This is a genomic window from Pseudomonas sp. 22082 (genome assembly GCF_052046055.1).
Classification (GTDB): Bacteria; Pseudomonadota; Gammaproteobacteria; order Pseudomonadales; family Pseudomonadaceae; genus Aquipseudomonas; species Aquipseudomonas pharyngis.
The window spans coordinates 202,318-259,988 of record NZ_JBQEQB010000003.1 but is presented as its reverse complement, the minus strand read 5'-3'; the positions used below and the strand labels follow the sequence as shown (position 1 = coordinate 259,988).

The 57,671-nt window shown below is 59.3% G+C and carries 47 protein-coding genes and 1 tRNA gene (2 of these 48 only partly in view); 24 read left to right on the top strand and 24 right to left on the bottom strand.

Annotated features, from left to right (window positions below; genetic code table 11):
* The 8 genes from fdnG to ACTJK9_RS05430 all read left to right on the top strand — a co-directional run.
* Positions 1–2,986: the 3' portion of a formate dehydrogenase-N subunit alpha gene (gene fdnG / locus ACTJK9_RS05465; protein ID WP_440812711.1), read on the top strand. It extends 80 nt beyond the left edge of the window; only the last 2,986 of its 3,066 coding nucleotides appear in the window; its start codon lies beyond the left edge, outside the window; its stop codon occupies positions 2,984–2,986.
* A 14-nt stretch (positions 2,987–3,000) separates the two neighbouring features.
* Positions 3,001–3,936, top strand: coding sequence for a formate dehydrogenase subunit beta (fdxH, locus tag ACTJK9_RS05460; protein ID WP_221397335.1), 936 nt, complete (start codon positions 3,001–3,003; stop codon positions 3,934–3,936).
* Entirely contained in the window at positions 3,933–4,586 is a 654-nt protein-coding gene (locus ACTJK9_RS05455; protein ID WP_039768364.1) for a formate dehydrogenase subunit gamma, read from the top strand. The genes fdxH and ACTJK9_RS05455 overlap by 4 nt, the downstream gene beginning before the upstream one ends.
* Positions 4,587–4,589: 3 nt before the next feature.
* A complete protein-coding gene (fdhE, locus tag ACTJK9_RS05450) occupies positions 4,590–5,516 on the top strand; it encodes a formate dehydrogenase accessory protein FdhE (RefSeq protein WP_440812706.1) in 927 nt (308 codons plus the stop codon).
* 47 nt (positions 5,517–5,563) lie between these two features.
* Positions 5,564–6,973: an L-seryl-tRNA(Sec) selenium transferase gene (selA, locus tag ACTJK9_RS05445; protein WP_440812704.1), complete on the top strand. Its 1,410-nt coding sequence runs from the start codon at positions 5,564–5,566 to the stop codon at positions 6,971–6,973.
* Positions 6,970–8,880: a selenocysteine-specific translation elongation factor gene (gene selB / locus ACTJK9_RS05440; protein ID WP_440812836.1), complete on the top strand. Its 1,911-nt coding sequence runs from the start codon at positions 6,970–6,972 to the stop codon at positions 8,878–8,880. The genes selA and selB overlap by 4 nt, the downstream gene beginning before the upstream one ends.
* A gap of 6 nt (positions 8,881–8,886) precedes the next feature.
* Positions 8,887–8,982 (top strand) — tRNA-Sec (locus tag ACTJK9_RS05435).
* Between the two features lie 169 nt (positions 8,983–9,151).
* Positions 9,152–11,527, top strand: coding sequence for a type I restriction enzyme HsdR N-terminal domain-containing protein (locus ACTJK9_RS05430; RefSeq protein WP_440812701.1), 2,376 nt, complete (start codon positions 9,152–9,154; stop codon positions 11,525–11,527).
* Between the two features lie 44 nt (positions 11,528–11,571).
* Here ACTJK9_RS05430 and ACTJK9_RS05425 read toward each other — a convergent pair whose 3' ends face one another.
* On the bottom strand, positions 11,572–12,867 hold the full coding sequence (locus ACTJK9_RS05425; RefSeq protein WP_440812698.1) for an OprD family porin: 1,296 nt from the start codon (positions 12,865–12,867) through the stop codon (positions 11,572–11,574).
* Positions 12,868–13,074: 207 nt separating this feature from the next.
* Here ACTJK9_RS05425 and ACTJK9_RS05420 point away from each other — a divergent pair, with 207 nt between their 5' ends.
* On the top strand, positions 13,075–15,270 hold the full coding sequence (locus ACTJK9_RS05420) for an OsmC domain/YcaO domain-containing protein (protein WP_440812696.1): 2,196 nt from the start codon (positions 13,075–13,077) through the stop codon (positions 15,268–15,270).
* Positions 15,271–15,337: 67 nt separating this feature from the next.
* On the opposite strand, the gene ACTJK9_RS05415 is transcribed toward ACTJK9_RS05420, so the two are convergent.
* On the bottom strand, positions 15,338–16,636 hold the full coding sequence (locus tag ACTJK9_RS05415; protein ID WP_440812694.1) for a carbohydrate porin: 1,299 nt from the start codon (positions 16,634–16,636) through the stop codon (positions 15,338–15,340).
* An 84-nt stretch (positions 16,637–16,720) separates the two neighbouring features.
* Complete coding sequence (locus ACTJK9_RS05410; RefSeq protein ID WP_440812692.1) at positions 16,721–19,126, bottom strand: glucose/quinate/shikimate family membrane-bound PQQ-dependent dehydrogenase; 2,406 nt, start codon at positions 19,124–19,126, stop codon at positions 16,721–16,723.
* A gap of 284 nt (positions 19,127–19,410) precedes the next feature.
* Between ACTJK9_RS05410 and ACTJK9_RS05405 the strand changes: the two genes are divergently transcribed.
* A complete protein-coding gene (locus ACTJK9_RS05405) occupies positions 19,411–20,382 on the top strand; it encodes a LysR substrate-binding domain-containing protein (protein ID WP_440812689.1) in 972 nt (323 codons plus the stop codon).
* A 71-nt stretch (positions 20,383–20,453) separates the two neighbouring features.
* Here ACTJK9_RS05405 and ACTJK9_RS05400 read toward each other — a convergent pair whose 3' ends face one another.
* From ACTJK9_RS05400 to ACTJK9_RS05390, 3 genes are all read right to left on the bottom strand, one after another.
* Complete coding sequence (locus tag ACTJK9_RS05400; RefSeq protein WP_440812833.1) at positions 20,454–21,605, bottom strand: L-dopachrome tautomerase-related protein; 1,152 nt, start codon at positions 21,603–21,605, stop codon at positions 20,454–20,456.
* Between the two features lie 212 nt (positions 21,606–21,817).
* Positions 21,818–22,582 (bottom strand): SDR family oxidoreductase, encoded by a 765-nt coding sequence (locus ACTJK9_RS05395; protein ID WP_440812687.1) that lies wholly within the window; start codon positions 22,580–22,582, stop codon positions 21,818–21,820.
* A 23-nt stretch (positions 22,583–22,605) separates the two neighbouring features.
* Complete coding sequence (locus tag ACTJK9_RS05390) at positions 22,606–23,403, bottom strand: SDR family NAD(P)-dependent oxidoreductase (protein WP_064381600.1); 798 nt, start codon at positions 23,401–23,403, stop codon at positions 22,606–22,608.
* A gap of 105 nt (positions 23,404–23,508) precedes the next feature.
* On the opposite strand from ACTJK9_RS05390, the gene ACTJK9_RS05385 reads away from it, so the two are divergent.
* Positions 23,509–24,480, top strand: coding sequence for a GlxA family transcriptional regulator (locus tag ACTJK9_RS05385; protein WP_440812685.1), 972 nt, complete (start codon positions 23,509–23,511; stop codon positions 24,478–24,480).
* A 27-nt stretch (positions 24,481–24,507) separates the two neighbouring features.
* On the opposite strand, the gene ACTJK9_RS05380 is transcribed toward ACTJK9_RS05385, so the two are convergent.
* The 4 genes from ACTJK9_RS05380 to ACTJK9_RS05365 form a co-directional block, all read right to left on the bottom strand.
* A complete protein-coding gene (locus ACTJK9_RS05380; protein WP_011334131.1) occupies positions 24,508–25,530 on the bottom strand; it encodes a transketolase family protein in 1,023 nt (340 codons plus the stop codon).
* On the bottom strand, positions 25,527–26,375 hold the full coding sequence (locus ACTJK9_RS05375; protein ID WP_011334132.1) for a transketolase: 849 nt from the start codon (positions 26,373–26,375) through the stop codon (positions 25,527–25,529). Before ACTJK9_RS05375 ends, ACTJK9_RS05380 begins: the two co-directional genes overlap by 4 nt.
* Positions 26,376–26,393: 18 nt before the next feature.
* Positions 26,394–27,692: an MFS transporter gene (locus tag ACTJK9_RS05370; RefSeq protein WP_064596576.1), complete on the bottom strand. Its 1,299-nt coding sequence runs from the start codon at positions 27,690–27,692 to the stop codon at positions 26,394–26,396.
* Positions 27,693–27,789: 97 nt separating this feature from the next.
* Entirely contained in the window at positions 27,790–28,539 is a 750-nt protein-coding gene (locus tag ACTJK9_RS05365) for an SDR family NAD(P)-dependent oxidoreductase (protein WP_064381592.1), read from the bottom strand.
* A gap of 197 nt (positions 28,540–28,736) precedes the next feature.
* On the opposite strand from ACTJK9_RS05365, the gene ACTJK9_RS05360 reads away from it, so the two are divergent.
* Positions 28,737–29,651 (top strand): LysR substrate-binding domain-containing protein, encoded by a 915-nt coding sequence (locus ACTJK9_RS05360; protein ID WP_011334135.1) that lies wholly within the window; start codon positions 28,737–28,739, stop codon positions 29,649–29,651.
* Here the strand turns inward: ACTJK9_RS05360 and ACTJK9_RS05355 are convergent.
* The gene (locus ACTJK9_RS05355) at positions 29,645–30,445 is read right to left on the bottom strand and encodes a DUF1206 domain-containing protein (RefSeq protein WP_440812681.1); all 801 of its coding nucleotides are present in this window, start codon (positions 30,443–30,445) and stop codon (positions 29,645–29,647) included. The genes ACTJK9_RS05360 and ACTJK9_RS05355 overlap by 7 nt on opposite strands.
* A 282-nt stretch (positions 30,446–30,727) precedes the next feature.
* On the opposite strand from ACTJK9_RS05355, the gene ACTJK9_RS05350 reads away from it, so the two are divergent.
* Together ACTJK9_RS05350 and ACTJK9_RS05345 are read left to right on the top strand one after the other, a co-directional pair.
* Positions 30,728–30,958 (top strand): hypothetical protein, encoded by a 231-nt coding sequence (locus tag ACTJK9_RS05350; RefSeq protein WP_011334137.1) that lies wholly within the window; start codon positions 30,728–30,730, stop codon positions 30,956–30,958.
* 93 nt (positions 30,959–31,051) lie between these two features.
* Positions 31,052–31,903: a LysR family transcriptional regulator gene (locus ACTJK9_RS05345; RefSeq protein ID WP_440812678.1), complete on the top strand. Its 852-nt coding sequence runs from the start codon at positions 31,052–31,054 to the stop codon at positions 31,901–31,903.
* 6 nt (positions 31,904–31,909) lie between these two features.
* Here the strand turns inward: ACTJK9_RS05345 and ACTJK9_RS05340 are convergent, their stop codons facing one another.
* A complete protein-coding gene (locus ACTJK9_RS05340; protein ID WP_440812675.1) occupies positions 31,910–33,364 on the bottom strand; it encodes an MFS transporter in 1,455 nt (484 codons plus the stop codon).
* A gap of 230 nt (positions 33,365–33,594) precedes the next feature.
* Between ACTJK9_RS05340 and ACTJK9_RS05335 the strand changes: the two genes are divergently transcribed.
* On the top strand, positions 33,595–34,353 hold the full coding sequence (locus ACTJK9_RS05335) for an SDR family NAD(P)-dependent oxidoreductase (protein WP_064596584.1): 759 nt from the start codon (positions 33,595–33,597) through the stop codon (positions 34,351–34,353).
* A 60-nt stretch (positions 34,354–34,413) separates the two neighbouring features.
* Here ACTJK9_RS05335 and ACTJK9_RS05330 read toward each other — a convergent pair whose 3' ends face one another.
* Positions 34,414–35,328 carry a LysR family transcriptional regulator gene (locus ACTJK9_RS05330; protein WP_085646569.1) on the bottom strand — a complete coding sequence of 305 codons (915 nt, stop codon included), beginning with the start codon at positions 35,326–35,328 and terminating at the stop codon, positions 34,414–34,416.
* A 213-nt stretch (positions 35,329–35,541) separates the two neighbouring features.
* Here ACTJK9_RS05330 and ACTJK9_RS05325 point away from each other — a divergent pair, with 213 nt between their 5' ends.
* The 3 genes from ACTJK9_RS05325 (at position 35,542) to ACTJK9_RS05315 (ending at position 38,216) form a co-directional block, all read left to right on the top strand.
* A complete protein-coding gene (locus ACTJK9_RS05325; RefSeq protein WP_440812671.1) occupies positions 35,542–36,882 on the top strand; it encodes a nucleobase:cation symporter-2 family protein in 1,341 nt (446 codons plus the stop codon).
* Between the two features lie 30 nt (positions 36,883–36,912).
* Positions 36,913–37,422, top strand: a complete 510-nt coding sequence (locus ACTJK9_RS05320; RefSeq protein WP_011334143.1) for a nucleoside deaminase — start codon at positions 36,913–36,915, stop codon at positions 37,420–37,422.
* 134 nt (positions 37,423–37,556) lie between these two features.
* A complete protein-coding gene (locus ACTJK9_RS05315; protein ID WP_011334144.1) occupies positions 37,557–38,216 on the top strand; it encodes a carbonic anhydrase in 660 nt (219 codons plus the stop codon).
* 125 nt (positions 38,217–38,341) lie between these two features.
* Here the strand turns inward: ACTJK9_RS05315 and ACTJK9_RS05310 are convergent, their stop codons facing one another.
* Positions 38,342–39,565, bottom strand: coding sequence for a zinc-dependent alcohol dehydrogenase (locus ACTJK9_RS05310; protein WP_440812668.1), 1,224 nt, complete (start codon positions 39,563–39,565; stop codon positions 38,342–38,344).
* A gap of 264 nt (positions 39,566–39,829) precedes the next feature.
* On the opposite strand from ACTJK9_RS05310, the gene ACTJK9_RS05305 reads away from it, so the two are divergent.
* Entirely contained in the window at positions 39,830–41,620 is a 1,791-nt protein-coding gene (locus ACTJK9_RS05305; protein ID WP_221397352.1) for a thiamine pyrophosphate-requiring protein, read from the top strand.
* A 267-nt stretch (positions 41,621–41,887) separates the two neighbouring features.
* Here the strand turns inward: ACTJK9_RS05305 and ACTJK9_RS05300 are convergent, their stop codons facing one another.
* A complete protein-coding gene (locus tag ACTJK9_RS05300; RefSeq protein WP_440812665.1) occupies positions 41,888–42,403 on the bottom strand; it encodes a cupin domain-containing protein in 516 nt (171 codons plus the stop codon).
* 594 nt (positions 42,404–42,997) lie between these two features.
* Entirely contained in the window at positions 42,998–43,711 is a 714-nt protein-coding gene (locus ACTJK9_RS05295; RefSeq protein WP_011334147.1) for a winged helix-turn-helix domain-containing protein, read from the bottom strand.
* A gap of 220 nt (positions 43,712–43,931) precedes the next feature.
* Here ACTJK9_RS05295 and ACTJK9_RS05290 point away from each other — a divergent pair, with 220 nt between their 5' ends.
* The 5 genes from ACTJK9_RS05290 to ACTJK9_RS05270 all read left to right on the top strand — a co-directional run bounded on the left by ACTJK9_RS05290 (position 43,932) and on the right by ACTJK9_RS05270 (position 48,270).
* A complete protein-coding gene (locus ACTJK9_RS05290; RefSeq protein WP_440812662.1) occupies positions 43,932–44,765 on the top strand; it encodes a phytanoyl-CoA dioxygenase family protein in 834 nt (277 codons plus the stop codon).
* Positions 44,766–44,778: 13 nt separating this feature from the next.
* Complete coding sequence (locus ACTJK9_RS05285) at positions 44,779–45,195, top strand: RidA family protein (protein ID WP_011334149.1); 417 nt, start codon at positions 44,779–44,781, stop codon at positions 45,193–45,195.
* A 90-nt stretch (positions 45,196–45,285) separates the two neighbouring features.
* On the top strand, positions 45,286–45,948 hold the full coding sequence (locus tag ACTJK9_RS05280; RefSeq protein WP_011334150.1) for a TetR/AcrR family transcriptional regulator: 663 nt from the start codon (positions 45,286–45,288) through the stop codon (positions 45,946–45,948).
* A gap of 181 nt (positions 45,949–46,129) precedes the next feature.
* Positions 46,130–47,614, top strand: coding sequence for a flavin monoamine oxidase family protein (locus ACTJK9_RS05275; protein ID WP_440812658.1), 1,485 nt, complete (start codon positions 46,130–46,132; stop codon positions 47,612–47,614).
* The gene (locus ACTJK9_RS05270) at positions 47,614–48,270 is read left to right on the top strand and encodes a c-type cytochrome (RefSeq protein WP_440812656.1); all 657 of its coding nucleotides are present in this window, start codon (positions 47,614–47,616) and stop codon (positions 48,268–48,270) included. The genes ACTJK9_RS05275 and ACTJK9_RS05270 overlap by 1 nt, the downstream gene beginning before the upstream one ends.
* Before the next feature lie 90 nt (positions 48,271–48,360).
* Here ACTJK9_RS05270 and ACTJK9_RS05265 read toward each other — a convergent pair whose 3' ends face one another.
* The 8 genes from ACTJK9_RS05265 to ACTJK9_RS05230 form a co-directional block, all read right to left on the bottom strand.
* On the bottom strand, positions 48,361–49,023 hold the full coding sequence (locus ACTJK9_RS05265) for a hypothetical protein (protein ID WP_011334153.1): 663 nt from the start codon (positions 49,021–49,023) through the stop codon (positions 48,361–48,363).
* A 39-nt stretch (positions 49,024–49,062) separates the two neighbouring features.
* Positions 49,063–49,719, bottom strand: coding sequence for a c-type cytochrome (locus ACTJK9_RS05260; protein ID WP_440812653.1), 657 nt, complete (start codon positions 49,717–49,719; stop codon positions 49,063–49,065).
* Positions 49,720–49,728: 9 nt separating this feature from the next.
* A complete protein-coding gene (locus tag ACTJK9_RS05255; protein ID WP_210710687.1) occupies positions 49,729–51,201 on the bottom strand; it encodes a flavin monoamine oxidase family protein in 1,473 nt (490 codons plus the stop codon).
* Positions 51,202–51,392: 191 nt separating this feature from the next.
* Entirely contained in the window at positions 51,393–52,760 is a 1,368-nt protein-coding gene (locus ACTJK9_RS05250; RefSeq protein ID WP_440812650.1) for an NAD(P)/FAD-dependent oxidoreductase, read from the bottom strand.
* An 11-nt stretch (positions 52,761–52,771) separates the two neighbouring features.
* Positions 52,772–54,010: a thiolase family protein gene (locus ACTJK9_RS05245; RefSeq protein ID WP_011334157.1), complete on the bottom strand. Its 1,239-nt coding sequence runs from the start codon at positions 54,008–54,010 to the stop codon at positions 52,772–52,774.
* Between the two features lie 13 nt (positions 54,011–54,023).
* Positions 54,024–55,583, bottom strand: a complete 1,560-nt coding sequence (locus ACTJK9_RS05240; RefSeq protein ID WP_440812647.1) for an AMP-binding protein — start codon at positions 55,581–55,583, stop codon at positions 54,024–54,026.
* Between the two features lie 10 nt (positions 55,584–55,593).
* Entirely contained in the window at positions 55,594–56,727 is a 1,134-nt protein-coding gene (locus tag ACTJK9_RS05235) for a saccharopine dehydrogenase family protein (protein WP_011334159.1), read from the bottom strand.
* Between the two features lie 56 nt (positions 56,728–56,783).
* Positions 56,784–57,671, bottom strand: the 3' portion of a protein-coding gene (locus ACTJK9_RS05230) for an acyl-CoA dehydrogenase family protein (RefSeq protein ID WP_011334160.1). 396 nt of this gene lie beyond the right edge of the window; 888 of the gene's 1,284 nt are visible here — the last part of the coding sequence; the start codon falls outside the window, past its right edge — the gene reads right to left on this strand; it ends in the stop codon at positions 56,784–56,786.

Sequence of the window (57,671 nt, the reverse complement as noted above, 5' to 3'; positions counted from 1 at the left end):
CCCGACGCAGGCCTTCGCCGAGCAGGTGCGCCACTTCAAGCTTGCCCACACCCATGAAACCCGCAACACCTGCCCGTATTGCTCGGTCGGTTGCGGCTTGATCATGTACAGCCAGGGCGATGCCGCGAAGAACGTTGCGCAAAACATCATCCATATCGAGGGCGACGCCGACCACCCGGTCAACCGCGGCACTTTGTGCCCGAAAGGCGCGGGCCTTTTGGACTTCATTCACAGCCCCGGCCGCTTGCAGTACCCGCAGGTGCGCAAGCCCGGCAGCAGCGAATGGACCCGGATCACCTGGGACGAAGCCCTCGACCGCGTTGCCGACCTGATGAAGGCCGACCGCGATGCCAATTTCGTCGAGCAGAACGCCCAGGGCCAAACGGTCAATCGCTGGCTGACCACCGGATTCCTCGCGGCGTCGGCGGCGTCCAACGAAGCGGGTTACATCACCCACAAGGTGGTTCGCAGTCTCGGCATGCTGGGGTTCGATAACCAGGCGCGTGTCTGACACGGCCCGACGGTGGCAAGTCTTGCCCCGACGTACGGCCGTGGAGCCATGACCAACACCTGGACCGATATCGCCAATGCGAATCTGATCCTGGTGATGGGCGGCAACGCAGCAGAAGCCCATCCTTGCGGCTTCAAATGGGTGACCGAAGCCAAGGCGCACAACGCCGCGCGGCTGATCGTGGTTGATCCGAGGTTTACCCGGACCGCATCCGTGGCCGATTACTACGCGCCGATTCGCACCGGCAGCGACATCGCGTTCATGGGCGGGCTGATCAATTACCTGCTGACCGAGGACAAGATCCAGCACGAATACGTGCGCAACTACACCGACGTGTCGTTTATCGTCAGAGCCGGATTCGGCTTCGAGGACGGGCTGTTCACCGGTTACGACGCGGCCAAGCGCAGCTACACCGACAAATCCACCTGGGGTTACGAGCTGGGTGACGACGGCTTCGTCAGAGTCGATCCGACCCTGCAGGACCCGCGCTGCGTCTACCAATTGATGAAGCAGCATTACAGCCGCTACAACATCGACCTGGCGAGCCAGATCTGCGGCATGCCGGTCGATGCGATGAAAAAGATCTGGGAGGAAATCGCCACTTGCTCGGCGCCGGGCAAGACCATGACGATTCTTTATGCACTGGGCTGGACCCAGCACTCGATCGGCTCGCAGATCATCCGCAGCGCGGCGATGGTGCAACTGTTGCTGGGCAACGTCGGCATGCCCGGCGGCGGGGTCAATGCTTTGCGCGGGCACTCGAACATTCAGGGCCTGACCGACCTTGGTCTGCTGTCCAACGCGCTGCCGGGTTACCTGACCTTGCCGACCGACGCCGAGCAGGATTACGCGGCCTTCATCCATAAACGCACGCAAGTCCCGCTGCGGCCGGGGCAATTGTCCTACTGGCAGAACTACAGCAAATTCCACGTCAGCCTGATGAAAGCCTGGTACGGCGCCAATGCCACCGCCGAGAATCAGTGGGCCTACCACTACCTGCCGAAACTCGACATCCCCAACTACGACATCCTCAAGGTGTTCGATCTGATGGGGCAGGGCAAGGTCAACGGCTACATGTGCCAGGGCTTCAACCCGATTGCCGCGTTGCCGGACAAGAACCGGGTGATGGCGGCACTGGCCAAACTGAAATGGCTGGTGGTGATGGACCCGCTGGCCACCGAGACCTCGCAGTTCTGGGAACACGTCGGGCCGTTCAACGATGTGAAGAGCGCCGACATCCAGACCGAAGTCATCCGCCTGCCAACGACGTGCTTTGCCGAAGAGGACGGCTCGCTGGTCAACAGCAGCCGCTGGCTGCAATGGCACTGGAAAGGTGCCGACGGCCCCGGCGAGGCGCGTACCGATGTGCAAATCATGAGTGCGCTGTTCCTGCGTCTGCGTGAGCGATATCAGGCGGAGGGCGGCAAATTCGCCGACCCGCTGTTGAAACTGTCGTGGCCGTACAAGATCGCCGAAGAACCCTCGCCGGAAGAGATCGCCAAAGAGGTCAACGGTTACGCCACCACTGATTTCACCGACGCCACGGGTGCGGCGATCAAGGGCAATTCGCAACTGGCCGGGTTCGCCCAGCTCAAAGATGACGGCAGCACTGCGTCCGGCTGCTGGATTTTCTGCGGCAGCTGGACCGAAGCCGGCAACCAGATGGCCCGCCGCGACAACAACGACCCTTACGGCATGCATCAGCATCAGGGCTGGGCGTGGGCCTGGCCGGCCAACCGACGGATTCTGTACAACCGCGCTTCTGCGGATGTCGCCGGCAAACCGTGGGATGCAAAAAAATGCCTGGTCTGGTGGAACGGCAAGGCCTGGGGCGGCACCGACGTGCCGGACTACAAGGCCGACGTGCCGCCGGAAGCCGGGATGAACCCGTTCATCATGAACCCCGAAGGCGTGGCGCGGTTCTTCGCCGTCGACAAGATGAACGAAGGGCCATTCCCCGAGCACTACGAGCCGTTCGAAACGCCGATCGGTATCAACCCGCTGCACCCGGAAAACAAGAAAGCCACCAGCAACCCGGCGGCGCGGATCTTCGATTCGGTGTGGGACAGCCTCGGCGTGGCCAAGGATTATCCGTATGCAGCGACCAGCTACCGGCTGACCGAGCATTTCCACTTCTGGAGCAAGCACTGCAAGTTGAACGCGATTGCTCAACCGGAGCAGTTCGTGGAAATCGGCGAGGTGTTGGCCAAAGAGAAAGGCATCGTCGCCGGGGATCGGGTTCGCGTGAGCAGCAAGCGCGGGTTCATTGAAGCGGTGGCGGTGGTGACCAAAAGGATCCGGCCGTTGCAGGTCAACAACCAGGTGGTGCACCAGATCGGCATTCCGCTGCACTGGGGCTTCACCGGCCTGACACGCCACGGTTACCTGACCAACACCCTGGTGCCGTTTCTCGGCGATGGCAATACACAGACCCCGGAATCCAAGTCATTCCTGGTCAACGTGGAGAAGCTCTGATGGAGAATCTTTAGATGGCCAGCCAAGACATCATTGCCCGCTCGGCCACCACCACGCCGGCGCCTTCAATACGCGGCCAGGAACAGGTGGCCAAGCTGATCGACACCACCAAATGCATCGGCTGCAAGGCCTGCCAGGTCGCGTGCTCGGAATGGAACGAGCTGCGCGACGAGGTCGGCCACAACCACGGCACCTACGACAACCCGCAGGACCTGAGCGCCGATTCATGGACGCTGATGCGCTTCACCGAGCACGAAACCGACGCCGGCAACCTCGAATGGCTGATCCGCAAGGACGGCTGCATGCACTGCGCCGAGCCCGGTTGCCTGGCGGCGTGCCCCAGCCCCGGCGCGATCATCAAGCACGCCAACGGCATCGTCGATTTCGATCAGGATCACTGCATCGGCTGCGGTTATTGCATCACCGGCTGCCCGTTCAACATCCCGCGCATTTCGCAGAAGGATCACAAGGCCTACAAATGCACGCTGTGTTCGGACCGGGTGGCGGTGGGGCTGGAGCCGGCCTGCGTGAAAACCTGCCCGACCGGGGCCATCGTGTTCGGCACCAAGGACGACATGAAGACCCACGCCGCCGAGCGCATCGTCGACCTGAAAAGCCGTGGCTTCGACAACGCCGGCCTGTATGACCCGCAAGGCGTCGGCGGCACCCACGTCATGTACGTGCTGCACCACGCCGATACCCCGAAAATCTACGCCGGCCTGCCGGACAACCCCGCGATCAGTCCGCTGGTGGGTTTGTGGAAAGGCATCAGCAAGCCGTTGGGTCTGCTGGCCATGGGCGCGGCGGTGCTGGCCGGGTTCTTCCATTACGTGCGGATCGGCCCGAACCGGGTCGAGGAAGATGAACATCCCGATCCGCCCGACACCTCGGTGCACGTCGTCGATCCGGCAGTGCACACCTTCGACCCACGTGGGGAGGGCCGGCCATGAGCAACAAGACGATCCTGCGCTACACCGCCAACCAGCGCACCAATCACTGGCTGGTGGCGATTCTGTTCTTCATGGCCGGGTTGTCGGGGCTGGCTCTGTTTCATCCGTCGATGTTCTGGCTGACAAACCTGTTCGGCGGCGGGCCGTGGACGCGAATCCTGCACCCGTTCATGGGCGTGCTGATGTTCGTGTTCTTCCTCGGTCTGGTGTTTCGCTTCTGGCGCTCGAACTTCTTCATCGACAACGACTGGAAATGGCTGCGGCGCATCGACCGGGTGCTGGTCAACGACGAGGAGACCGTGCCGGCGGTGGGCAAGTACAACGCCGGGCAGAAGCTACTGTTCTGGACTTTACTGCTGTGCATGCTCGGATTGCTGTTCACCGGGCTGGTGATCTGGCGCGCGTATTTCAGTCACTACTTCGGCATCACCACGATTCGCTGGGCCATGCTGCTGCACGCTCTGGCGGGGTTTGTGCTGATCCTGAGCATCATCGTTCACATCTACGCCGGGATCTGGATCAAGGGCTCGGTGGACGCGATGATGCACGGCTGGGTCAGCCGCGCCTGGGCCAGGAAACACCATGCACTCTGGTATCGCGAGGTGGAGAGCAAAGATCCGCCAGAGCGACCGGTCACGAAAAAGGGCTGACAGTTGCCAACCATCCTCGAACCCGGAGAAATCGAAGCGGCGGCCAGTTCGCCGCCGTTTCTGCACCTGCCACCGCACAACCTGTTCACGCTGCGGGCCCAGCGTCTGGAGCGTTTGGCCGAAGGTCATCCGCTGGCCGATTACCTGCATTTGATCGCCGGTTTATGCCGTGTCCAACAGCAAATCCTCGATGATCCGCCCTCGACCGCGCCGCTTGATGAACAGCGGCTGGAAGTCTGCCGGCAACACGGCATGCCACCGTTCGCCGCCGACACCCTGATTCGCGAGGACACCTGGCAGCTGTATCTCGAGGCCTTGCTCCAGCGCTATGTCGCCCCCGAGCAATCGGCCGTGATCGAAGCCGTGACCACGCTGCGCATCGCCAGCCCCGGCCAGTGGCGCGCCTGGGCCGTGGCGCTGGTCAGCGGCCAGTATTCGCTGGTGCCGGCGGCGCTGGTGCCGTTTCTCGGGGCGGCGCTGCAAGCGGCGTGGAGTCACTGGCTGCTCAGCGCACCGAACCTGCAACTGACACCCGGCGACAGCCTCAGCCAGTGCCGGGCCTGTGGCTCGCCGGCCATGGCCGGGGTGATCCGCCATCGCGGCAAGCACAACGGCCTGCGTTATCTGGTGTGTTCGCTGTGCGCCTGCGAATGGCATGTGGTACGGGTCAAGTGCGTGTATTGCGAACAGAGCAAAGGCTTGGAATACCTGAGCCTTGAGGATGACCGCCACGCCGCCAATCAGGCGCCGCTGCGCGCCGAAGTCTGTCCGGGCTGCAACAGCTATCTGAAGTTGCTGTATCTGGAAAACGACGGCGAAGGCGAGGCACTGTCGGCGGATCTGGGCAGTCTGTTGCTCGACATGCGCCTGGCTCAGGACGGCTATCAGCGGCTGGCGCCGAATCTGCTGTTGGCGCCAGGAGACGAATGAGGCAAGGGTCTACACTCAGGCGCATCGGCTTTTTTCCGGAGTGCCTGATGTCCGTCAGTGTCTGTGCCTTGCGTTTGCCTTCCCTCGACAGCCTGTTACGCCATCCCGCGTGCCAGCCATTGGCCGAGCGTTACGGGCGCGAGGCCCTGGTGACGGGGTTTCGCCAGTTACTGGATGACTTGCGCGAAGCCGTGGTGGCGGGGCAACTGACCGCCGTAGAAATCAGCCCTGAAGCGCTGGCCGGAAGGGTTTCTGAACGCCTGGCCCTGAAGCAGCGCAGCCAGGTGCGCCGGGTGTTCAACCTGACTGGCACCGTGCTGCACACCAACCTCGGGCGCGCTTTGTTGCCCGAAGAAGCCATTGAAGCGGTGCAACTCGCGGCGCGCTATCCGTTGAATCTGGAATTCGATCTGGCCAGCGGCAAGCGCGGTGACCGCGACGACCTGATCGAAGGCCTGATCCGCGAACTGACTGGCGCCGAAGCCGTGACCGTGGTCAACAACAATGCCGCCGCCGTGCTGCTGGCCCTCAACAGCCTCGGCGCGCGCAAGGAAGGCATCATTTCCCGTGGCGAGTTGATCGAGATCGGCGGCGCGTTCCGCATCCCCGACATCATGAGCCGCGCCGGCGTGCGCCTGCACGAGGTCGGCACCACCAATCGCACCCATGCCCGCGATTACGAAGCGGCGATCGGCCCACGCAGCGGCCTGATCATGCGCGTGCACGCGAGCAATTACAGCATCGAAGGCTTCACTGCCCGGGTGCCAACCTCCGAACTGGCCGTGTTGGCCCATCGGCATGACCTGCCGCTGCTGGAAGATCTTGGCAGCGGCAGTCTGCTGGACCTGACCCGCTGGGGGTTGCCGGCGGAACCGACGGTGCGTCAAGCGTTGCTTGATGGCGCCGACATCGTCACCTTCAGCGGCGACAAACTGCTCGGCGGGCCGCAGGCGGGGGTGATCGTCGGGCGCAAGGACTTGATCGCGAAGATCAAGAAGAACCCGCTGAAACGCGCGTTGCGGGTCGACAAACTGACCCTGGCCGCACTCGAAGCAGTACTCGGGCTCTATCGCGACCCGGATCGGCTGGCCGAGCGCTTGCCGAGCCTGCGCCTGCTGACCCGCCCGCAAGCCGAGATTCTGGCCCAGGCCGCACGCTTGCAACCGGCCTTGTCCCAACTGCTGGGCGAGGGCTGGACCGTCACGGCGCAACCCGCTTTGGGCATGATCGGCAGCGGCAGCCAACCGGTGGCGCGCCTGCCAAGCGCGGCGCTGTGCCTGCGCCCGCAGGTATCGAAACGCCTGCGCGGACGTTACCTGCTGAATCTGGAAGCCGCGTTGCGCGCCTTGCCGATCCCGGTGCTCGGGCGCATCGATGACGACGCGTTGTGGCTGGATCTGCGGCAACTCGACGATGAACCGGCGTGGCAGGCACAACTCGGGCAGTTGCAAACGTGATCGTCGGCACGGCGGGGCACATCGACCACGGCAAGACGTCACTGCTCCAGGCACTGACCGGGCAATCCGGCGACCGCCGCCCGCAGGAACGCGAGCGCGGGTTGACCATCGACCTCGGTTATCTGTACGCCGAACTGGTGCCCGGCACCGGGCTCACCGGTTTCATCGACGTGCCTGGTCACGAGAAATTCACCCACAACATGCTCGCCGGCGCGCAGGGCATCGATCTGGTGTTGCTGGTGGTGGCGGCGGATGACGGCGTGATGCCGCAGACCCGCGAGCATCTGGCGATTGTCGAGCTGCTGGGCATTCCACGGGCGCTGGTGGCGATCACTAAGTGTGATCGGGTTGAGGCGGGCCGGGTGGAAGAGGTTCGCCGACAGGTTGAAAGCCTGCTGACGCCCGGGCCCTATGCCGAAGCACCGTTACTGACGGTTTCCAGCGTGACGGGCGAGGGCGTCGACGCGCTACGCGAGGCGTTGCTAGGAATAGCAGGCGAGGAGCGCAGTCATAAAGGCGGTTTTCGCCTGGCCATCGACCGGGCGTTCAGTGTCGCCGGCGCCGGTATTGTGGTGACGGGGACGGCGCTTTCGGGCTCGGTCGTCGTGGGTGACAAGCTCAGCCTCGGCCCGGCGGGCAAAACCGTGCGGGTCAGGGGCCTGCACGCGCAGAATCAGGCCGCCGAACAAGCCTTCGCCGGCCAGCGCGTGGCCCTGAATATCAGCGCGGATCGCCTGGAACTCGGGCAGATCCATCGCGGCCAATGGTTGCTCGCCGAATGGCTGCACGCACCGACCCAGCGGCTGGACATCGAATTCCGGCTGTTACCGAGCGAGCGGGTTTTCGAGCACTTCCAGCCAGTGCACCTGCATCTGGGCACGCAAGATGTGATCGCCCGAGTCGCCTTGCTGGAGGGACCGAGTCTGGCACCTGGCGAGCGCATGTTTGCGCAACTGCTGACGAACGTCCCGGTGCACGGCGTCCACGGTGATCCCTTGATCCTGCGTGACGCCAGCGCCCAGCGAACGCTCGGTGGCGGGCGCGTGCTCGATCCCTTCGCCCCGGCCCGCCAACGGCGCAGTCCGGAACGGCTGGCGCAACTGCGTGTGCTGGCGATCAGCTCCGAGCTGGAACAGGCCTTGCCGACGTTGCTGGAATACAGCGCAAGCGGCCTCGATCCGCAGCGCCTGGAGCGTCAGTTCAATCGCCCGCGTGACGGCTGGACGCTGCCGGACAACATCCGCCTGATCGAAACCCGCCAAGGCCCGGTGCTGTTCAATGCGCAGCGCTGGGGCATGCTCAAGTTCAGGCTGCTGGAGCAACTGGCGCGCTTTCATGCGCTGGAGCCCGATCAGATGGGCCCGGACCGCGACCGTCTGCGGCGTTTCAGCAATTTGAGCCTTGAGCGCGCGACCTTCATCAGCCTGCTGGAAGAGTTGCTCGGCGCCGGCTCACTGGTCGCCAGCGGCCCGTGGCTGCATTTGCCCGACCATCAGGTGCGCCTGAGCGCCGACGACGAAACCCTGTGGCAGGCGTTGCAGCCGTTGTTTGAACAGGCCGGCTTCGATCCACCGTGGGTACGCGACGTGGCGAAGGTTGTCGGTCAGGACGACGCGGCCGTCCGTTTGTTGCTGCGCAAACTGGCGCGTCTTGGCGTAATGCACCAAGTGGTGCGCGACCTGTTTGTCACCGACATCACGCTGCGGCAAATGGTGGCGGTGCTGCTGCGCCTGGCCGAAGAAAGTCCGCAGATCGAAGTCACGGCCTTCCGCGATGCGCTAGGCTTGGGACGCAAGCGCAGTATTCAGATCCTTGAATACTTCGATCGGCTGGGCCTGACCCGGCGCGTCGGCGAAGGCCGGCAAATCCGCTCCGACAGTGCGCTGGCCAACCCCGGCGCGGACTGAGTTCAAGGAAGGCAATCGCGCCCGGTGGCGCGGCCGGGCTTCAAACCCGGTTGGGGACGGCATCCGTTCCCGGGCAGGTTCGACTCCGGCTGCCTTCCGCCATTTTTATTGAATGCATCGAGCAAATGCACCTATGCCATTGAAATCGAATAACATCTTGTAGACGGCTTCAGGTGCAAAAATTAACCTGCACCTAAGCTTTTCTAAAAATCCAAATTTATTAAAATCTCGATTTAATAGATAAGATATATGACAAGGAAGCGCCGCGGCGATGGGTATCAAGACAGTGACTCGCACACCAACAGAAACGGACCTCGAAGCACAGATACACGCCGTGATCAAACGTATTTTCTTTAATCTGCCTAGTAATTCAATTCGCCACCAAGTCAGGTTTAAATTTAATTTTGGACACAGGACAATTGAAATCGATGGGGCTCAGCCTTTTTCCGCTCAAGCCATCGCCGATGTAATTATTTTTTGGAAAGATAAGCCTTTAGCGGTGCTGGAACTAAAGCGCCCTGGAGTCAAGCTTACAACTGAGGATGGTAGTCAAGGCCTATCATATGCGCGCGCACTCTTTCCGGCTGCACCTCTTGTCGTAATTACAAACGGTGAAGAGAATGTTTTTCTCGAAACGCAAACAGGAGAGTATTGGCAAACACTGGAGGTCACTGAAAAGTCATTGAAAGCACTGATGGATAGTGCATTTCGTGCCGCCCGTTCAGATATGAAATTTGCTATCGAAACACTGATGGGTACAAATCCAAACTTCTGGATGCAGGCCATCAGAAAAACCACTGAGTTTACTTTGGAAGAGTTGACTGGGGATCTGTCAGAGCTAAATCAACCGTTCGTTCGAAACTTTTTAATCAAGCGCGCAGCAACGGTACGACTGCTTGAGAAACTTAATAATGGAGAACGCCTTGTATTTTTGGAGGGGGCTTCCCTTTCTGGAAAAAGCAGTGTTTTGCGCGAGTTGTGCATATTGACTTCCAACAGCGATCAACGCTCAACACTTTATATACACAATGACGGCCACTCCAGCATTTATCAGACCATGGCTGATACGCTCGAAGACTCCCTGAACTGGACTTTGACACTTGATGAGGCACGATCGTGGCTAAAAAGGCTATCCAAAACGGACGGACCAGAGTTAGTTCTTGTCATTGACGGATTGAGTAACGAATCAAAGGGGATCCAGAAAGAAATAAAAGAGCTGTCCAGCAGTATGTTTGGCCCTCGATTGAAAATAATCATCGCGTTAGATATATCTGTTGCGACTAGGCTTTCCACAGACAAAGGACGAGGCAAAACAACTATAGGAGGCAGAGCATCCATAATAAAACTTTCAAGCCTTGATAATGAAGAGTTTGCAAGCGCTCAATGCCTGCTTGAAGAGAAAAAAATGTTTTTTATGAAAGGAGCTAAATTTAGCAGTGAGTACCGGCAGCCTTGGATTATAAGGTCCGTTTGTGCATCCGCAATGCATAATGCTAGGAAGTCCTTCACTGAGATTCATATCCCTCCGTTATCTGGCATGGGTTTAATCACGTTTGCACGAGAACGGTTTCCCGACATTCAAGTTCGTGAATACTTTAACGCATTGGCAGTTGCAATTATTGAAGAAGCAAAAGACAAGAGCCTTCATCGTACATTAGCGGACGAATTAAATCTGACACCTATCATTCGAAAGAAGACACTTCGACGAAATATAGACACCTCAGCAGAGAGCTATCTGATTGATAATGGTTATCTTACCGAAGTAATTCACCACATCACAGATGAGCATGTTTTCTACGTGCGCCAACCTGCACTGTTAGCAAGTGAAATATCAAGGGTGTTGGAACACAATATAATCCCTTTCTTTACCACTCAGACTAAGAATGCGATTAATTGGATGGTCGGCGTAGTGGAGCACCTACCCTTAGGTGGGATAACTGTTGCTCACGCACTGTGGCAGGTCGGCTGCAAAAACAAGGAACTTCTGACAGACGCGGTAGGTAAGCTTATATTAATACAACCTAAAACTTACACTCCAAGCAAAGGAAAAGAGTTCACGGTATTCAATGAAGATGGACTACCAACTACGCTGCGCATGTTAGAAAAAGACGTTTTTGAAGTATTGGCAAAGGGGCAGCCGCCAAAAATTGTAAGAGGCAAAATTGAACTCATGGGTATGACTGGTGACTTTGCACCCTGGGAAATACTTTCGCACTTGGCAGAGTTACAAATAAATACAGGCATGAATGAGTCGCTGAACAGTGCTGAAGGAATCTTGCTAAAAATTGGTACATATTCCAATCCAATTTATCCTGCAAGCAAGGAATCCAAAGCAATAAAGATTCAACAAGCCGCGCCGAATGAATCAGTTATTTGCCATGAGTCCGGCATTGTTGAACAAATAACACTGTCCATACTGACCTACCTTAAATCTGACACTGCTCGCGCGCGTGTATTCTTGGATAAAATTCTGAATATAAATTCGATCCCCTTGCTATGCCGAACACACATCGCACTGCTTGAGCTTACTAACTCACCTGACCTAACACTGTCTGAATGGTCTCAAGAGATGCTGAATAATTTACTTCTTCCAGTTTTGCAAATTAAAGCTCCCACACTTTTTTCAAGTCAACCCTCGACTCCCTAAATAGGGTCTTCATGGCCTTAACAGTACCGTAGAGAACTTTTCTGTTAAAAACCCAGTGGGTACTGGATCACCACGTAGATCCGGTCAATGTCGTCGCCCGCCTGAGCGCTGTTGGCCCGGTGCGAAACGTGGGACAGCTGCAGCGACAGATCCTTGGCTGCGCCGGACTGGACGATGTAACGCAGATCGATGTCGCGTTCCCAGTGTTTGCCGCCGTCCCCTTGCTGAGGCTGATATCCACCGGAATCCGCGTCGAACGGGTTATAGGCGCCGCCCTTGGGCGCGTGGGTGCCGTCGATGTGGCTGCCGGAAACGTAGCGGGTCATGAAATTCAGCCCCGGAATGCCGAAGGCGCCGAGATCGAGGTCGTAACGTGCTTGCCAGGAGCGTTCGTGGGCGCCGTTGAAGTCGGCGTATTTGATCGAGTTGGCCAGGTAGATCGAGTCGCCACCAACGAAATCGAAGGGTGTGTCGCCATTGATGCGTTGCCAACCGAGCATGACCGCGTGGGCGCCAACGGTGTATTTGCCCGAGAGGCTGAACGCGGTGTTGTCGATGTCGCCGGCTAATGCCTGCCCGGTGTCGCGGGTGTGGTAGACGTTGGCGTCGAGCAACAGACCGGACTGCTTGAAATGCAGGTTGGCGTAGTACTGGCGCCAGGTGTCGCTCAGATCGGACGCATACAGCGCGCCGCCCACCGGGCTGTCGCTGAACAGGTCGGTGCCGACAAAACTGATGCTTTCGCCTTGGGTGCTGGCGCCATAGCCCTGAAAGTCGCCTTTGCCGGAAGAACTGTCCTGGTTCTTGAATGCCGTGAAGCGCCCGGCGACAAGGCGCGCGTTATCGATCTCGTGGCTGTCGAGCAGCAACCCCGTGGCGTATTCCGGTTGCAGGCGTTTGTCCGAGGTGTCGAACACCGGCGTTTCCACGGTCATTTCACCGAAGGCGAGGGTGGTTTTCGAAGTCTTCAACTTCAGCGCACCACCGGCGCTGGAGTATTCGCTTTCGCTACGGCCATCACTGTCCACCGGCAAAAGTCCGGTGCCGGAATGCCCCTTGCCGCCATCGAGTTTCAGCCCATAAAAGGCGTGGGCATCGAGACCAACCCCGACGGTTCCCTCAGTGAAACCGGATGCGAAAGTGCCGATAAACCCTTGAGCCCATTCCTGTTTGTAGTTTTTTCCGGCAGGCGAGGGCGAGCGGTAATCGTTGCTCAAGTAGAAATTGCGACTGAGCACTTCGGTCTTGGCGTCGTCGAGAAATCCGCTGGCGCACGCGGTGTCGGCGAGCCCGCCAATCATTAAGGCGAGCGCGAGGCGCGGCTTGGATAAAACCATCATGTGTCAGCAACCAGGATTGGCGGAAGGTGACGCCATGGTCACGCGGATCGGCTGCCGGCGATTGAGCGCATGTGCTGAGTTGAATGTGTGAACAAGCGTCATGTTCCGCCGGCCGGCTCAGGATTGATTGCTCAAAGCACAAGACTTCACGCTCAAAAGCCGGATAATGGCGGCCAATTTGTTTAGCTCGCTATTCTGGTAACCCGCATGGAAATCAAGGTCAATTTTCTCGACAACCTCCGACTCGAAGCCAAGTTCGATGACTTCACGGTGGTGGCCGACCAACCGATCCGTTACAAGGGCGATGGCTCTGCACCGGGTCCGTTCGACTATTTCCTGGCGTCGTCGGCCTTGTGCGCGGCTTACTTCGTAAAGTTGTACTGCAGCACCCGCAACATCCCGACCGAAAACATTCGTCTGTCGCAGAACAACATCGTCGATCCGGAAAACCGCTACAACCAGATCTTCAAGATCCAGGTCGAGCTGCCGTCGGACATTTCCGAAAAGGATCGCCAGGGCATCCTGCGCTCGATCGACCGTTGCACGGTGAAGAAGGTGGTGCAGGCCGGGCCGGAGTTCGTGATCGAGGAAGTCGAGAACCTCGACGCGGATGCCCAGGCCCTGCTGATGCCGGCGTCCACCTCAGGCGCGGGCACCTGCATTGCCGGCAAGGACCTGCCGCTGGAACAGACCATCGCCAACATGTCGGGGATTCTGGCCGACCTGGGCATGAAGATCGAAATCGCTTCGTGGCGCAACATCGTGCCCAACGTCTGGTCGCTGCACATCCGCGATGCGCAGTCGCCGATGTGCTTCACCAATGGCAAGGGCGCGACCAAAGAAGGCGCGCTGGCCTCGGCGCTGGGCGAGTTCATCGAGCGGCTCAACTGCAACTTCTTCTACAACGATCAGTTCTGGGGCGAAGACATCGCCAATGCCGAGTTCGTGCATTACCCGGACGAGCGCTGGTTCAAGCCCGGCGCCAAGGATGAGTTGCCTGCGGAAATCCTCGATGAATATTGCCTGGGCATCTACAACCGCGACGGCGAACTGCGCGGCTCGCACCTGTACGACACCAACTCTGGCAACACCCAGCGCGGCATCTGCTCGTTGCCGTTCGTGCGTCAGTCGGACAACGAAGTGGTGTACTTCCCCTCCAACCTGATCGAAAACCTGTTTCTCAGCAACGGCATGAGCGCCGGCAACACCCTGGCTGAAGCGCAGGTGCAGTGCCTGTCGGAAATTTTCGAACGGGCGGTCAAGCGCGAAATCCTTGAGGGCGAAATGGCCCTGCCGGATGTACCGCAAGAGGTGCTGGCGAAATACCCGGGCATCCTCGCCGGCATCCAGGCGCTGGAAGAGCAGGGCTTCCCGGTGCTGGTCAAGGACGCGTCGCTGGGCGGTGAATTCCCGGTGATGTGCGTGACGCTGATGAACCCGCGCACCGGCGGCGTATTCGCCTCGTTCGGCGCGCACCCGAGCTTTGAAGTGGCGCTGGAGCGCAGCCTCACCGAGTTGCTGCAGGGCCGCAGCTTCGAAGGTCTCAACGATCTGCCACAGCCGACCTTCTCGGGCCAGGCCGTGACTGAGCCGAACAACTTTGTGGAGCACTTCATCGATTCCAGCGGCGTAGTGTCGTGGCGTTTCTTCAGCGCCAAGGCCGACTTCGAATTCGTCGAGTGGGACTTCTCCGGCAACGGCGAAAACTCCAACGCCGAAGAGGCCGCAACGCTGTTCGGTATCCTCGAAGACATGGGCAAGGAAGTCTACATGGCGGTCTACGAGCACATCGGCGCCAAGGCTTGCCGTATTCTGGTGCCGGATTATTCGGAGATCTATCCGGTAGAAGACCTGATCTGGGACAACACCAACAAAGCGCTGCAATTCCGGGCCGACATCCTCAACCTGCACAACCTCAGCAAAGTCGGCCTGCGCAACCTCGCCAAAGGTCTGGAACACAGCGAGCTGGACGATTACACCGACATCACCACGCTGATCGGCATTGAGTTCGACGACAACACGCCATGGGGCAAGTTGACCATTCTCGAACTGCGCCTGCTGATCTACCTCGCCTTGCAGAAGTACGAGCAGGCCAAGGATTTGGTCGAAGCCTTCCTGCAATACAACGACAACACCGTCGAGCGCGGCTTGTTCTATCAAGCGGTCAACGTCGTGCTGGAAATGGAGCTGGATGAGGATCTGCAGCTGGAAGACTACGAAGCCAACTTCCGCCGCATGTTCGGCGACGAGCGCATGGATGCGGCGATCGGCTCGGTCAACGGCACTGTGCGCTTCTACGGCCTGACGCCGACCAGCATGAAGCTGGAAGGGCTGGATCGGCATCTGCGCCTGATCGAGAGCTACAAGAAACTGCACGCAGCGCGGGCCAACTTCGCGGGTTGATTCGGTTGGCGGCACGCACAAAAAAAGCACCTTCGAGTGCTTTTTTTGTGGTCGGCAAATGATGGTGTCAGAGCGCGGCTTTCACCTGCAATCCAAACACCAACGCATTGTCGATGTCCTGGCCGGAAAACGCGCCCGGCTCAATGATGTATTGCACATTCGGGCGCAGCGTCAGCCAAGGCGTGGCCTGGTAGCCATAGCCGAGTTCGATCAATTGTTCGGCGCTGTCCAGATTGGGGAACGCGGCGCCATTGGCCATGGCGGTGTCCTGCAGCACATCGCGGCTGCGCGGGTTCGGCACTGCTCGGCCGTAACCGAGCGCCACGGTGTCACGCGGGCGGCCTTCGAAAGGCTTGTACAGAACCAGACCGGTGCCGTACCACTTGCTGAACGGCGAAGCTGCCTCGCTGGCCGCCGAGTATTGGCCGAAGGCGTGCAGGCTGCGGCCTTCGGAGGTCTCCGAGGCCCAGACGGCCTGGTCGATCAGGACGTAATGACCGCCGCGTCCGGACACTTCCTTGTCACTGCCGATGCGTTTGACGTCGGAGCTGTCGTAGTAATACCCGAGCTTGTACTCGCCGGGCAGTTTGCCGGCCTGCTTGTAGACCAGTTCGATCGGCACCACGGTGCCGGTGGTGTGTTTCGGGCCCAGGTGCCAGGCACGGCTGGAATTGCCGTTGCTTTCCGGATCGACATTGAACGCGGCTACGCGCAGTTGCCAGGCCGGGGAGAGGTCATATTTCACCCGCACACCCAGGTGGGCGTTGGGGTAGTTGGTCCAGCCACTGCCACCGGACATGTTCAGCGGATGGCCGCAGAAACCGGCGTTCATGAAGTTGCAGAGAATGCCGCTGTCCAGCCCACCGAGGTCGTTGCCCATGGCCATGTAGCCGAGTTTGACGTTCAGTGCCGGGGTAAACAGGCTGCGCTCGTAGCTCAGTTCGGTGAGGCGGGTGTAAAGACCACCGTAGTTTTCCTGGATCGGCAGACGGTTGCCGACAAGATCTTCAGAAGCACTGTTGCCGCGACGGTCGTTGATGGTCAGCTGAATCTTGCCCGCGTTGTCCACGCCGTACAGTTTGCTCAGGTCGAACTGTGCGCCGAGCTTGATGTTCTGCGAGTAACGCGCCGAGCGATGCAGGCCGCCGTCGGCGTTGTAGGCGGTTTCGCCGGTGTAATCACCGGTGAACTTGATGCCGTCTTCGTCGAGCTGGTGACGCAGGCCGCCCCAGTCGCCGGTCAGGGTGCTGCGGGTAAATACGTTCGAATCGGTATCGGCAAGGGCGGGCAGGGCAGCGCCGCAGGTGAGACCGAACAGCATGCCGGTGAAAACCCCGGCGTGAGAAAAGCGAACAGCCAATGACATTGCGCAAATCCAGAGCGAAGGACATGAAACAACGCGGCACCCGAAGGTGCCGCGCACAAGTGAAACGGAGGCGAACGCGACGGTTTACGGCAGGGCGTAAGCCATTACGTAGTCACCGCGATCAGTCGACTGGCGAGCGCCACCGGCGGTGATGACCACGTATTGCTTGCCGGTTTTCGGCGACACATAGGTCATCGGGCCACCCTGGCTGCCGACCGGCAGACGCGCTTTCCAGATTTCTTCACCATTGGCGCTGTTGAAGGCGCGCAGGTAGAAGTCCTGGGTGCCGGCGATGAAGATCAGGCCGCCCTGGGTCGACAGCGTGCCGCCGAGGGTTGGCAGACCGATCTTGATCGGCAGGTGCATGCGGATGCCCAGGGGACCGGTGTCTTCAACGGTGCCGACCGGCACTTGCCAGGCGACTTTCTGGGTTTTCATGTCGATGGCGGTCAGCGTCCCGAACGGCGGGGCCTGGCACGGAATGCCGGCAACCGACAGGAAGCGGTTTTTGTTCACGGCGTAAGGCGTGCCCTTGAGCGGCACGGCACCCATGCCGGTGTTCAGCGCTTCGCCACCGGAAGAGGCCTGAGCCTTGTTCTGCGACGGAATCATCTGAATCCACAGGCCCAGACGCATGTCGTTGACGAAGATGAAACCGTGCACCGGGTCAGTAGAAATGCTGCCCCAGTTCATGCCGCCCAGCGAACCCGGGAAACTCAGGGATTTGTCAGTGCCCGGCGCGGTGTACAAGCCGTCGTAACGCATCGACTTGAAATCGATCCGACACAGCAGTTGGTCGTACGGGGTGGCGCCCCACATGTCCGATTCAGTCAAGTGCTGGGCACCGATCTGCGGCATGCCCACCGATTTCGGCTGGGTCGGCGAGTACGGCTCGTTGGGGATGTTGGCAGCCTTGACCGGCACTTCTTTAACGTCGGTCAACGGTTTGCCAGTGGCGCGGTCGAGCACGTAAATCTGCCCGGCCTTGGTGCCGATCACCACCGCCGGTACGGTTTTACCGTCCTTGGTGAAGTCGATCAGGCTTGGCTGCATCGGCAGGTCGAAGTCCCAGAGGTCGTTGTGGACGGTCTGGAATACCCACTTTTCTTCGCCGCTGTTGGCGTCCAGCGCCAGGACGGAGGCACCGTAGGTGTGATCGAGTTTGCTGCGCTCGACCCCATAGATGTCAGTGGAAGAACTGCCCATCGGCAGGAATACGGTGTTGGTCGCCGGGTCATAGGACATCGGCGCCCAGCTGTTCGGCGTGCTGCGCACATAGGTGCTGCCGTCCGCGGGTGCCTTGCGATCGGTTGGATTGCCCGGGTCGAACGCCCAGCGCATGGCACCGGTCATGACGTCGAAACCACGGATCACGCCGCCCGGCATGTCGGTCTGCACGTTGTCAGCCACACGACCGCCAACCACCACGGTGGTGCCGGCCATCAGCGGCGCGGAGGACAGTTGATAGTAGCTGTCCGGCACATCACCCAGACCGGCCTTCAGATCCACCTGGCCGTTGTTGCCGAAGCCTCGACAGAACTCGCCGGTGTCGGCATCGACCGCGATCAGGCGGGCGTCGATGGTGTTGGTCAGCAAGCGACGTGTGCAGTTGGCGACCGGAGCGGTCGGGGTTTCAGTCACTGGCGAGCTGGCCGGTTTGGCGACGGCGGTGCTGGCGTCGAAATACGCCATGCCACGGCAACGCTGCCAGACTTTGGACTGAGCGTTGATCGCGTTTTTCCAGAGTTCTTTACCGGTGTCGGCATCCAGTGCGATCAGGTTGTTGTGCGGGGTGCAGATGAAGACTTTATTGCCGATCTGCAGCGGAGTCAGCTGGTCTTCGGCACCGTTGCCATCGCTCTCGGCGATGTCGCCGGTGTGGTAGGTCCACGCGACTTTCAGCTTGTCGACGTTGCTGCGATTGATCTGGTCAAGCGCGGCGAAGCGGCTGCCGCCTTCGGTATTACCGTAGTGCGCCCAGTCTTTCTGCGCCTTTTCCGGCTCGACCGGCGTCAGGCCCGGACCGGTGCCGGTAGGGGCGACGGTCGGGTGCGCAACGAACATGTTGCCGGCAGCCACGGCCAGTCCAACGGCCAGAACAGCCGCAACGCCGTAAGCACCGCGACCCGCAACGTCACCATTGGCGCGTTTGAGCAGCGGATAGACCAGCGCGACCACCAGACCCACCGCGCTGAACATGAACAGGCGCGAGAACACTGGCCAGAACACCAGCCCTGCGTCGATCACGGCCCAGATGGCGGTCCCAACCAGAAACGCCGCGAACAGCCAGGCCCCGGCAGGCTTGCGCCGCGCGATCAGCAGACCGGAAACGGCCATTACCAGACCACCCACCAGGAAGTACCAGGAGCCTCCCAGGCTGACCAATTTCACACCGCCAGCAGCCAGTGCCAGGCCGAGCAGGGCGATGATCACCCCGAGCCCGACCAGAATGAATGTTGATATGCCCGAGAGGCGTTGACTCTGCTTCACGTTGAATGTCCCGTTGAAATGAGGCGTGCATTATATAGTTAGGTAACTACCTAGTTAAATCACTAAATCAGCATGAAGTGTAGTTTGCTGCTCAGCGCAGCGTCGGATCGGGGGACGGTTTGCGCCTGTCAGGCTGCAAGCGATATTGAAATGCGGTTGAAAGTCGTTTTTCTGTCAGGGGAAGTGGGATTTGTGACAGATATGGCTCGCGCAGTGATTACGTCGGTGCCTGGGCTGATTAGACTAATGGCTAACAGCGCCGGCGTCTGAGCGGCGGCTGGGCAATGATCATTTTTCCCATTACGCTGAAAAACTTCGTCCGCACCCTACAGAATTTCGTGATCGTGAAGAAAATAGTCCGCGTAGATGACCTTCAGGTATTCGTCACCACGGCTGCGGCCGGCAGTTTCTCCGCCGCCGCCCGATTGCTGGACATTTCTCCAGCCTTGGCCAGCGGAGCGGTTCAGCGTCTTGAAGGCAGTCTTGGAGCACGGTTGTTCGTTCGCTCGACCCGGCGCTTGAGATTATCGGACGATGGCGAACGCTATCTTTCCCATGCCCGGCAGGCACTCGAAGCGCTCGAAAATGGCGAGATCGCACTGAGTGAAGGTCGCGATGAAATCGCTGGCACGATTCGCTTGTCCATACCATCGGATATCGGCCGAAACGTGCTGTTGCGATGGCTCGACGAGTTTCAGCAGCTGCATCCGAAGGTGCTGTTGCAGTTACGGGTCAGCGATCAGGTTGCCGACCTGGTCGGCGAACAACTGGATGCCAGTATCCGTTATGGGTTGCTGGCCGATTCCAGCCTCGTCTCTCTGGCCCTGGCGCCGTCGAACAGAAGAACGGTCTGCGCCTCGCCGGACTATCTGGCCCGCCACGGCCGGCCAGCAACACCTGAAGAATTGGGCAACCATAACTGCCTTCGATTTGTGATGGGGGAGCAGACCTACGAACGCTGGAGCTTTCATTCGGCGGACGGTGTCAGGACCGTTCAGGTGACGGGCGACCGGGTCAGTGATGATGCCGATATCGTCCGGCGCTGGGCGGTTGCCGGTTTCGGAATCGTCTACAGGTCGAAAATCGATGTGCTGGATGACTTGCGCAGCGGTCGACTGGTGGAGCTTTTCCCGGCAGACGTCGGACAGCCGGCACCGCTCCAACTCGTGTGCCCCCATCGCACCTCGCTCACACCTGCCGTACAGGCCTTGAGGGCTTTCCTGGCGCAACGATTCGAACGTTACGTAGCTCAATGAGAACCTGACGAGGCTGCAGTGCCGCGTCAGGTTCAGGCTTTTGAGCCACACCTCATTGTTCTGACGTTTCTTTAGTACGTCGCTGCAGGCCTGGCGCCGATCTTGACGCGCATCAGGCTGTACGGTTTGACACGTTTGTCCTGACCGTCATTAAAACCTGCCGAGCGATGAAGCTGGTTGGCGGTGAAATACAGATAGCCGTCCGGGCCGATCGACAACGTATCGGGCCAAAGCACTCGTGAGTCTTCGACCAGCGTTTGCCAGCGACCGTCCGGCAGGCGTTTGCGAATCGCGTTGTGCTCGTAGTCACCGGCGTACACGGCACCGTCGGCATCGGCTTCAAGACCGTCGGAAGCACCTTTTTCACCGAGGTCGACGACGGCTTTTTCCAGTTCGGCATCGCTCACCCCCGGATCACGCAGCAGGGCAGTCGGCACGGCGTACAGATGCCTGCTCGATAACGGGCAGAAGTAAAGCGTCTTGCCGTCACTGGACAGGGCAATACCGTCAGACGCCACCGTCAACAGGCCGGTTTTGCCTTGAGCGTCGCGCGTCACCAGTGCGGGCTTGCCTTCAACCTTCGGGATAAAGGACGGGTCGGCCGAGGTGGATTGGGCGCCAGTCAGTTTGCGGCTTGCCTGGCCACTCGCCAGATCGACCACGATGATGCCGCCAGGACCACTGACCGAAGAGTCGGTAATGTAGGCGGTCCCTTCCTTGCCTGTACGGAAGTCAAAGCGCACGTCATTGACATAGGTGGTCGGCAGGATGACGTCGTCAGGGAACACAATCGTTTTTGTGATCTTGTCGGAGGCCAGGTCGATCGCCACCAGCTTGGCTCCGCCCGCCTGAGGTGCGGAAAACTTCGGTGCTGCCGTGTCGAGCACCCAGACGCGGCCTTTGCCGTCGGCAACCACACTTTGCACGCTGATGAATCCCTTGGCCGGGTTCTGCGGATCCGCGACATTGGTTTTCAGATCAGGGTAGGGCACAAGCTGACCGTTGAAAATTTCCGCAACGGTGTAGGGCACGTCATCGCCCCAGCGGGGGAAGTTCACGAAGATACGGCCGGTTTCGGTCACCGTCACGCCTGTCGGCATGGCCCCGTTGAACGCGTAAACACGTTCGATGCCGGCGCCTTTGCCCGTATCACTTTGCGCTACGGCCAGGCCGCTTACGGATACCGCAAGGGCCAGGCCTGCGATTTTAAATAATCTGTTCATGTTCAAGTCCTTGAGCGCCAGTGATATGAGGAGCCTTCAAGCACGAGTCGCGATAAATCAGTGAGCGCGAGAAGGCAGTGACAGGCTATGCACGAAGACCTTCTTCAGACAGAAGCAGATCGCAGGAAGACTTTCCGCATTTTGCGGAAAATACAAAACTGCCAGCCTTCCATCAGGGAGGGCTGGCAGCGTTGACGACAGATGGCTTCAACTCAGGCGACCGGAATCGGGTTCTCCTCCAGTGCCTGATTGAACTGATTGATCAGAGCGTGCTCATTAATGCCTTGGTTGGCTCGCAACGGGACGACCCGATCCACCAACACTTCCGTGGTCGCCGTTTCGAGTTTTTCCAGGGTTTCCCGAATGAATTCGTCGAGCGGCATGGCGCGTTCATCGCCGCTTTTGTGAATCAGGTCGGTGTCGACCCATGGCGGCGCGATCTCCAGCACTTTTACGCGGGTGTCGCGCAGGGTGAAGCGTTGCGACAGCGAGTAGGAGTGAATGGCCGCCTTCGTCGCCGAGTACAACGCTGTCGCAGCCAGTGGCAGATAGGCCAGCACGGAGCTGTTGTTGATGATGAAGGCTTCGGGTTGACGCTTGAGGTGTTCGACGAATGCGGCGCTGACACGCACCGGGCCGAGCAGGTTGGTTTGCAAAAGACTCACCGCCTGTTCGTCGTCGTAATCACCCGAGGCTGGATTATCGAACGGCATGATCCCGGCGTTATTGATGATCACGTTCAGCGAGGGGTGGCGGCGTATGACTTCCTGGGCGACGTCCTTGATTTGCTGCGGGTCATTGATGTCCAGCTGGACCGTGTCGATACCGGGATTGGCCTGGGCGATCTCATCCAGCAGGGCCTGGCGACGGCCCGCGATGATGACCTGATTGCCGCGCTGGTGAAATACCTCGGCCAAAGCGCGGCCAATGCCGGAGGTGCCGCCGGTGATGAAGATCGTGTTAGCGCTGAGTTTCATGATTCATATCCTTTTGATAGCGATCAGTTGGCGTTGTAGCGCGGCGCGAGCCGGTTGCTCGAAAGCTCGGAGAACAAGGCCTGGCGGCTGGCTTCGTAACGCTCGTAACCTTGCAGGTCGTGCATCGAGGGGATGGAGATCAGTACGCCGTTGTCGAAATCCTGCAGAGCGCCGGCGACCAGGTCCTGGGCCGACATCACGATGCCCGGATCCAGATGCTCGACAGGCAATCCACCGATTTGCCAGAAGTCCGTCGCGGTTGCGCCGGGCAGGACAGCCTGGATCCGGATGCCTTTATCCGAGAGTTCCTTATGCAGGGACTGGGTGAACGCGGTGACGTAGGCCTTACTGCCGCCGTACACGCCGTTGAGCAGCTCCGGCGCCAGGCTGACGATCGAGGAAATATTGATCACGGCGCCTTGTTCACGGGCGACAAAACCTGGAATCGCGGCGTAGGTCAGGCGGGTGAGGGCGGTGACGTTCAGCGTGATCATCTCGGCCATCCGCTCGACATCACTCTCCAGCAGGCCGGTATGGGTGCCGATGCCGGCGTTGTTGACCAGCAAAGTGATGCTGGCGTCCTCACGCAACTTGCGTTCTACCTTGGCGAGGTCCTCGGGGCGGCCAAGATCGGCCTGCAACACTTCGATGTTCTGCCGGGTTTCGCTGGTCAGGCGGCTGGCCAGTGCGTTCAGACGTTCGCGGTTGCGCGCCACCAGCACCAGGTCGTAACCCCGGCGGGCAAGGTGTTCGGCGTAAATCGAGCCGATGCCGGTGGACGCGCCGGTGATGAGCGCAGTGCCTTTGTATTGTTGCGTCATGATCAAGCTCCGTGGGTTGTGTGTGGAGCCATGATGAAGGAGGGGACTGATGTCTTAAACGACGTATATGGTAGTGTTTAAGGACATTCAAAAAGGAGTTCAGTCATGCATCGCGTCGGCTATCTGATTACCGAGGGTTTTCAGGTGATGTCCCTGGCAACCCAGGCTGTATTCGAGTTCGCCAACATCGTTGCGGGGGAAGAGCTCTACAAGGTCCAGAACTTCTCGATCGGCGGTGGGACCGTGCGTTCTTCGTTGGGCATGTACATCGACACGCTCCCTCTGGGCACCCCGGGATTGGCCGACACGTGGATGATTACCGGTACGCTGACCCCGTTGAATCCACCAGATGAAGAAGTGCTGGCCAGTGTGCGCGCCTTCGTCGATGGAGCCCGACGCACAGCAGGTCTGTGCACCGGCTCGTTCGTTCTGGCGCAGGCTGGGGTTCTGGACGATCGGAGGGCGACCACCCACTGGGCCTATGCGAACAAGCTCCGTGAGCTGCATCCAAGAATCGAGGTAGAGGAAGACCGCATCTTCATCGTCGACGGTCCCGTCTGGACGTCGGCAGGCATGACAGCCGCGCTGGACATGGCGCTGGGCATGGTGGAAAAGGATCTGGGCACCGACATGGCCAGGTCGGTGGCGCACAAACTGGTCATGCATCAACGGCGTTCGGGTGGGCAATCCCAGCATTCGGAACTGCTTACGCTTGCTCCAAAGTCGGACCGTATTCAAAGCGCGCTGGAGTATGCGCGCACGCACCTGGACCGCCCGCTCAGCGTGGAGGAACTTGCCGACGTCGTGCACTTGAGTCCCAGACAATTCACCCGGGTATTTACTGCCGAGACAGGCCAGTCACCGGCCAAGGCTGTTGAAAGCCTGCGTCTGGAGGCCGCTCGCGTGATGATCGAGCAAAGTCGTCACAGCCTGGATCGCGTGGCGAAGGAAACGGGGTTTCGAGACCGTCGCCACATGCGCGAAGTGTTCATGCGAGGGTTTGGCGTTCCGCCGCAGGCGGTTCGACGAGATGCCAGGCGGATCGGCCAGGGGGAATACACCTCATCGGGGCGCTAATCCGTAAGCGCCCCGATCAGCCAGCAGTCAAAGCCAGGACTTGATTTGCGCGCAGACGGCGTCGGTGGAAATGCCATAGCGATCATGCAGTGTCGGCAATGCACCGGCGTCGAGGAAGGCGTCGGGCAATGCGATCTGCCTGAATGTCGGCGTCACTCCGTTGCGCAGCAGTACCCCGGCAACCGCTTCACCCAGCCCGCCAATAATCGAGCTGTTTTCTGCGGTAACCACCAGCCGGCCAGACTTGCGGGCCTCGGCGAGAATGGTCTGTTCATCCAGCGGTTTGATCGTCGGCACATGCAGCACGGCGACATCGACGCCATCGGTCTGCAGCGCCTTGGCAGCCTCCAATGCGCGCATGGTCATCAATCCGGTCGAGATGATCAGGACATCGTTACCGGTGCGCAGGGTCTTGGCCTTGCCGATCTCGAATTGATACCCGTATTCATCCAGCACCAGCGGCACGTTGCCGCGCAGCAGCCGCATGTAGACCGGCCCCTGATGCGCGGCAATGGCGGGCACGGCCTGTTCGATTTCCAGGGCGTCACAAGGGTCGACGATCATCAGGTTGGGCATCGCCCGGAAGATCGCCAGGTCATCGGTGGCCTGGTGGCTGGGGCCGTAGCCGGTGGTGAGGCCGGGTAATCCGCAAACGATTTTGACGTTGAGGTTTTCCTCGGCAATGGCCATGCAGATGAAGTCATAGGCGCGACGCGAGGCGAACACCGCATACGTGGTGGCGAACGGCACGAAGCCTTCGCGGGCCATGCCTGCGGCCGCACTCATGAGCAACTGTTCGGCCATGCCCATCTGATAGAAACGATCCGGGTGGGCCTTGGCGAAAATGTGCAGGTCGGTGTACTTGGACAGGTCAGCGGAGAGGCCGACGATGTCCGGACGCTGATCCGCCAGTGCAGCCAATGCATGGCCAAAAGGTGCTGAGCGGGTGGCTTGGCCTTCAGAGGCAATCGAGGCAATCATCGCCGAGGTGGTCAGGCGCTTCTTGATCGGTTCGCCAGTCGAGGTCGGTGTGTTGGCGGCGTTGCTCATTGGTTTTTTCCTTCTTCAAGCGTGGTCAGTGCCAGATCCCATTCGTGTTCGTCCACACGGATGAAATGGGTCTTTTCGCGGTTTTCGAGGAAGGGCACACCTTTGCCCATGGTGGTGTCGCAGATGATCACCCGTGGCTGAGTGCCGGGGTGGTGGCGGGCGGCATCGAAGGCTTCGACCAGTGCGTCCAGGTCGTTGCCGTCGACGCGCTGGGTGAACCAGCCAAACGCTTTCCAGCGATCCACGATGGGTTCGAACGACAGGATCTCGCTGGAATGGCCGTCTGCTTGCTGGTTGTTGACATCGACGATGGCGATCAGGTTGTCGAGCTTCCAGTGCGAGGCCGACATTACGGCTTCCCAGGTCGAGCCTTCGTTCAGCTCGCCGTCCGACAGCAGGTTGTAGACGAACGATGTCGAGCCCTTGCGCTTGAGACCCAGGCAGGCCCCGACCGCGATGCCCAGCCCCTGACCCAGCGAGCCACCGGTGATTTCCATGCCCGGCGTGTAGGCGGCCATGCCCGACATCGGCAATCGGCTGTCATCCGAGCCGTAGGTTTCAAGCTCATCGAGCGGAATGATCTCGGCTTCGATCAGCGCCGCGTACAGCGCAATCGCATAGTGACCGATCGACAGATAGAAACGATCACGCGGCTCCCACGCCGGGTCTTCGGGGCGATAGCTCAGCGCATGGAAGTAGGCGACCGCGAGCAGGTCCGCCGCACCGAGGGCCTGGCCGACGTAGCCCTGGCCTTGCACCTGCCCCATGCGCAAGGCATGGCGGCGAATGTTGTGGGCGCGCTCGGCCAGCGTCTGGGGTGTTGTGAATGAAAGGTTGGCAGTCATGGTGAATTCTCCTGTGAATCAACGATTGACCAAGGCAGCGGGAATGCGCAGGACCAGCGAGGCGCCGATCAGCAGCACGCCGGTGATCAGATACATGCCGATAGCGCTGGAGCCTGTGAGTGTGGTTATCCAGCCAATCAGGTAGGGCGAGCAGAAACCGGCAAGGTTGGCGAAGCTGTTGACGGCGGCAATGCCTGCCGCGGCGGAGACACCACCAAGCAGCGTGGTGGGGAGCATCCAGAACAGCGAGGTCGCGGACAGGATGCCGGAAGCCGCCAGGCACAGACTGAGAATGGACAGCATCACATTGCCTCCCATCAGCGCCGCGAGGGTCAGGCCGATGGCCCCGGCGATCATCGGCACGATCAGGTGCCAGCGGCGTTCGCGATGTTTGTCGCCACTGCGTCCGACCAGCAACATGGCGGCGATGGCACAGAGGTAAGGCAGGCTGGTCAGCAAGCCGATCTTCATCGGATCGGAGACCCCGGCATTACGCACAAGGGTCGGCAGCCAGAAGGTGATTGCGTACTGCCCCATCACCACACAGAAATAGATCCCCGCGAGCAGCCAGAGGCGACGGTCACGAATGAATTCGCCCACGGACGCATGCGTCACTTTCTGCTGGTCGTCCTCCGCCAGCTCACGAGCGATCAGGGCTTTTTCGTCGTCGTTGAGCCAACTGGCCTGATGCACGCCATCCTTGAGGTAGCTGAGCACCAGCAGTCCGACAACCACCGTAGGCACAGCCTCCAGCACAAACATCCATTGCCAGCCGGCCCAGCCGTGCATACCGGCGAAGTGGTTCATGATCCAGCCGGAGAGCGGACCGCCGACCATGCCCGACAACGGGATGGCGATGAACCACAACACCGTCATGCGCGCACGCCGGTAGGACGGAAACCAGTAGGTGAGGTACAGCAGCAGACCCGGCGCCAGGCCGGCTTCGGCAATGCCCAGCAGAAAGCGCAGGGCGTAGAACTGCCAGGCGGTTTCGACGAAGGCGAAGAGGGCGGAAACAATGCCCCAGGTGATCATGATGCGCGCGATCCAGACTCGCGCGCCGACCTTGTGCAGGATGATGTTGCTGGGCACTTCGCAGAGAAAGTAGCCGATGAAGAACATGCCCGCGCCCAGCCCGTAGACTGTTTCGCTGAGCGCCAGATCGTTCATCATTTGCAGTTTGGCAAAGCCAACGTTGACGCGATCGAGGTAGGCGCACAGGTAGCACAGCATCAGGAACGGCATCAGGCGCCAGGCGGTTTTACGGTAGGCGTTGGAACGCACCGCCGAAACGGCTTCGAGCGACAGGGTAGTCATGATGGTCTGATCTCTTGTTTTTATTGACCGCCGGGCAAGTCTGCCCGGCCGTATCATCGATCCAGAACCGCACGGGCCGCGAGGCCCGCCACGTGTGTCAGTGAATCAGCATGCCGCCGTTCACATCCAGGGTGATGCCGGTCAGATAGGAAGACAGGTCGCTGGCCAGGAACAGCGCCGCATTGGCCACATCCTGGGCCTCGCCCAGGCGACCCAGCGGAATGCCGTCGATGATCGCGTGGCGGCGCTCGTCCTGCATCAGGCCGCCAGTAATGTCGGTGTGAATCAGGCCGGGAGCGATGGAGTTGACGCGCACGTTGTCCGGCCCCAGTTCACGCGCCATGGCCTTGGCCAGGCCCAGCACACCGGCCTTGGCGGCGCTGTAATGAGGCCCGCCAAAAATGCCGCCGCCACGCTGTGCGGAAACCGAAGACATGCACACAATGCTGCCGCTGGCTTGCTGGCGCATGAGCGGAATCACCGCCTGGGACATCAGCAACGTACCGCGCAGGCTCACGTCCAGCACCTTGTCGTAATCACCGGGGCGGATATCGAGGGTCTTGAGGGGTTGGGTGATGCCGGCATTGTTGACCAGTATGTCGATCCGGCCAAAGTGTTCGATGACGGTGGCGACAGCCTGCTGCACCTGGGACTCGTCGGCGACGTTGGCAGCCAGGCCGAGATGACCCTCGCCCAAAGAGGCAGCGGCATCGCGGGCAGCGGATGCGTCCAGATCCAGAATCACCACCCGGGCGCCATGTTGAGCGAAGGTCGTAGCTGTCGCGCGGCCGATACCACGTGCGGAGGCAGCACCTGTGATGATCGCGACTTTGCCTTGAAGAAGCATGGGAGAAACCTCTGATTGTTGTTATTGAGTCGGTCCGTACAGAACCGATGACTCAGCTTGTCTCCCGCAACGACCCTGAGCAATAACGCAAACTTCACTGGATGCTGAAAAAAATTCAGCACTCGCCAACATGCGGTTGCGGTGTTTGAATAGCCGAACGCCCGGCCTCAGCCACTTGCAGCGGAATAACCCTCATCATGAGTTCATCCGGCGAAGCACCGCCAATCCTGCCACCCCTGAAAGCCATTCAGGCCTTTGAGCAAACTGCGCGCTTTGGCAACGTCGCGCGTGCGGCCGAAGTGTTGGACCTGACGCCCTCGGCAGTCAGCCACCAACTGGCCAAACTCGAGGCGATGATCGGGCGGCAGCTGTTCCTCAGAACGGCCAGAGGGGTGACGTTGACGCCCGTGGGCGAGCAATACCTGTCCGAGATTTCCGGCATCCTGCACAGCCTGGCGGTGGCAACAGAGCGTGCGACCAGTGATGTCAGCCTCGACTGTCTGAGATTGCATTCATCACCCAGCTTCGGCCTGTTGTGGCTGATGCCGCGCCTGGAACAGTTTCGCGAGAGCCATCCCGACATTCAGCTCAATCTCTCATGCTCTTATGAATCGCTGCACTTCAGTCGGGACAAGATCGACGTGGACATCCGCCACGGCATGCCGAACTGGCCAAGTTTCGAAGTGCGTACGCTGCGCAACGAAAAAATCGCAGTTCTCGCATCACCCAAGCTTCTGGAAAAACGCCCCATCCGCGCCGTCGCCGACTTGCTGGACTGCAACCTGATCCTGTCGGAAGCGACGCTGATCAAGTGGCCGCAATTGTTTGCTCAACACGGGCTGTCGCGCCCTGAAAGCCCCTATACCTTGAGCTTTGACCGCTCCTACATGACCCTCGAAGCCGCCAGCCACGGGCTTGGATTTGCATTGGAAAGCACGCTGCTGGCGCAGGACTACCTGGCGCGCGGCGAGTTGGTCGAAGTCATTCCCGGGTTGAGCGCCCCGATCACCGCACACCACCTGGTTTTCCCGAAGGCGCATGCGGGGTTTCCACGGGTGAGGCGTTTTCTGGAATGGATGCAGCGTGAGTTGGGGCATGACTTCAGTTACTGAAGCACATCCATATTGATCTTGCGCCAACACGCTTCCGAGAAACTGTAAACCGAGAACGCAATCAGCCCGAGGGCCATTACCATCAAAAGAAGCCATCCAGCGGGCAGATTCTGCAGCGCGTCCAGCGCTTCCTTCATGCCAGGCGGGTCCATGGCTTGATAAGCGGAACCGCTGACGGCCAGCAGCAAAGCAATTTCCATAAACACGACGCCGCGAGCGATCAGACCGAAGCGAGATACCGGACGGACATAGCGCATGACCTCTTCGTCGGCCTCAAAATACTTCTCGAACGAGGCCTTCCAGCCCTTGATGATGTGCGCAACGCCAACCCCCAGCGGAATAAGCGCAATCAGGTACAACAACAGATTCGAGTGTTCCCACGACAAAAGATGCGCCAGCCAGTCTTTGGTCTGCTCAGCGGAATGGCTCGAACGGCGGCTACCGCTCACAAGCAGGCCCAACGCAAAAAACGCCAGAGCACCGTTGACCAGACCTCCTGCAAACAGGCCTGCACGAATCACCAGACCTTTGAGCTGCGTGCCGTGATGATCGACATCGCGTATCGCTTGCAGGACACGCCAGGCGGCAAACGCAAGCAGACCCGCCACCACAAGGCCCACCAGAAAATAGCCGAACGGCTGGCTCAGCAAGGCCTCCAGGCTCTTGTGACTGTCTTTGGGTTTTGTCGAATCCTGGGCTGCCAATAGCGCGAATATGCCGATGATCAAATAAAGCACTCCGCGAGCGGCGTATCCGCCCCGAGCGAGTATGACGAGACTGCGTTGCGCGGACATTGGATAGATTTCCGAGGTGTATTAAGAGAGCAGACCCTTGTTGCTGAAAGGGGTTCTGTTACAAATCGGAGTCCGGACATTTACCCGGAGTGCAATGGATGAAGGGGACGAGCTGACGTTGCCAGCCGGACGATCCTGACCCATCATTCAGATTCATATTGATGCCGTGGTGAAAATGGACAAGCAACTGGCTGGTTACTCGATTGTATTGACCATCATCTGGGTTTCAGCGGTTATCGCGGTCATGTACTGGATGTCTAATTGAACGTATTGGGTGGCGATGTGGAAGGCGTGGTGTTGGGCGACAAGATTCAGCGAGAAGCGGATCGACTGCTGGCGCAGATTGTCCGGGCAGACTCGATGATCATTGCTGTCAAGGCAGGGGCGCGGGCGGATGGTTTCGTGCTGGGACTGGAAACCGGCGGGGCCTTGCGTGCCGGCGATGCCGAGAGGCTGTACATCATTTTCGAAGCCGCGCTGGTGGAGCGTTTGAAGTCATTGTCGCGAGGCTGATCAGATCGGCTGATTGAATCGATATTCATGAACAGCCATCTACTTGAACTATAAGCTGACCACTCAATGTTCATTTTTGTACGGGGCGAGGGCATGGACTGGAGTGACATGCGGATCTTCCTGGCGATTGCCCGCAACGGCTCGCTGGGCGGAGCCGCCAGGGAGTTGGGGGTCAGTCATCCGACGGTCGGACGGCGCTTGCAGATGCTTGAACAAACCAGTGGGCAAGCCTTTTTCCTGCGGACCGCCCAGGGGCTGGTGCTCACGGACAGTGGCGAGAGGATTCTCGGTCTGGCGCAGGACATGGAACACAGCGCCTTGGCCATCGAGCGGCGTCTGGCGGGGCATGGTGATCAGCCTGAAGGCCTGTTGCGGATATCCTCAGCCGACTGGTTCGCCTGTCATGTTTTGTCGCCGGTTCTCAGCGAACTGGTGCACCGCTACCCGTTGATCGTTCCCGAAGTCATCGCCGGGCATAGACTGTTCGATCTTGCCCGCCGGGATGCCGACATCGCTTTCCGGATCGTGCCTTTCACCGAACCCGACATAGTGCACCGCAAGCTGACAACTCTGTCGTACGGCCTATACGCGGCTTTGCATGCCCCGGCGCCGCAGCCGGACGGCGAGGGGCTTGGCCTGATCCTGATGAACATCGCCCAGGCCCATTACCCGGACGTGCAATGGCTGCAGCAACGCTATCCGCTGGCCCGCACCGTGTTCACCAGCAGCAGCCGTACGGTTCAGGCACAGATGTGCGCGAAGGGGCTGGGTGTTGCGGTGTTGCCCCGCGTCCTCGGCGACTCCGTGCCGGGACTGCGACTGCTGGATGAGCACGAGCCACCGCCAGGGCGCGATATCTGGATGGGGTATCACCAGGACATGCGCCAGATGGACCGGCTGCGCGCGCTGGCCGACCTCGCCTCCAACATGATCGGTGCGGGGTAGCGCGCCTCAGGTCGAGCGAACAGCCGAGGCTTGCGCTACCGTCGCTGGCTCGCGCGCTAACGTCAGGCTTATCGCTGCCCCTACGGCCAGGCAAACGGCGATGCACAGAACAGCGATCGTGAACGCATGAGTGATGCTGACCGCCGTCGCCGGTTCTCCGAGCAAGGTATAAAAGACACCGCCAATCAGTGCGACGCTCAGCGATGTGCTGATCTGCAGCGTGGCGCTGGTAATGCCTGCGATCATTCCGGCATACGCTGGCGCTACCCGGCCCGTGACCATGCGCATCAACGTCGGCAGGCCAAGCCCCTGTCCCAGACCGATCAGGAAAAGGATGACCGTCATGGAAGTGAAGGGCGGGGCGAGGGTAGTCGGTGTCACTGACACGAGCCAGCCCAGCCATAGTAATCCGACTACTTCCAGCCCCATGCCTACAGGATTCACGTAGCCCCCGAGGACGCGCCTGAGGAGCGGAACCGACAGGGGACCGAGCAGAAATCCCGCGCCAAACGGCAGAAAGATCAGGCCGGCATGCAGTGCGCTCATATGCAATGCGCTTTGCATGTACATCGAAAACATCAGAAAAAACACACCGATTGAATAGAAGCAAAGCGCGACCAGAAGCGCTCGCCCCAGGCCCGGTGCATTCAGTACGGCCGGGGCGAGGATGGGAGTTCCTCCGGTCCGGTGCAAACAGCTCTCGTAGCGCCAGAACACTACCGCCAGCACAGGACTGGCGGCCAGCGACAGCCAGGCCCACCACGGCCATCCCGCCTCGCGGCCTTCAATCAACGGCACGACCAGGGTGGTCAGGGTCAGCATCGACAACGCGGTGCCCACCAGATCCAGCTTGCTCGCGTGTTGCGCACGGGTTTCTTTGAGCACACGGATGCCGAACGCAATCACCAGCAACGCGATCGGCAGGTTGACCAGGAAGATCGCGCGCCATCCCATGCCCAACACGTCGACCTCAATCAAAAAGCCGCCCAGTGCCTGACCGATCACAGACGCCAGTCCAAATACGGCCCCGTAAATGCTCAATGCCAATGGTCTTTCCGACACTGGGAAAATCGCCTGCACCGATGCAAGTGCCTGAGGGGCCATTACCGCGGCGGTCACACCCTGCAAGGCGCGTCCGAGGATGAGCATCCACGGCGAAACCGCCACGCCGCACATCAGCGACGCGGCGGCGAAGCCCAGCAGGCCAAGGAAGAACATCCGCCCGCGGCCGTACAGATCGCCGAGTCGTCCGCCGGTAATCAGCGTCACGGCATAGAGCGTTGCATAGGAAGAAATCACCAGCTGCTCGGCAGAGGAGCCTGTCCCAAGATCCTCCTGTATCGAGGGCAGGGCGACGTTGACGATAAAAAAATCCAGGGGCGGCAGAAACGCACCGACGAGCAAGATGGCAAACATCAACCAGCGCCGAGGTTCGGGCACTTCGATTTCGATTCGAGACATGACAGGCATCCTGTAGGGAAACTCAGGTTTGACGACGACTGAAGGGCAAGGCTTCGCGCCTGCCCGGGTCAGGTCGCCGGGTCCCAATTTAGGGAGTCTCTCCTGCGTTTTCGCCTTACAAAACTGCACGGCCAACGTTCATTGCTGTCAGTGCCGTTCTGCGCCGTTGACGCTCACCATGGGCCAGGTCGTTTCAGACATTCCCTTCATCAACGACCGAGGAGTCAGACATGTCAGGTAAATTCAGCGATCAGGTTGCCGTCGTGACCGGCGGTTCCACAGGGATCGGGTTTTCCATCGCGCAAGCCTTGATCGCCGAGGGCGCCAAACGCGTTTACATCACTGGACGGGCAGCAGACAGGCTGGAGGCGGCAGTTGCCAGACTCGGCGACAAAGCTGTCGCGGTGGTTTCCGATGTCTCGCTTCAGGCCGATCTCGACACGCTCAAAGCGACAATCCAAACGCGCGACGACCGGCTGGACGCGGTGTTCGCAAATGCCGGGATCTGTGAGAAAAATCCGCTCGGAGAGACCAGCGAGGCGGCTTACTACGCCATGTTCGACGTGAACGTGAAAGGCGTTTTCTTCAGCGTTCAAACGCTTCTTCCGTTGATGAAAGACGCTTCGTCCATCGTCTTGACTGCCTCAATCTGCTCCAGCAACGGCATGGAAGGATTGAGTCTGTACAACGCGTCGAAGGCGGCGGTGCGATCGTTTGCACGCACGTGGGCCAATGAGCTCAAGGACCGCAAAATCCGCGCAAACGTGTTGAGCCCTGGCTTCACCCGCACACCGCTGATGGACAACGGGCTGAAAATGAGCGAGAGCGACATTGCCGCGCTGCGCCAGCACGTCGAGCAAATCACGCCATTGGGCTACATGGCGCAACCCGAAGAAATTGCCAGCGCGGCACTGTTTCTCGCCTCGGACGACGCCAGATACGTGAACGGCGTGGAGCTGATGGTCGATGGTGGTTTATCGCAAATCTGAAGCAGGGGATTGGTAAAGCATCGGGCAGGCGTAAGGCGACTTGTTCCATCTGCATTGATCTCAAAGCGTGGTGGTCTGCCCGTTGCGATCCAGTTCATACACCTTGTTGCCCTGCAACTTCTCCTTCAGCCATCGCTCTGCCTTACCTAACGGCCGCTGCCGCGCCCAGAGCAAATCCACACCAATCTGCCAGTCGGTATGCGGATACGCCGAGAGCTGCAGTTCCACCAGCTCACCCTTGGCCAGTTCACGCTGAATGAGTTGGCGGGGCAGGGTGGCCCAGCCGAGTCCGGCGCGGACCATTTCCAATAACGCCAGATAACTTTCCGCCTGCCACAGCTGGGTCGAACGCAGATATTCGCTGCTCGGCAGTTTGCTCGCGTGGGCGCTGAAGGCCAGGCGGCGATGGACGTGCAGGTCCTCGAACGTGACGTTATCGAGTTGCGCCAATGGGTGCTGGGGATGGCAGACGTGCAGCATGATCAGTTTGCCCAGTTGCTGGAACGCCAGCTCCTTGGGGTAACCAGGCTGTGAGAACGCCACACCGAGCACCGCTTCGCCGCTGCTGACCAGTTCACTGACGTCGCCATGGACCGGATGACGAATGATCAGGTCGACAAAGGGGAAGGCTGCTTCGAAGGCTTTGAGCACCGGCATGATCGGGCCGTACGGCGTTTCAATGGCCAGTGTCAGGCTGGGCTCTACGTTTTCCGACAGACAATCGGCGTGGGCTTCGAAGGTCATGCAGCGTTCAAGCACGGCTTCGGCCTGCACCAGCAATTTGTGGCCGCTGGCGGTGAGGGCAGGGCTGCGGTTGCTGCGGTCGAACAGGTCGACGCCAAGGTCGGTTTCGAGGTTGGCAATCGCTGCACTGATGGTCGATTGGGTCTTGCCCAGTTTGCGCCCGGCGGCGGAAAACGATCCGCTTTTGACTACTTGGACGAACATCAACAGTTGATCGAGTGAGAAGCGCAAGCGTTGAACTCCCGGTTCGAAAATGAAGGTTTGGAGCGGCTAACGGATGCCAGATCCGTGCCATCGGAAAAAGCGATGGTTGCTAATTTGTTTCATCGCAATAAACGTTCAAATATGGCCCCGCTTCAAACGATCTCCGGGGCGGATCCACCTCCAAACGCCCTGGGCATGCCCGCAATCTCAACAGATGCCGCACCTTCAGGAGCGTGTGAAATGACCACACAACGCACTCATCCGGTGGACGAGGTTTTGCCACTGCGACAGTTGTTCACGTTTGGCTTGCAGCATGTTCTGGTGATGTACGCGGGAGCGGTGGCGGTGCCGCTGATTCTTGGCAGCGCGATGGGGCTGACCTCGGCGCAAGTCGTGTTGCTGATCAACGCCAACCTGTTGACCTCTGGTGTGGCGACGCTGATTCAAACCCTCGGTTTCTGGAAATTCGGCGCCCGCCTGCCGCTGATTCAGGGCTGCTCGTTCATTGCCCTGGCGCCGATGATCATGATTGGCAAGGAGTTCGGCCTCAGTCAGATTTTCGGTGCGGTGATCGCGGCTGGATTTATCACCGTTGCGCTGGCACCGGTGTTCAGCCGATTGCTGCGGTTTTTTCCGCCGGTGGTGATTGGCAGCCTGATCACCATTATCGGCATCTCGCTGATGCCGGCCGCGGCGATCTGGCTGGGCGGTGGCAATCCCGACTCGGCAGATTTTGGCAATCCCGCCAATCTGTTGCTGGGTTTGGCCACGGTCAGTGTGACGCTAGTGATCTACGCCAGATTCAAGGGCTTCATCGGCAACCTCAGCGTGCTGATTGGCCTTTTTGTCGGCAGCCTGATCGCAGCGGTTTGCGGCATGACTCACTTCAATCGGGTCAGCGAAGCGGCGTGGTTTGAGCTAAGTGCGCCGATGGCATTCGGCGCGCCGGAATTCGCGCCGGTGCCGATTCTGATCATGACCCTGGCGATGCTGGTCATCATGGCCGAGACCACCGGCAACTGTCTGGCGATCGGCAAATTGACCGGCAAACCGACCACGCAACAGACCCTCGGCAATGCATTTCGCGCCGATGGCTTGTCGACCATGCTCGGTGGCTTGTTCAACAGCTTTCCTTACAACGCCTTTACTCAGAACACCGGTTTGATTGCGCTCTCCAACGTTAAAAGCCGCTTCGTTGTGGCCGCTGCCGGGGCAATCATGGTGCTGATGGGCCTGTTCCCGAAACTCGGCGCGTTGATCGCCGCGGTGCCGACGCCGGTGCTCGGTGGCTGCGCGATTGTGATGTTCGGCATGACCACGGTCGCGGGAATTCAGGAACTGTCACGGGTGCAATTCGAGGGCACGCGCAACGGCATTATCGTCGCCGTGTCAGTGAGTGTCGGGGTGCTGCCGATGTCCTTTCCGGCGCTGTTCGAACACGTCGGCCCGACCCTGAAACTGGTGCTCGACAGCGGGATTTTCCTCGGAGCAATCACCGCCATCGTCCTCAACGTTCTGCTCAACGATGAAAAAAAATCAACCGAAACCATCGGCGCTACATCGGCTGAACTGGCCGACTGACTTTTGTTTTCCACTGCCCTGGAGTTACCCATGAATCAATTGACTGAACTCATCCCGGCTGGCATCAGCGCGCTTGATCTGACGTTACTGCGCCAGACCATTGCCTTGTCCGAGGCATCGAAGCAACGCGGTCGCCATCCGTTCGCGGCATTGGTGGCCGACCGCAACGGCAAGGTGATTGTCGAAGCGGGGAACAACTCGATGCCCCCGGAAGGTGATCCAACCCAGCATGCCGAGTTGGTGGCAGCGGCGGCAGCGGCCAAACTGCTGTCGCCGCAGGAGTTGGAACTGTGCACGCTGTACACCAGCGCCGAGCCATGCTGCATGTGCGCCGGCGCGGTGTATTGGACGGGGATCGGACGTGTGGTCTATGCCTTGTCGGAGCATGCCTTGCTGGGACTGACGGGGGACCATCCGGAAAACCCGACGTTCTCGCTGCCGTGCCGCGAAGTGTTCGCCAAGGGGCAACGCAAGGTCAGCGTGTTGGGGCCGATGCTGGAGGGGGAGGCAGCTGAACCGCACAGGGGGTTTTGGTCGTAACAGGTTTTGAAACGAAGCTTGAGCGGTGTGAGGCCGCGCACTCGCATGCGACGTCTGCAATAATGACGCCCCACTGAGGCGCGAAGGCATCGAGTGCTCGTCTCGGCATCCGGAATCAGGCTTTGGAGGACTTTATGCGTGACATTATTGATGGCTTTCTGCGGTTTCAGCGTGAGGTGTATCCACAACGCGTCGAGCTTTTCAGGCAGCTCGCGACAGAGCAAAACCCAAAGGCGTTGTTTGTCACGTGCTCGGACAGTCGTGTAGTGCCTGAACTGCTCACACAGCGTGAGCCGGGTGAGCTGTTCGTGATCCGCAACGCCGGCAACATTGTGCCGTCATATGGTCCTGAGCCGGGTGGTGTTTCGGCCACCGTCGAATATGCGGTTGCAGTGCTCGGCGTACGGGACATCGTGATCTGCGGCCACTCGGATTGCGGAGCGATGGGCGCGATTTCACGCTGCACGTGTCTGGATCATCTTCCGGCAGTTGCCAACTGGCTTCGGCACTCGGACGCCGCGAAAGCGATCAACGCGGCGCATGAGTTCGATACGCCACGCGACAAGCTCGATGGCCTCGTTCGTGAAAACGTGATCGCACAACTGGCGAACCTGCGGACTCATCCATCGGTGGCGCTTGCGCTTGAGCAAGGACGCTTGAATTTGCATGGCTGGGTCTATGACATCGAGGCAGGTTGCATCGATGCGCTGGATGGAGCCACTCGACGCTTCGTTCCACTGTCCGATTCACCGACCACCGTTGCCGTCGCTGCGCGCAACGGTGGTCAGATATAACGGCGACAGACAGGTCGGGACGGGGAAAATTTCGTCCCGGCCGGTCGGTCCCTGGCCCGAATCAAAGACCCACCGATGACTCACAATCGTTTGATATTTCACGTCCTTTCTTTTATTCACACATTTTACGTGGCCAACGCCGTGGTGTTGACATCGTGTTCCGGTAGAGCCACATCGCTATCGCCCGGCGTCAGAATGACCTTGCGGCAATCCTCTTCCTTTTTATCAAAAATTTTATAGCCCTCTGGAGCCTGTTCCAGCGACATACGATGGCTGATGATGACCTCCGGTGAGAGGCGGCCTGCCTCGATGTGATGGAGCAGCTCCGGCAGGAAGCGATGCACGTGGGTTTGACCCATTTTGAAAGTCAGACCCTTGTCAAACGCGTCTCCGAAAAGGAATCCATGTATGAATCCAGAATAGACTCCAGGGACACTCACAATGCCACCACGTCTGACAGCTGCAATACACTGGCGCAGAGCTTTGCCGCTACTTCCCTCGAGCTTGAGTGTCGCCAGAACCGTTTCCGTCGTACTACCTTTCGCTTCAAACCCGACCGCGTCCACGACGCCGTCGACGCCCCGCATTCCTTTGGTCTGCCGAATGATCGTATCTGCAGGGTCGTCGTCTTCATCGAAGTTGATGGGAATTACGCCGTATGTTTTCTGCGCGTAAGCCAAGCGGTAAGGATGGTGATCGACCATGAAAATCTGGTCGGCCCCGAGCATTCTTGCGCAGGCTGCACTTAATAAACCGACAGGGCCCGCACCATAAATGGCGATGCTGGAGCCGTTGCCAATCCCCGCGTTCGTTACAGCCTGATACGCAGTCGGGAGGATGTCGGAGAGGAAAAGAACTTTCTCATCCGGCAGTGTCCCTGGCACTTTGAACGGCCCGGTGTTGGCTTTCGGTACACGCACGTATTCGGCCTGCCCGCCAGGCACTCCGCCGTACATATGGCTGAATCCGAACAGCGCGGCTCCCGGGGGTATCGCCTTTTTATTCAAGATCGCTCCACGCCCCGTATTTGTAGTTTCGCAGGCCGCGAACAGATCCATTTCGCAGAAGAAACAGCTGCCGCAGGCAATGACGAAGGGAATGACAACCCGATCGCCCGGCTGCACGGCGGTCACCGCTGAACCTGCCTCCTCGACGATCCCCATGAACTCATGACCGAAAATATCGCCATGCTCGACGGTTGGAATCTTTCCTCGATAAAGGTGAAGGTCAGATCCGCAAATCGCGGTTGCCGTCACTCGAAGAATGATGTCATCGCTGTCCTGGATGACTGGATCCGCAACGTTGTCGACTTTGACGCTGTGCGCGCCGTGATACGTAAGTGCTCTCATGGCGTCCTACCTCTGACTTTCACTGGATGTAAGTGGGAGAGGGCACACGGAGAGCGTAAGTTCATAATGAAAGGCGGGGGAAGTGACTGGCGGTGGTCCTCACAATGAAGAGCGCCTTATCACCCTGTCTTGCGTCTCTGTCGTGATCCGCAATTAATCGAAACTTCGCCGTCCGCCGGGCGGTCCAGACCTTTACATCTCCCGAGCGTGTCGTGGATGTCGGCGCACCGGGATGTCATACGCAATGAAAAGATGAGGTCGGACATGACGGTGACAGTGGGTGATTTTCTGGTCGAACGCCTGAGCCAATGGGGTGTGACGCGAATTTTTGGTTATCCCGGCGACGGTATCAACGGCGTCTTCGGTGCGTTGAGCCGGGCGGGCGGCAAGATCGAATTCGTCCAGGCGCGTCACGAGGAAATGGCGGCGTTCATGGCGTCCGCCCATGCCAAATTCACCGGTGAACTGGGTGTGTGCATCGCGACATCCGGCCCCGGCGCCTCGCACCTGATCACCGGACTGTACGACGCTCGGCTGGACCACATGCCGGTGCTGGCGATTGTCGGGCAGCAGGCGCGCACGGCACTGGGCAGCCATTATCAGCAAGAGCTGGATCTGGTCTCGATGTTCAAGGATGTGGCCGGCGCATTTGTGCAACAGGCCTCGGCGCCTTCCCAGGTCCGGCACTTGCTGGATCGTGCGGTGCGCACGGCGATTGGCGAACGCCGGGTGACTGCGTTGATCCTGCCGAACGACCTGCAGGACTTAGAGTACAAGGCGCCGGCGAGGGCCCACGGCACTGCGCATTCGGGGGTTGGTTACAGCAAGCCGAAAGTGCTGCCTTATGACGCGGATCTGCAACGTGCGGCCGATGTGCTGAACGCGGGAGAGAAGGTTGCGATTCTGGTGGGTGCCGGAGCGCTGCACGCCAGCGAGCAAGTGTTTGCGATTGCCGAGAAACTGGGAGCCGGAGTGGCAAAGGCGCTGCTCGGCAAAGCTGTATTACCGGACGAATTGCCTTGGGTCACAGGTTGTATCGGTCTGCTCGGCACCGAACCGAGCTACAAATTGATGACGGAGTGCGACACCCTGCTGATGATCGGATCGGGGTTTCCTTATGCCGAGTTCTTGCCGAAAGAAGGGCAGGCGCGCGGGGTTCAGATCGACCTGCAACCGGACATGCTCAGTCTGCGCTACCCGATGGAGGTGAACCTTGCCGGCGATGCGGCCGAGACCCTGGCCGCACTGGCACCGTTGCTCGAACACAAGCCACTGCGCAAGTGGCGTAAAAAGATCGAAGGCTGGCGGGCGAGCTGGGATAAAACCCTCGAGAAGCGCGCGATGGCCAAGGCCGACCCGGTTAACCCGCAACGGGTGGTGTATGAGTTGTCCCCGCGTTTACCCGAGCAGGCCATCATCACCAGCGACTCCGGTTCTTGCGCCAACTGGTTCGCCCGTGACCTGAAAATCCGCAAGGGCATGAAGTGCTCGCTCTCCGGTGGCCTGGCCTCGATGGGCGCCGCTGTGCCATACGCGATCGCGGCGAAGTTCGCTTTCCCACAACGGCCGGTGATCGCCCTGGTGGGCGATGGCGCCATGCAGATGAACAACATGGCCGAACTGATAACGGTCGCCAAATACTGGCGACAGTGGGACAGCCCGAAGTGGATCTGTGCCGTGTTCAACAATGAGGATCTGAATCAGGTCACCTGGGAGCAGCGCGTGATGGAGGGCGATCCGAAATTCGTTGCCTCGCAGAGTATTCCGGATGTGCCTTACCACCTGTTCGCCATCTCCATCGGCCTCAAAGGCATTTTTGTCGATCGGGAGGAAGACGTGGCCGCAGCCTGGGAGCAGGCGTTAGCTTCCGAAGTACCGGTCGTCATTGAATTCAAGACCGACCCGAATGTGCCGCCGTTGCCGCCGCATATCAAGCTGGAACAGGCAAAGAAATTCGCCAGCACATTGCTCAAGGGTGATCCGGACGAAGCGGGCGTCATCGTGCAAACGGCTAAACAGGTATTGGGGACGGTATTGCCCGGGAAGCGCAAGTAGTGACGGTAAGACCCGCGAAGAGTTTCGTGACGATGGCTTGGTTTTCAATCTGCATATCACCAGGACGCCGGGGAGTCAGGGCGTCCTGGCGGCAAAGGTGAACCGAGGAAGTTCCGATCAGAAACACTATTTAACATAATATACATTACACGTAACAAAGTATTACGGAGTCAGCCCGGTTGCGCACGCCATTTCGATCTCCAGCATCGCTTTCAAACGACCTGATCTTTGTTGGCTGTAGGTCTCTCTATTTAAAACGTGCCGCTCTCAATCCTCGGCACGCGTCAGCTTTTCAATCAGCGCTCGATGCTGCGGATACCGCGCTGTGAGTTTCTGCCGACTTCCCATTTCCATATCGGCGAAATCAAAGCCTGGTGAAACCGCTTCGCTGATCAAACCAAATCCGCTCGAACCATTCAGCAATCTGGAGGCTTTCCAGATTCCGCCCGGTACGTGCAATTGCAAATGTTGTCCGGCTAGAACATCGCTGCCCATCACCAACGTCTGCAGTGAACCGTCTTCAAGGATCAAGCTGTACTCAATGGCATCGCCCAGATGGAAATAATGCAGGATGTCCGAATGGTTGAAATGAAACTGGCCGACCGGTGAATCTTCGGTAAGCAGGTAGTAAATCGACGTCATCAGAAAGCGTGAGCCGCTCGTGGTTTCAAGCATGTCCCGGTGATCAGCCTGGTATGTCCTGCGGAAATAGCCGCCCTCAACATGAGGTTCAAGGTCCAGTGATGCAATCAGGTTCGACGCACTGATCTGACTCGGATTCATGGCCTGCTCCATTGATTTTCAATACATTCTGTAATAACTCGACTAAACGGTCATTTAGTCGAGTTAGTTTCTATTAAAGCTGAGGCATGCTTCCTCTCTGCCTAAAACATAACTATCCGTGTACATCATTAATGCTTAACTTTCCCGTTGCGCATGAGCTTTCAATGATCGCTTACGCTCCTCAGTCCGGATTAGAACTGCGTTTTCAGGCATAACTTTCACGGCATTAAGTAACTCGACCGTGGGGCGAGTACACATGAAGATCAAGCTTCCATTCGCGGCTGCTCACGCCCGCTTAGCGCGGGGGCTCGGGATTCCCAGTCTGCCCCTAACATATAGAGCGGCCCTCCTGCATTTTATACATCCGCGTTTCTATTTCGTGTGAATTTTTTTTATCGTGCACGAGAACGTCGCGGTATCACTGGCAGTCAGTGTGATATTTTTTAATAAGTATGTTTTAACTGGCTCTCCTGTTAACTGATCGAGGTCGACGACTTGTCTTTCCTGCATTTGGTGCCAGCCATAAACCGAATACAGCGACGCCGGAATCCAGACAAAAAACAGCAAAATCAGCACGTCCTTTTTCATACTTATCTATGCCTCCCAAGCAAACGGATTAAAAAGGTAACCCCTGCCCCAAATTGTCTTGATGAGCTCTGGATTTCGAGGGTTGTCATTGAGCTTTCCGCGCAATTTACTGATGTGAACATCGACGCTGCGGTTGATCCCGTCGAAAGGAATACCGCGGATACGGTTGAGGATTTCGTCGCGAGAAAAAAGTGTGCCCGCCGCGCTGGCCAGCAAGGACAGTAGTTCGAACTCCATGGTTGTCAGATCGATTCTTTGATCGGCCAGGCTCACTACTCGGCCACTGCGATCAATCGACAACTGACCGAATTCAAGGATGTCGAGCGCTGTCGGTTGCTTCGTGGGGATATGGCGTCGCAGTAAAGCGCGCAACCGAGCCAGGAATACCGATGGCTTGACAGGTTTGACTACATAGTCGTCGGCACCGGATTCCAGGCCGAGAACCTGATCCCTGTCATCTCCCTTGGCAGTCAAAATGATGATGGGGATATCGAAACCATCACGAATCCGACGGCACAGGTGCAGTCCGTTCTGATCTGGCAGCAGGAGCTCAAGTACGACGATTTGTGGCTTGAGTTCAGCGATGGCCGCCAATGCCTGGTCACCCCGGCGAACAACTTGCACCGCAAAACCATGCCGGGCCAGGAATTTAGTGATGAGTTTCGCCAGCCTCTGATCGTCCTCAACTAGCAGTGTTTTAACGAGACCTGGGTTTTCCATAAAAGCTCAGCATTAGGACCTTGATTAAGTGTGTGCAGCCTCAGACCCACGGTGCGGTTGAGCGACCGATCATCAGCGAGTGATCACCGGGGCCCCGCCGCAGAGCATCTGCATAGGCCTCCATTGATAATAACATTATTAAGATAACGACTGTTGTGTTTAATCTTATCGCCTGCTAGCATCGAAATCGCCAAGTGGCATTTTCGAGGAGAAAGCTCTCATGCAACTCTCTGTGCGAAAGGCGTTCCTGGAAGACGGGGCCGTCCTGATCAAAGGTTTTCTGAGCAAAGATCAATTGGCCGAGTGCCGTGCAGCCTACGACTGGGCTGTTGAGAATCATGGCCCTCATGCGACTCGAATGTTCGACGGAACGGAGCAACAGTCGCACGTCGACAACGCCAATCCCGTTGCAAAGGCCCGTCTCGAAGAACTGGTGGCTTCCCTCCCCTTTGGCGAGCTATTTACCGAGCTCTGGGGTTCGGAGAATGTGTGGTACTTCGCCGAAGAAGTGTTTCTCAAAGCAGGTGGACGCGGTTCTCGCACGCTTTGGCATCAGGACACGTCCTATCTGCCTTGGGCCGGAAACCATTGGGCGAATGCCTGGATCAGCTTTGAATCAGTGCCGAAGAAAAACGCTTTGGAAATCGTTCGAGGTTCGCACAAAGGACCACGCTACGACGGCACCACGTTTCGCGATCCGAATGATCCGACTCAACCGCTGCATGGCGGCGATGTATTGCCACGCCTGCCGGACATCGAGGCTTTGCGGCAAAACGATCCCGAAGCATTTGAGATCATTTCGTGGGCCACCGAGCCTGGCGATATCCTCCTGCTGCATCCGGGTTCGCTGCATGGCGGCGCTCCGGTGGATGAAACCTTCCCGGACCGTCACACCTTCGTTTTCCGTTTCTTTGGCGACGACGCCACCTTCCATCCCTTGCCAGAACACAGCGCCGGCGGTTATCCGCAGCAAGGCGTGCTGTTCACTGAAGAGCTGTCGACGCTGAAAGCGGGAGACGCCTTCCGCCACCCAACGTTCCGCCAATTAATATAAGAGGAGCACCGCCATGAGCACTCAAGACCTGCAGCGTCAGTCCTTCAACCCTGGTCACACCCAGGCGATCTACGACAACTTCCACTTTTCCCAGGCCACACGCGTCGGCAACATGATCTGGGTGTCCGGCCAGGTCGGTATCGACGAGGCCATGGTTCCAGCCGACGGCATCCAGGCGCAATCCCATCTGGCGTTTCAATCCTTGCGGACCATTCTCGAAGCTGCGGGCGCAAGCCTGGCCGACGTGGTCGAGCTGATGACGTTTCATACCGACCTGCAGGCCGAAGTGCACGCCTTTGGACAGGTAAAGGACGAATACTTCCCTGAACGTTATCCAGCCTGGACCGCTGTCGGCATTTCACAACTGGCAATGCCCGGCTTGCGCGTGGAAGTCCGGGCCGTCGCGGTGATTGGCAGCGGTCGAATCTGAACGATTGCATGATCGCGACGTGCCAAGCCAAAATGGCGTTCGCAGCCACTGTCGACTCAACGCCTTCAACCAACGGAATCACTTTCTCTCATGCATGATGCTCAAGCGCCTTCCACGGATAGTCAGCACTCCATTGACAGTGATTCCGCGCCCGCTCCACGTCGCGGTCGTCCGGTAGGTAATCGTCTGGAAAAACGCGGTGAACTGTTGACCGCAGCCATCGAAGTCATTGCCCAGGAAGGTTATGCCGGGACGTCTCTGCGCAAGGTCGCCAGTCATGCCGGGTGCACCACGGGGGCCGTGACCTATTACTTTGCCAACAAAGAAGAAATGATCACGGCGGCGGCGCAGAGTCTGTTCGACGAGTTCGACCATTTGCTGGATGCCGGTCAGGAAAAAGTCGATGTCAGGGCAATGATCGAGCAGTGGTTGAACCTGACTCAAGCCAACGACTCGGCGCGCTGGCTGGCCTTGTTTCAGATGCTTGCCCACGCTCGGCACGAACCGGTATTTGCCGACGTGATCCAGAAACGTTATTCGCGCTTCCGCGAGGATCTCGCCAGCATTCTGCGCAAGGGACAAAGCCAAGGCATCATCCGCAAGGACATTGCTGCCGATCTGCTTGCCGATCAGCTCAGCGCGCTGAGTGATGGCTGGATGATGATGCTGCCAATCGAGCCAGAGCGATTTGAAGCCAAACGCAGCAAGGCCTTGATGGATGCGGTCATCACGCTGATCAGCCCCGCTCGCTAAAACCTGCCCTCCAGCATCAACAAGGTTCGCTTCATTTGCGCAGCGAACCCTGCTTGGTCACGCCCGCGTTACGCTCATACCCACGGTTAACCGACATCGCGCCGATTTCACTTTGCTGAATTCCTGATCCGTCATATATTCACATAACATCTGTGATTATAAATAGAAAACGGAGGTGAAGATGAGTGCGGATCTCGATCAACTGTCGACGCAATCACGACAGCGACGGTTGTTATTGCAAGCGATCGGAGGCGCAGCCCTCGCCGGAGGGCTCGGTGTCACCGGGCGTGCGATGGCGCAAATCGAACCTGTAGATACCTCGATACTGGATGTGGTGATCATTGGCGCAGGGCTTTCCGGGCTAACCTCCGCCAGAGACCTCCGGGCCGCCGGCTGCGAGTCGTTTGCCGTGCTTGAAGCCCGCGACCGTGTCGGTGGTCGCACGCTTAACCATGATCTGGGCAATGGCGTGATCTCCGAGGCCGGTGGCCAATGGATCGGCCCGGGGCAAACGTCGATCGCCGACCTGGCCAGACAGCTCGATGTCGCCACCTTCCCCACCTACTACAAGGGCAAGGCGGTGTATCTGATGGACGAGGTCAACATCCAGGAAGATCTCAGCGACGGGCCGAATTCCAATACAGAAGTCGTCGCAAAACTGAACAAGCTCGCCGAAGGCGTCCCCAGCAAAGCGCCGTGGAAAGCCAAGGACGCGGCTGAGCTGGACAAACTGTCGATCGGCCAGTGGCTGGCCGGTCAAGGCATCAGCAACGTCGACAAGATCGGCTTCAACATGTCCGTGAGCCTCACCTTCGGTACCACGCCGGCCGGCATGGGACTCCTGCATTACCTGGCGATGATCAACTCGTCGGACTGCCGCCTTGAAAAGCTCGAAGGGGTCCAGGGCGGTGCGCAGGAATCTCGCCTGGCTGGCGGCTCGCAAATTCTCAGTTTGAAGATGGCTCAGGCGCTGGGAGATAAAATCCGTTTGGCGTGCCCGGTGCGCAAGATTGTCGGTTGGGATCGAGATGTCGTCGAGTTGCACACCGATCAGGGCGTCATCCGCACGCGGCAGGTAATTGCTGCGCTGAGCCCGGCGTTGTGCAATCAGATCCTCTTCGATTCGCCCCTGCCGTCCGGGCGTGCCGAGCTGCAGCAGCATTGGCCGGCCCATGCACCGATGCGCAAGACCGTGCACGTCTATGAGCGCCCGTTCTGGCGCGACCAAGGCCTCAACGGGCAGATTGTGCCAGTGGAAGGTCCGCTGATCTGGGCCTTTGACAACTCCCCGGCGGACGGCAGCCTGGGTGTGCTCAGCGGCTTCGTCAGGACCGGCCAATTACCCCATGACCCGAAAACGGCGCAGGACACCCTGTCGGCGATTTACGCCCGCGCCATGGGCGAACAAGCCCTGCACCCGATTCAGTTTCATGATCTGGACTGGGGCAAGATCGACCCGTGGAGTTTGAGTTGTATTTCCCCTATGCCCCCCGGTTTCTGGACACAATGGGGCGAGTACCTGACGCCGGCGGTCGGTCGCCTGATCTGGTCGGGTACCGAGACTGCGGAAATCTGGGCCGGGGCAATGGACGGTGCGGTCCGCGCCGGACATCGCGCGGCAATGGAAGCGCTGCAGGCGTTGCTTCAACCACGGAGGAGCGCCTGATGAAGCGGACTGTGGTGTTTGGAGTCATCACCGTGAGCGCGGCGTTGGCTGGATCAATAGCGATTTACGGGCCGGAACTGTGGGCGGGCTATCGTTTCATGCAGGCCGTGGATCAGCATGACGCTGCGTACCAGGCCAACGGCGGTGCGTGGCCACAGTTGCAGGACACCTGCGCGCTTTGCCATGGCGCCAGCGGTCAACCCCGCGACGCTCAATACGCAGCGCTTGCAGGGCAGCCTGCGGCATACATCGAAAACCAGTTGCGCGCGTTTGCCGAAGGGCGTCGCCACAGTGCCCAGATGCAGCCGCTGGCGGCCAATCTGACCGACGAGCAGATCAAGCGCCTGGCCAGTTATTTTGCCGAACAGCGACCAGGCGTGACTGAAGTCCCGGCCAAGGATGATGCGCTGGACCAGCGCGGTCAGCGTGTGGTCGCCGCCAATGGGTGTGCAGCCTGCCACGGTGAAAAACTCACTGGCGGCCCCCTGGCTCCGCGTATCGCCGGACAAGGGCAGCTTTATCTGATCGATCAACTGAGCGCTTTCAAACGTGGCCAACGCATCGATCCGACGCAGGCCATGAATGCCATGGCGGGCACCCTGTCAGATGAGGACATCAAGGCCGTGGCGCATTATCTGGCCAAGCTGAACCCTTGATCCTGCCCGGGCAAGGATGCCCACCGCCCTACCCTGCATTACGCAAAAAAGCCGCCAAAACGGCGGCTTCGAGCACTTCAACTATCCTCCTCAGCGCGTTTGCAGTACTGCCATTGCGCCCTTCGCGCGCTCCAGCGCGCAATACGCGTAATACAGGTGCACCAGCAGATAAGCCCAGGTCGTCAGTGCAAGCACGTAGAAGTTCAGCAGCACATTGCTGTCGTCGCCGGGGATCTTGTAGAAATCGTAGATGCACGCAATGGTCAGTGAGGCGAGCATGCCAATCATCACACCGATCGCGTGTAGCGACTCTCCGACATTTGCCAGGCGTACTGCGAAATACACCAGGTAGACCGAAAACATCACCCACATCAGCACGTAGAAATACGGCAGGAGCGTGACCAGAACCTTGGTCGAGATCAACGCGAGTGTGCCCAGCAGAGCGCCGGCAAACATCATGAGCTCCTTGCCCATCGAGGGCTTGTAGGCATGCGTTACCGCCATCAGCCCGAGTACCGTAATAATCGGAATCCCGAAGGCTCTGGAGAACGCGTCGCAGAAGTATGAAATCAGGTACGCATGCTCCGATCCTGTCAGGAAAAAGATCAGGAAGTTTGTCGCGGAAAAGGCAACCACAAACCACTCCAGAGCCAGTAGCAGGTTTCTCTTCTTCAGAAACCTGATGCCAAAGGTCAGACCATTGGCAAGCAGCAAGAAACAGGCAAGGCACAGCACAATATTTCTCGGTTCCATAACGATAGCCTCGGTACAGCTGACAGAAAATTTGATGGGTTAACGGGATTGAGGAACCAGTGCAGCCAGGTAAGCAGCAATCGCCTGGCGCTCCTGCGCAGACAGCGCCGCTGCCATGGCTTGCATCGCGCCACTTGGCTCAATGCGCTCGCTGCTGGCAAAAGCGTTGAGCTGGGCCAAAAGGTAGTCCTGACCTTGTGCAGCCAGGCGCGGGAAGGTGTCGTGGCCCATCAGTTGGGCACCATGGCAGGCGGTGCAACCTCGGGTTTGCACCAGTTGTTTGCCCTGGTCCTTCAGCCCCTCGTCAGGGCTGACAGCCGCATGAGCAACGACCGATTGCCGGGCGTAGAACTTCGCCAGCAGATCAACTTCATCCGCGCTCAGGGTCATCGCCAGCGGCCCCATGTTGGGAGCGAACCGTTGCCCACTTGCAAAGTTGCGCAACTGGGCAGACAGGTACGCGGCGGGTTGCCCGGCCAAGCTCGGATACGTCGGGTTCAGCGAGTTACCGTGGCTGCCATGGCAACCGGTGCAGGCATCGGTCAGGTGTGGCCAGTTTCCGCGTTCGGCCTGATAGGCCTCCGTGGAGGTCGTGATGTAAGTCTGCAGCCGATACAGGTCGAGCAGATCACGGCCGAAAACCACCACCAGCACCGCAATGACCGCGATGACGCCAAGCGCTATGTTTTTTTTCATTGCCGCCTCCTATGCCCGACGTAACGCGTTGAGCACCTGCAAGGCGCTATGGCGTCCGGCGCGCACGGCACCGTCCATGTAACCTGCCCAGATGTCGGCGGTTTCGGTGCCCGACCAGAACAGATTGCCGCACGGCGGACGCAGTGCCTCGCCATGTGTCGACCAGAAACCGGGAGGAATCGGCGACACGCACGTGATGGTCCACGGGTCGAAATGCGCCCAGTCGTGATCGTGGTAGGAAACCGGCTCAAGCGCTGCGTCCCCCAGGGCGCGTGCATAGATTTCGGTCTGCACACGCTTCGCGGCTTCGGGGTCGGTGGGGGCTGCGGCATTCAGAATGAATGCATTGATCACGCCGATTTCGCCGTTTGGCGGCGAGTTGTCGTAAGCCCAGATGACTGGCCCACCGACCTGAATGATGTGGCCGTTCAAGCCCTTGTCACGCCAGAAAGGCCGCGGGTAAACCATTGCGGTCTTGCGTGCCGGCGAGTGCGCTGGCCAGGCCCGCTGCAGGGCGGCGCGAGCTTCGGGCAGCGGTGGATCGAATTGCAGGCGTTGGCACAGCGCGGGATGAATCGCCATGATCACCCGGCGGGCGCGGATCTCGCCCTGATCCGTTTGCAGTCTGACGATGTCGCGGTTCCAGTCAGCAATTTTGCGCACTGGGCACGACAAGCGAACCTTGTCGCCCAACAATTGCGCCATTTTGCTGCTGAGAACCTGTGAACCGCCGACGATCCGCGTGCCTTGCGCGCTGTCTTTGATCGAATCGAGCCGCATGTATTCGCTGCCGGCCGAATTGATCATCGACAGAAAATGCAAGAAGCCCATCTTCGCCGGCGTGACACCGCAGGTCAGGAGGAAGCTGGCATTCCACCCTGCGCGATCTTCCGGCTTGATGTTTTGCTGAGCGAGCCAGTCGCCCGCCGAGAGCTTGTCCAGTTCGGCCACCCTGGGGGATTTCCATGGCGCACCGCACGGCACATCACGCGACAGCTCGCTGAGTTTTGCCGAGACGCTTTCGTCGGTACCGAAGGTGCCTTTCAAATCGACAGCGACACGTCCATCGCCCCCGAGGATCACGGTTTCCCCGTCATAGAAACTGGGAAAGGTGCCGACCTCAAGCTCACGGGCCAGATCCGCTACGGCGGTTTGTCCTGGACCGATCCACTGACCTCCGGCTTCGGAGATGTAGCCGGAGCCCAAGTCATGATTGAGGGTGCGGCCGCCGACACGATCACGCGCTTCAAGCACCAGCAGCGACTCACAGCCTGCCAGATGCAGATCACGGGCGGCGGTCAAACCAGCCAGGCCGGCACCGATGATCACCACATCAAATACATCGTCCGAACTGTCCTTTTGCAGCGCATCGGCGGCATTGGCCAGGCCAAGGTTCAAACCGATCGATCCCACGGCGGCGGTTGCACCGGCCAGTTTGAGTAATTGTCTTCGCTTCAGATCGGGAGGGGCGTCAGTACTCATGTTCGATGCCTCACATCACGTTATTGTTGGATTGAACGCCCGTGGCCGAGCGTGGGTGCGGCAGTAAAAAAGTGGTGACGAGAACGCAAACATTCGTTTGTCTTTCTGCAGGCGAACGCCTGCCGGACCCAGGACTCCAAGGTCAGCTTCACCACGGAAAATCAGCGTGTTGGTTCTATAAGCCTCAACCGTCAGGCATGAGGGCGCACAACTTTGCGGTTGGTGTATTCGTCCAGAATATGTGCTCCCCCTAGCGCCACATTCACGGCGCACCACTGCAGCGGTTCGGGCAGGGTTTTCGGAGTTTTATGCCGCAGCGCGGCGAGCAGCGGATGCTCGATACCGCCGATCCTTTCTGCCAGCAGATGGCCGATCAGCGACTGCGAGGCGACACCGTGTCCGGAGCAACCCGCGGTGTAGAGAATGTTGTGGTGCGACCCGGTTTCGCCCACCACCGGCAACGCGTCGTAGGCCATGCTGACGTAACCACTCCAGCACGCTTGAATGCCGATACCGCGTAACGTCGGGAAACGCACGCCAAGGTTGTCTTGCAACGCGCGGTAGGTGACCTCATCGGGAATGTTCGGGGTTTTCGAGCCGTAGGCATAACCCAGCCGTTTGGTGGTCATCAGCAGCGTATTGCGTGCGGTCAGGCGATGGCTTTCCATCACCAGGTGCGGTGTTGTCAACCCTTCCCGCCCTGCCCAGCCCAGCGATGCCAACTGCTGTGGTGTCAATGGCTCGGTTTCGACCGCCGAAACCCGAAACGGTACGACTTTGTCGCGCAAAAGACCGAGCTGCGGCGTATAGGCATTGGTGGCCAGCACCACTATTGGCGCGCTCGCCCGCCCGCGTGGCGTCCGGCAGGTGATCGTCGGCCCGTCGGAGTACGACTCAAGCGTGGTGTTTTCATACAGCCTCACCCCCGCCTGGAGTGCAGCGCGGCGCAGGCCCATCACGTATTTGCCTGGGTCCAGGGTACCGCCGTGGCGTTGCAGACAGCCAAACAGAAAGGCCGGTGGAATCCCCCGCGCGCGCATTTGTGCCTGATCCAGAAACTCGGTTTGCGAACCCAATTCGTGGCCCACGGCCATGCTTTTGCGCAGCCTCTTTTCTTGCGACGGATGGATCCCCGCCCTGATGATGCCCGAGGCGTTGTAGTCGCAGTCGATCCCCAGTTCGCGCAACCGACCTTCGACGTAGGCGACCGCTTCGTCATAGAACCTGACGATATTTTGCGCTTTTTCCTTGCCGACACGTTTCAGGAACAACTCGAACTCAATGCCGATGCTCCCGCCCAGATAACCGGCATTCCGACCGCTGGCACCGAAACCGGCAAACTCCTGCTCGAGGATAATGACCTTCGCTCCCAGCGCCGTAAGCTCCAGGGCGGTGCACAGCCCGGCGAAACCGGCACCGATCACGATGACGTCCGCGCTTACATCGCCTTCGAGCTCTGGCTGCAGATCAACCGGACTTTCGACCCAGCCACCCAACCGACGGAAATGTCCGCCTGCAAAATGGCGTTCCAACTCTTGTGCTTGATAGGCCATGGACATGTGATGCGCTCCTATCGACTCAGGATGTGAATAGCGACTGCTGCTTCCTCGACACCTTGAAGACCGCCACCGTTTTCCTGGATGGCATGCCGCGCGCCGTGGACTTGACGCGGCCCGGCCTCCCCGCGCAATTGGGTGACCAACTCGTACAACTGCCCGATCCCCGTCGCGCCAAGTGGATGACCTTTGGATTCCAGGCCGCCGGAGGTATTGATCGGAAGACGGCCACCTAGAGTGAAATCTCCCCGTTCTGCACAAACCCCACCCTCTCCCAGCGGTGCAAGTCCGAGATTTTCCGACTGGATGATTTCCCCCATTGCCGAGGCGTCGTGTACCTCGGCCACGTGCATGTCCTGCGGGCCGAGGCCGGCGATTTCGTAGGCTTCACGCGCCGCCAACAGGCTGACGTGCTTGTGCGGCTCGTCGAGCCCGCGCAGGGTGAAGCTGCGGATCACGCTGGCGGCGATTCGCACACAACGTTTTGGATCGGCACCAATGCGTTTCAGTCCCGCCTCGGTGCAAAGGATCGCGGCGGCCGCACCGTCGGACAGCGGCGCGCACATGGGCAATGTGATCGGATAGGTAATTGGAGGCGCCGCCAGAACTTCTTCGATGCTGAAGGTCTTGCGAAATTGCGAATAGGGGTTGTGCACCGAGTGTTGATGGTTCTTGGCACACACCGCCGCAATCTGCCGTTGAGTGGTGCCATAGGTCTTCATATGCCAGCGACACATGGCAGCATAAATGGCCATGAATTTACTGTACGGACGATCAGATTCCGAGCCTGGCGGAACAATGATGCCCTCCCCCATTTTCACCAGCGTCGCGTAGTTCTCTTCGGCAGTGGAAACGTCCCAACCGGTTTCGAACAGGGCCAGTGCCCGCGACTTGTCCGGCACGTTCATTTTCTCCGCGCCCAACGCCAGGGCCACGTCGGTAGCCCCTGAGCGCAAGCTCTGCACTGCCAGATGAACCGCTGTACTGCCCGAGGCGCAGGCGTTTTCGACGTTGTACACCGGCACCCCTTCGAGGCCGATCTTGCTGCACAGCACCTGCCCGGGAATCGACAGTTGTCCTTGCAGATGACCGTTGGTGATGCCGGCGTAGAACACCGCACCGATATCAGCGCGCAAGGCGCCGGAGTCGGCGAGTGCGCCCTGCAAAGCTTCCAGCGCTAGATCCTGGAGACTGCGTTCCAGGTGGCGACCGAACTCGGTCATGGCAATGCCGGCGATGTAAATAGGTTCCATCAGATCGTTCCCCTCAGATACGCCGGTCAACGTTTTGCCAGTAATGGGCACGCAGATCTTTCTTCAGCACCTTGCCGACCGGGCTGCGCGGCAATGCATCAATGAAATCCACGGTTTTCGGCGACTTGACCGAGCCGAGCCGGCTCTTGCACAGCTCGATCAACTCCTCGGCGGTGACGGTAAGCCCGGCGCTCAACTCAACCACGGCTTTCACGCCCTCGCCCCATTGCTCATCCGGCACACCGATGACCGCGCAGTCCTGCACCGCAGGATGACTCCACAGCACTTGCTCGACTTCGCTGGGATAAACGTTGAATCCGCCGGAGATGATCATGTCTTTCTTGCGGTCGGTAATGTGCAGGTAGCCGTGCGCATCCACGTGGCCGATGTCGCCGGTGTGCAGCCAGCCATCAATGATGGTTTCTGCAGTTTTCTGCGGGTCCTTGTAGTACCCCTTCATTACCAGATCGCCGCGCACACAGATTTCGCCGGTTTGCCCCTGGCCGAGGATGTCCCCGGCGTCGCTGAGGATTTCCACGCGCACCAGCGGATTGGGCCGGCCCACAGAAGACAGACGCTCGTCCGATGCCAGGCGTCCACCGTGCAGATGCTCGGCGGGCGGCAGGTTGGAGATCGAGGCTGGGGCTTCAGTCTGGCCGTAACCACCGGCCATGACCGGGCCGAAGGTCTCGATGGCTTGCTTGAGTTTGTCCACCGACATCGGCGCCGCGCCGTACAGGAAATACTTCAGCGAGCTGAAATCGACCTTCTGCGCCAGATCCGGCACATCCAGCAGTCGATAGATCACGGTCGGCGGCAAAAAGGTTTCGGTGACCTTGTACTTCGGGATCATTGCCAGCATCAGCGCCGGATCCGGTTTGGTAATGATCACAACCGTACCGCCCCGGGAGGTGCACGGCAGCGACAGCGTGCCAGCGGTGTGGGTCATTGGCGCCGCCGCCAGGTTGACTGGCGGATGGTCATCCCCGTAAGGGAAATTGATCATGAAGTGCGCGCAGAACGTCTGGATGCTGCGATGAGTGTTCATCACCCCCTTAGGCAGCCCGGTGGTGCCGCCGGTTGGCGAGAGTGCCACGACATCGTCCAGTTGATACTCGACCTCCGGTGCCGTGACCGGCTGACCATCGATCCAGGACTTGAGCGACGGTGCCCCCGGCAGGTGCTCGTCGATACAGATCCACAGACGAATTTTCGGCAGGCCAGGACGCAACGCGTCGATGATCGGCGCGAACTCTTTCTGGAAAAACAGCACTTCGCAGTCGAATGCGTCGAGCACGTGACGGTTCTCTTCGGCGCTGTTGCGTGCACCAACAGGAATCCAGCAAAGGTTGGCGCGCCATAACCCCAAGGTGCAGGTCCACGCCACTGCATCATTGGCAGACCAGATGGAGCCCTTGGTGCCGCTGGGCAAACCGGCCGCCAACAGTGCGTTGGCGATCCGGCATGACAGGTTGCGGACTTCGGTAAAAGTGAACACCCGATCGTCCTGGATATACGCCGCGCCATGCGGATTGATCCGCCAGCCACGGTCAAAGAAATCAATAATCGCCATGTCAGTCACTTCACAGTTGAGTAACGGTTGCGCGGGCCAGACCACGTTGCTCGAGGAAGCCCAGCAGATAGCGATGACCGAAGGCTTTGGAGGCCGAAGCGAAACCTGTCTTGGCGGTGTCGTTATTCAACAGCTTGACCACGGCCGCAGCGTGCAAGGCGCCAGTGGCGATGTAAGGCGTGATGCCATGCACGGTTGCACGCACGGCCGTCAGTTGACCGCGACCGATAGCGAAGTCGACGGTGCGTTGCAAGGTGCTGCGTTCACGCGGTGGCATGCTTGGAGTGGTCGATTGAACGAGGCTTTGAATCACCGCGTCCTGCTGCTCCTTAGGCAAGTGCTTGTATTCCGCTTCCCACTTCTCACCCAGGCCGTGGACCATTTTCATTACCGGGTTGTCGTAGAAGCCGACACAGGACATGCAACTGCGGACACGGCCATCATCCTCAAAGAACACCGGCAATGAGGTGCCGCCCCAAGGCAGGCAAAACACCGCTTCCAGCAGATCGGGACAAACCACATTGAAGCTGGCGTTCGGTGCATAAGGCACGAGTTCCTTTTCCCACAGGTAGGCCCCGGGGTAGCGGACGCCTTCGAAGATGGTCGCCGTTGAACCGACGGTCACCCCGGCGGCACCGGTCCGTGGGCCACGAGTCAGTGTGGCGGTTTCCAGCGAATCGACGCCCGGAGTTTCCAGGGCCAGCTCGGCGGCGATTTCGGCGTAGGTGTACATATATGCCAGCGATGGCGACAGCAGCAGACCCGCCTGGCGATAAAGCTCGCCGAACTGATCGCGCAAGGCCCGAATGTGCGCCTGCTCTCCGGCCGGATCCAGATAATGGCAGCCAGCCTTCAAGGCCGCCTCAACGGCAGTCAGGCCAAAATTGATGAATGGGCCGACTGTGTTGCAAACCACGCGCGCGCCTTTGAATACCGAAACCAAAGCCTCGACCTCATGTGGGCACTCGATGATTTCGTAGGTCGCCGACTCCAGACCGACAACGCGTTGCGCCATCATTTCCTGAGCACGAGCAGCGTTACGAGCTACGGCGGTGAACGGGATGTGCTGGTCGATCAACCAATCCATGATCAGCATGCCGGTGTAACCACTGGCGCCGTAGACAACTACCGGATATTTGGCCATCGGGATTTACCTCATTTGTTGTTTTTGGATGAGTGATGTCGGGTGAATCTGCAGAGTCAGTTGTTCGCCCAGCCTTCGGCATACAGCTGCTGGGCAAGCAGCCCCAGTCGCATGGTCAGGACCCGGTTTTCGCCGTCCTCGATCAATGACGACTGGGTGTCGCGCAACAGTTTTTCGATCGGATATTCGCGGGTGGTGCCATTGCCGCCGAACAGGCGGAAAGCCTCTTGCACAACGGCCATTGCCTCTTCGGTCACCGTGACCTTGGCGGAGGCTGTGGCGTACGGGTGGGTTTGCGGCGACAGGCGCGCGAAGCTCAACGAACGTCGGGCGACCGCACGCGCTGCCTCGACCCGACGCAACATTTCGCCGAGGCGCAGACGGGTCATCTGGTGATCGATCAATGGATGACCGCCCTGGCGGCGCTCATGGCAGTACTGCAGCGCCATCTCGAAGGCGGCACGTGCGACACCAGTGAACACCTGACTCATGTGGGTGCCGGCGAAGGACCAGGAGGAGCTGACAGCACCGTAGTACTGGTCGCGCTCGGCAATAGCGAAACGACGTGGCACTCGTACACTGTCGAAGTAGATTTCGCCTTGGGGCAAGGAACGCTGCCCGATCTTGTCCAGGGGCTTGCCTTTGGACACGCCTTTGAGGTCGAGGGGGATAATCAGCGCAATACCGTGCGGCCGGCCGTTCTCATCGTAGAAACCGTCGCCGTAGTCAGCGCACATCAAGCCCAGTGCAACCTGTGCAATGGCTCCATTGGAGACCCACGCGGAGCTTTGGCCATTGAGAATGACTTCATCGCCGACCACTTTAGCGGTCAGATTGCCGATATTGCCGAGCTTACCTGCCGGCCAGTCTCGCGCCATGTCGAAGATCTGGTTGTCGCTGCCACGATCAGGTTGAGTGGCCATCCAGCAGCCGATCCGGCCTTG

What these genes read in the sequence shown, in the direction of transcription:
- fdxH (WP_221397335.1), top strand. Translation starts at nt 3,001, where the DNA reads ATGGCCAGCCAAGACATCATTGCCCGCTCGGCCACCACCACGCCGGCG.
- ACTJK9_RS05235 (WP_011334159.1), bottom strand. Translation starts at nt 56,727, where the DNA reads ATGGCCAAATATCCGGTAGTTGTCTACGGCGCCAGTGGTTACACCGGC.
- ACTJK9_RS05275 (WP_440812658.1), top strand. Translation starts at nt 46,130, where the DNA reads ATGAGTGCGGATCTCGATCAACTGTCGACGCAATCACGACAGCGACGG.
- ACTJK9_RS05250 (WP_440812650.1), bottom strand. Translation starts at nt 52,760, where the DNA reads ATGTCCATGGCCTATCAAGCACAAGAGTTGGAACGCCATTTTGCAGGC.
- ACTJK9_RS05430 (WP_440812701.1), top strand. Translation starts at nt 9,152, where the DNA reads ATGGGTATCAAGACAGTGACTCGCACACCAACAGAAACGGACCTCGAA.
- selA (WP_440812704.1), top strand. Translation starts at nt 5,564, where the DNA reads ATGTCCGTCAGTGTCTGTGCCTTGCGTTTGCCTTCCCTCGACAGCCTG.
- ACTJK9_RS05240 (WP_440812647.1), bottom strand. Translation starts at nt 55,583, where the DNA reads ATGGCGATTATTGATTTCTTTGACCGTGGCTGGCGGATCAATCCGCAT.
- ACTJK9_RS05265 (WP_011334153.1), bottom strand. Translation starts at nt 49,023, where the DNA reads ATGGAACCGAGAAATATTGTGCTGTGCCTTGCCTGTTTCTTGCTGCTT.
- ACTJK9_RS05285 (WP_011334149.1), top strand. Translation starts at nt 44,779, where the DNA reads ATGAGCACTCAAGACCTGCAGCGTCAGTCCTTCAACCCTGGTCACACC.
- ACTJK9_RS05315 (WP_011334144.1), top strand. Translation starts at nt 37,557, where the DNA reads ATGCGTGACATTATTGATGGCTTTCTGCGGTTTCAGCGTGAGGTGTAT.
- ACTJK9_RS05245 (WP_011334157.1), bottom strand. Translation starts at nt 54,010, where the DNA reads ATGGAACCTATTTACATCGCCGGCATTGCCATGACCGAGTTCGGTCGC.
- ACTJK9_RS05260 (WP_440812653.1), bottom strand. Translation starts at nt 49,719, where the DNA reads ATGAAAAAAAACATAGCGCTTGGCGTCATCGCGGTCATTGCGGTGCTG.
- ACTJK9_RS05320 (WP_011334143.1), top strand. Translation starts at nt 36,913, where the DNA reads ATGAATCAATTGACTGAACTCATCCCGGCTGGCATCAGCGCGCTTGAT.
- ACTJK9_RS05335 (WP_064596584.1), top strand. Translation starts at nt 33,595, where the DNA reads ATGTCAGGTAAATTCAGCGATCAGGTTGCCGTCGTGACCGGCGGTTCC.
- ACTJK9_RS05405 (WP_440812689.1), top strand. Translation starts at nt 19,411, where the DNA reads ATGATCATTTTTCCCATTACGCTGAAAAACTTCGTCCGCACCCTACAG.
- ACTJK9_RS05305 (WP_221397352.1), top strand. Translation starts at nt 39,830, where the DNA reads ATGACGGTGACAGTGGGTGATTTTCTGGTCGAACGCCTGAGCCAATGG.
- ACTJK9_RS05420 (WP_440812696.1), top strand. Translation starts at nt 13,075, where the DNA reads ATGGAAATCAAGGTCAATTTTCTCGACAACCTCCGACTCGAAGCCAAG.
- ACTJK9_RS05340 (WP_440812675.1), bottom strand. Translation starts at nt 33,364, where the DNA reads ATGTCTCGAATCGAAATCGAAGTGCCCGAACCTCGGCGCTGGTTGATG.
- ACTJK9_RS05255 (WP_210710687.1), bottom strand. Translation starts at nt 51,201, where the DNA reads ATGAGTACTGACGCCCCTCCCGATCTGAAGCGAAGACAATTACTCAAA.
- ACTJK9_RS05415 (WP_440812694.1), bottom strand. Translation starts at nt 16,636, where the DNA reads ATGTCATTGGCTGTTCGCTTTTCTCACGCCGGGGTTTTCACCGGCATG.
- ACTJK9_RS05375 (WP_011334132.1), bottom strand. Translation starts at nt 26,375, where the DNA reads ATGACTGCCAACCTTTCATTCACAACACCCCAGACGCTGGCCGAGCGC.
- ACTJK9_RS05270 (WP_440812656.1), top strand. Translation starts at nt 47,614, where the DNA reads ATGAAGCGGACTGTGGTGTTTGGAGTCATCACCGTGAGCGCGGCGTTG.
- ACTJK9_RS05300 (WP_440812665.1), bottom strand. Translation starts at nt 42,403, where the DNA reads ATGAATCCGAGTCAGATCAGTGCGTCGAACCTGATTGCATCACTGGAC.
- ACTJK9_RS05425 (WP_440812698.1), bottom strand. Translation starts at nt 12,867, where the DNA reads ATGATGGTTTTATCCAAGCCGCGCCTCGCGCTCGCCTTAATGATTGGC.
- ACTJK9_RS05380 (WP_011334131.1), bottom strand. Translation starts at nt 25,530, where the DNA reads ATGAGCAACGCCGCCAACACACCGACCTCGACTGGCGAACCGATCAAG.
- ACTJK9_RS05365 (WP_064381592.1), bottom strand. Translation starts at nt 28,539, where the DNA reads ATGCTTCTTCAAGGCAAAGTCGCGATCATCACAGGTGCTGCCTCCGCA.
- ACTJK9_RS05325 (WP_440812671.1), top strand. Translation starts at nt 35,542, where the DNA reads ATGACCACACAACGCACTCATCCGGTGGACGAGGTTTTGCCACTGCGA.
- ACTJK9_RS05395 (WP_440812687.1), bottom strand. Translation starts at nt 22,582, where the DNA reads ATGAAACTCAGCGCTAACACGATCTTCATCACCGGCGGCACCTCCGGC.
- ACTJK9_RS05400 (WP_440812833.1), bottom strand. Translation starts at nt 21,605, where the DNA reads ATGAACAGATTATTTAAAATCGCAGGCCTGGCCCTTGCGGTATCCGTA.
- ACTJK9_RS05290 (WP_440812662.1), top strand. Translation starts at nt 43,932, where the DNA reads ATGCAACTCTCTGTGCGAAAGGCGTTCCTGGAAGACGGGGCCGTCCTG.
- ACTJK9_RS05345 (WP_440812678.1), top strand. Translation starts at nt 31,052, where the DNA reads ATGGACTGGAGTGACATGCGGATCTTCCTGGCGATTGCCCGCAACGGC.
- ACTJK9_RS05280 (WP_011334150.1), top strand. Translation starts at nt 45,286, where the DNA reads ATGCATGATGCTCAAGCGCCTTCCACGGATAGTCAGCACTCCATTGAC.
- ACTJK9_RS05385 (WP_440812685.1), top strand. Translation starts at nt 23,509, where the DNA reads ATGCATCGCGTCGGCTATCTGATTACCGAGGGTTTTCAGGTGATGTCC.
- ACTJK9_RS05355 (WP_440812681.1), bottom strand. Translation starts at nt 30,445, where the DNA reads ATGTCCGCGCAACGCAGTCTCGTCATACTCGCTCGGGGCGGATACGCC.
- ACTJK9_RS05295 (WP_011334147.1), bottom strand. Translation starts at nt 43,711, where the DNA reads ATGGAAAACCCAGGTCTCGTTAAAACACTGCTAGTTGAGGACGATCAG.
- ACTJK9_RS05360 (WP_011334135.1), top strand. Translation starts at nt 28,737, where the DNA reads ATGAGTTCATCCGGCGAAGCACCGCCAATCCTGCCACCCCTGAAAGCC.
- ACTJK9_RS05455 (WP_039768364.1), top strand. Translation starts at nt 3,933, where the DNA reads ATGAGCAACAAGACGATCCTGCGCTACACCGCCAACCAGCGCACCAAT.
- ACTJK9_RS05310 (WP_440812668.1), bottom strand. Translation starts at nt 39,565, where the DNA reads ATGAGAGCACTTACGTATCACGGCGCGCACAGCGTCAAAGTCGACAAC.
- ACTJK9_RS05390 (WP_064381600.1), bottom strand. Translation starts at nt 23,403, where the DNA reads ATGACGCAACAATACAAAGGCACTGCGCTCATCACCGGCGCGTCCACC.
- ACTJK9_RS05370 (WP_064596576.1), bottom strand. Translation starts at nt 27,692, where the DNA reads ATGACTACCCTGTCGCTCGAAGCCGTTTCGGCGGTGCGTTCCAACGCC.